Genomic DNA, 57,671 nt, shown 5'->3' with positions numbered 1-57,671 from the left:
GCCGGGGATGACCCGGACCGAGGTGACGTATCCCCTGGTCGAGCTGCTCCTGCCCGAGCTGGAGGAGTTCCTCGTCTACGTCTGGCGCCGCCAGCTCGCCGCCGCGACCGGCCGGGTCGTCCAGGCCGCCGACGACGAGGAGATGGTCGACCGGCGCCTGGCCGTGGGCTTCGCGGACCTGGTCGGCTTCACACGGCTGACCCGCCGTATGGAGGAGGAGGAACTCGGCGAACTCGTCGAGGCCTTCGAGACCACGGCGGCCGACCTGGTGGCCGCGCGCGGCGGACGGCTGATCAAGACCCTCGGCGACGAGGTCCTGTACGCGGCCGACGACGCGGCGGTCGCCGCGGAGATCGCCCTGCGGCTCATCGAGACCATGGCGAACGACGAGACGATGCCCGAGCTGCGGGTCGGCATCGCGTTCGGCACGGTGACCACCCGAATGGGCGATGTCTTCGGTACGACCGTGAACCTCGCCTCCCGGCTGACGTCCATAGCCCCGCGCGATGCCGTCCTCGTGGACAGTGCCTTCGCCGAGGAACTCATCCGAACGGGTGAAGCGCCCGCGTCGGAGGCTGAGGCCGCCGAGGCCGCGGCAGCCGCGGAGAAGGAGGGCGAGGAGCCGCCGACCTACCGCTTCGCGCTGCAGCCGATGTGGCAGCGGCCGGTGCGAGGGCTGGGTGTGGTCGAGCCATGGCTCTTGACGCGGAGGGCGTCGACGGGGGACTGAGCGCCGTGCCAGGTGACTTCGGTGGGCCGGCTGCGGCTTTCGTGCGGCCGCCGGAGCGTCAGCCGTCGGTGGCCAGGGGGTCCACGCACAGGCCGATGACCGGGACGCACATGTTCTCGTCCTCGGGCTGATCGGGCTGATCGGGCTGGGGGGCCGGGGGATTCGTGGTCGGCCGGCCGGGTGCCGGCGGCGCGGTCGTGGTCGGGGCCGGCCGGGGTGCCTGGCTGGTCGTCGCAGGTGGGTGGGGCGCGGTGGTGCGCGCCGGGGCTTCGCCCGTGGTGGTGCCGGGGCCGCCGGGCTGTGGTGTGGCGGTGGGGTGCGCGGTCGGTACGACGATCGTGCGGGTCGTCGGCGTCGCGTCCGGGCCGCCCATGACCGAGGTCGCCGAGGGGCCGGCCTTCGGGACGGGGACGGCGGCGTGGGCCGAGCGGGTCGTGTCGGTGTCGGAGTCGCTGTCGGTGTCCGTGCCGAGGTCCGGGACGGGTTCGGTCTCCGTGGTGCCGAGGCCGGCGATGTGGGAGTCAGGGGTCAGCCGTACCAGGCTCAGGGCGCCCGCGGCCAGGGCCAGGCCGCCGGCGGCGAGGAGGGCCTTGCGGGGGCGGGGGCGGCGGTGGCGGCCACGGGAGCCGAAGAGGCGGGGGGTGGGGCCGTACGGGGAGTACGGCTCGGGCTGTGGAGTGGCCGGGGTGCTCTCGCCGGCCGTCTCGATTCCGCCGGACGCCTTCGTCGCGTCGGCTCTCTGCGCAGGACGCGTCGTCGCTCGCGCCTGCGACCCTTCCGCCATCACACCCGTCACGACCCCTCCCCAATGCGCTCGCGCCCCCAACGCGCCGCGGTCCCGCGCACGTTATGCGCTGTCATGTGCGGTGGGCGGGGAGTTGGGTGGGATGTCACTCGAACGGGGTGTCGGGGCTCGACTCGGGAACCGCTCGTGGTCGGCCTTTCCCCGGCGGGGCCCGGCTGCGATGATCGGGGCCGGTGTTGTTAACCCGCGTTAACCGGAGGGTGTCATGAGTGAGGAGCGGTACGGGGACTTCGTGCTGGTGCGGCGGCACGGTGAGGGGGGTGACGGGGCCGCAGGGGGTGTCGGGCATGTGGCGGAGCTCGCCCTCGACCGGCCCAAGGCCATGAACGCCGTCTCGACGGAGATGGCCCGTTCGATCGCGGGGGCGTGTGCGGCGCTGGGCGCGGACAAGAGCGTACGGGTGGTGGTGGTGACCTCGACGCATGAGCGGGCGTTCTGCGTCGGGGCGGACCTGAAGGAGCGGAACTCCTTCAGCGACGCGGACCTGGTGCGGCAGCGGCCGGTGGCGCGGGGGGCGTACACCGGGGTGCTGGAGTTGCCGGTGCCGACGATCGCGGCCGTGCACGGCTTCGCGCTGGGGGGCGGCTTCGAGCTGGCGCTGTCCTGCGATGTGATCGTGGCCGACCGTACGGCCGTGGTGGGGCTGCCGGAGGTGTCGGTCGGGGTGATTCCCGGTGGCGGCGGTACGCAGTTGCTGCCGCGGCGGGTGGGGGCGGCCCGGGCGGCGGAGCTGATCTTCACGGCGCGGCGGGTCGAAGCCGTCGAGGCTCGGGAGCTCGGGCTGGTCGATGTCCTGGTGGAGGAGGGGCGGGACCGGGAGGAGGCCCTGGCCCTGGGAGCCCGGATCGCGGCGAACTCACCGGTGGGGTTGCGGGCCGCGAAGCGGGCGTTGCGGCTGGGGCACGCGCTGGATCTGCGGGCCGGGCTGGAGGTCGAGGACGCGGCGTGGCGGGCGGTGGCGTTCTCGGGGGACCGGGCGGAGGGGGTGGCGGCGTTCAACGAGAAGCGGAAGCCGGAGTGGCCGGGGGAGTAGGGGGGGTGTGGGTTCGCCGGTGATCCGGCGGGCGGAGAGAGAGGTGGGTGGGCCGGGGGGGCCGGTTTCGTCGGCCCGGTCCGTTTTGCCTGTCCTTTGTTCTTGCGTGCTCGTCACTCCAAGCGCCGCATCAATGTCCCAGTTCGCCCTAAACCTCCTAGCCTGGAGTGATGGGTGAGGACAGACGGCTCGCGGCCGTGGTGGCGCTGGCGCAGGGCATGGCGGCGGCGCACACCCCGCGTGAGTCCTGGCGGGCGGCGGCGCTCGGGGCGTGTCGGGCGCTGGCCGGGAGCTTTGCCGCGCTGTCGGTCTGGGAGCGGGAGCTCGGGCGGTTGCGGGTGCTCGTGAACGTGGGGGACCGGGCCGAGGGGGAGGAGGAGTTTCCGGGCGACGAGGCCTATCCGGTGCACCAGTTCCCGGAGATCACCGAGTTCCTGCACGAGCGGTGGGCCGCCGGCGGTGAGCCGAACGCCTGGGTGGAGACGGCCGAGGGCCCCTCCGCCGGCCATCCCGGGTACTGCCATCAGCGCGTCGCCGCCCTCCGGCGCCGTGGGCGCGGGTGCTGTGTCGTCGCGCCCATCGTGATGAACGGGCGGGCCTGGGGGGAGCTGTATGTCGCCCGGTCCACCGGTGCTCCCGTCTTCGACCGCGGTGACGCCGACTTCGCCACCGTCCTCGCCTCCGTCGTGGCCGCCGGCCTCGCGCAGAGCGAGCGGCTGGAGGAGGCCCGGCGGCTGGCGTTCACCGACGCGCTCACCGGGCTCGCCAATCGGCGCGCCGTCGATGTGCGGTTGGAGAGGGCCATCGAGCGGCATCGCGGCCACGGTGTCGTCGTCAGCCTGGTGGTGTGCGACCTCAATGGGCTCAAGCGGGTCAACGACACCCAGGGGCATGCCGTCGGCGACCGTCTGCTGGAGCGGTTCGGGTCGGTTCTGTCGCTGTGCGGTGCCATGCTGCCCGGTGCGCTCGCCGCCCGGCTCGGCGGTGACGAGTTCTGTCTGCTTGCCGTCGGTCCGCCCGCCGACGAGGTGGTGAAGGCGGCCGATGAACTGTGCCGGCGGGCGGCCGAGTTGGAGCTCGGTGAGGGGGTGGCGTGCGGGGTCGCGTCCACGGAGGATCCGATCGGGGAGGTGCGCTCCGCGCGGCGGCTGTTCCGGCTCGCCGACGCCGCGCAGTACCGGGCCAAGGCCGTGCGGGCCGACAGGCCTGTCGTCGCGGGGCGGGAGGGGCCGGACGATCCCGTGGTGCGCCTCGCCGACGAGCCCTTCGGGGAGGGTGCCGCGGAGCGGCGGCGCTTCCGCGGCCGCCTGCCGTAAGGCCGGGGTGCCCCCGCTGTCGGCCCTGAACGGGCCTCGTCCTCGAACTCCCCCAAGCTCTTCGAGCAGGGGGACCTCCAGGCGGGCCGAGATTGCGGTAAGGGGTGTACCACCCAGCCAGTAGTGACATCTTCGTCTTCACTGCGTACGCTCCTGAATATGGATATGCACACTGTGGTGGTGGGGACGTCCGGGGTCACCGCGTCCGACGTCCTCGCCGTGGCGCGCGGGGGTGCGCGCGTCGAGCTGTCGGCGGAGGCGGTCGCGGCGCTCGCCGCGGCCCGCGAGATCGTGGACGCGCTGGCGGCCAAGCCCGACCCGGTCTACGGCGTCTCCACCGGCTTCGGCGCCCTGGCGACCCGGCACATCAGCCAGGAGCTGCGGGCCCAGTTGCAGCGCAACATCGTCCGCTCGCACGCCGCCGGGATGGGGCCGCGGGTGGAGCGGGAGGTCGTACGGGCCCTGATGTTCCTGCGGCTCAAGACCGTCTGCTCGGGGCATACCGGGGTACGGCCAGAGGTCGCGCAGACCATGGCCGACGTGCTCAACGCCGGTATCACGCCCGTCGTGCACGAGTACGGCTCCCTCGGCTGTTCCGGTGACCTCGCGCCGCTGTCCCACTGCGCCCTCACGCTGATGGGGGAGGGGGACGCCGAGGGTCCGGACGGGACCGTGCGGCCCGCCGGAGAGCTGCTGGCCGCGCACGGCATCGCGCCCGTACAGCTGCGGGAGAAGGAGGGCCTCGCCCTCCTCAACGGCACCGACGGCATGCTCGGCATGCTGATCATGGCCCTCGCCGACCTGGACACCCTGTACAAGTCCGCCGACGTCACCGCCGCCCTGTCGCTGGAGGCGCTGCTCGGTACCGACAAGGTCCTCGCGCCCGAGCTGCACGCCATCCGGCCGCACCCGGGGCAGGGCGCCGCCGCCGCCAACATGCTGGCGGTGCTGAACGGTTCGGGGCTGACCGGGCATCACCAGGACGACGCGCCCCGCGTGCAGGACGCGTACTCGGTGCGGTGTGCCCCGCAGGTGGCCGGTGCGGGCCGGGACACGATGGCCCATGCCCGGCTGGTCGCCGAGCGCGAGCTGGCGTCCGCGGTGGACAACCCGGTTGTGCTGCCGGACGGGCGCGTCGAGTCCAACGGCAACTTCCACGGGGCGCCCGTGGCCTATGTCCTCGACTTCCTCGCCATCGCCGCCGCCGACCTGGCGTCGATCGCCGAGCGGCGTACCGACCGGCTGCTGGACAAGAACCGCAGCCACGGTCTGCCGCCGTTCCTGGCCGACGACGCGGGTGTCGACTCGGGACTCATGATCGCCCAGTACACCCAGGCCGCCCTGGTGAGCGAGATGAAGCGGCTGGCCGTGCCTGCGTCGGCCGACTCCATCCCGTCCTCCGCCATGCAGGAGGACCATGTCTCCATGGGCTGGTCGGCCGCCCGCAAGCTGCGTACGGCCGTCGACAACCTCACGCGCGTCCTCGCGATCGAGCTCTACGCCGCCACGCGCGCCATCGAGTTGCGGGAGGGGCTCGCCCCGGCACCGGCCTCGCAGGCGGTCATCGACGCCGTGCGGGCCGCCGGGGTCCAGGGCACGGGCCCGGACCGGTTCCTGGCGCCCGACCTCGCCGCGGCGGACGCGTTCGTGCGCGGTGGGGAGTTGCTCGCGGCCGCGGAGAAGGTCACCGGCCCGCTCCAGTAGGAGAGCAGGAGAGGGCCGCAGAAAGCGTGCGGGGCCCTGTCGTACGACCGACAGGGCCCCGAGGTGGCAGGGAGGTTACTTCAGCTTCGCGGCCTGCGCGTCGATGACGGCGGCCGGGACGTCGTACGCCTTGTCCGTCATCATCAGACCGATGTTGATCGTGTAGTACGTGGCGATGGTGCTGCCGTGGCGCACCACCTCGATGTGCGTGGTGCCGACGTCGCCGTCCTCCATGTCGCTCACCGCGGCGAACGCCACCGACTCGTCACCGGCTCCGGACGCCTTCTCCGTGCTGAGCTTGGTGATCTTCTGGTCCTCGCCCTGCATGGTGAGGGTGAAGCCACCGGAGCAGTTCTTCACCGCGTCCGACACGGACTTGAAGGTCTCCTGCGCGCCCTCACCGTCGTACGAGGAGAGCCCGACGACCACCATGTCGAGGCTCATCGCGGCGGTGAGCGACTTCTCGATGTCGCCCTCGCTCAGGTCCTCCAGGGACTTGGAGGCGGTGTCGCTGGGCTTCTTCTCCTGCCTGACCATCACGGCCGCGTTCGAGGCCGAGTCGCTCGGCGGCATGCCGCCCATGGCGTAGGCCAGCGGCGTGCACTGCTCGTCGCTGCTCTTGATCTGGTCCTTGGACTTCGGCAGCTGCTTGCCGGAGGCGTCGACCTCGTATCCGGCGACATCGCCCTTGGCGATGATCACCTTCTTCAACTCCGCGGCGCTGAGCGCCTTCGCGGCCTGCCCGTCCGACCCCTTCGAGTCGTCCGACCCCCCACCGCAACCCGTGACAAGGGCGAGCGACAGCGCGCTCACGGCAACCGTGGCGGCTACACGCACGCCCGATGATCTCTTCATGCGCGGACTATGAGGCTCAGGTCAAGGAGCCGTCAAGTCAATTCAAAAACCGAGACGTTCCCGGCGAACCGAGTAAACGACGAAACCCGCACCTATCGTGAGGAAGAGGGTCCCGCCGACCACGTACGGCGTGGTGTCGAGGCTTCCGGTGTCGGCGAGCCGGGTGCCGCCCGCGGTGGTGTCCGTGCTCTCGGACGCGGCCCGTGCCTGCTGCGTGACCTGCGTCGTCGGAGGCGCCGAAGGCTCCGTTCTCGCCGGCTGGTCCCCCGTCGCGTTGGCGGAGGGCACGAACCACAGGGCGCCCAGCAGGGCCCCCGCGGCGGTGGCGGTCAGCAGCGATCGGCGTGCGGTGGACGACGATCGATGAGCGGCGGACACGGAATATCGATCCCCTTGTGGTGCTGGCGAATTGGCCGTGTGGGGCGATGTTAGTGAAAGTCGCGGGTCACGGGAAAGTCACGGGCGAAATGAGCCGTACGCTCCGGGCATGAGTACTCCAGAAACATCACGTTTTGTACGGCTACGCGTGGAACTCGTCCTCGAAGTGGAGGACGGTGACGCCGTGACCAAGGCCGCGCTGCGGCGGCTCGTCGACGACACCACGCTGCCGGCCGACGAACGGGTCCACGCCGAGAGCGCTGTGACGGAAGACACCGCGGAGGCCCTCGCGTATCTCGTAGATCCGTTGGACCTGGTCAGCGAGGTGCCGGGGATCGAGCTCGCGCAGGCCTCCTGGTCCAGCGAGCGCATCGCCTACGACCCGGATTCGCCGGAGTGGGACCTCGACGACGATGATGTCCCCGAGGACTTCGACGACGAAGGGTCGAAGAAGGGCGGCTGACGCCGCTTGGGGAAATCGTGACCCCGGGCGGCAACCGCGGCCCGGGGTTTCGTCGTCTCAGGGGGCGCACTGACCGACACCGGCATCACCCGCCGCGGCGGACGTGGTGTTCCCCACACATGCCACGGATGTGGAACGGGACGAACCGGTCGTAGCGTTGAAGGTTCTTGACGGGGACTCTCGGGCTTTTTGGGAATCGGGAACAATGGAGAAGCGTGTGATGACGAACAGTAAGCGGCGCAAGGGCCTCACGGTCGCGTCCGCACTGCTCGGCGGTGTCCTGGTGCTCTCGGCCTGCTCCGGCGGCGACGACAACGCCGCCGGGAGCGACGGCGGCGACTCCTCGCAGTCCAAGGTCGACGAGGCGGCCGCCAAGAAGACCTCCGAGGCCCAGATCAAGATCACGCCCGAGGACGGCACCGACAACGCCTCCATCAACAACTCCGCCGCCGTCACCGTGAGCAAGGGCACGCTCACCGAGGTGTCGATGAAGACCGCCGACGGCGCCGTGGTCGCGGGTGAGATATCCGCGGACAGGACCAGCTGGAAGCCCACCGGCCAGCTGGAGCGCTCCACGACCTACAAGATCGCCGTGACCGCGAAGGACGCCAAGGGCCTGGAGGCCCATGAGAACGCCTCCTTCACCACCGTCTCCCCGGCCAACAGCTTCCTCGGGTACTTCACGCCGGAGGACGGCTCCACCGTCGGCGTCGGCATGCCCGTGTCGATCAACTTCGACAAGGCGATCAGCAACAAGGCGGCCGTCCAGAAGGGCATCACCGTCTCCACCACCAGTGGCCAGGAGGTCGTCTGCCACTGGTTCAACGACACCCGCATGGACTGCCGGCCCGAGGACTACTGGAAGGAGGGCGCCGCCGTCACCCTGAAGATGGCCCTCGACGGAGTCGAGGGTGCCGACGGTGTCTACGGCGTCCAGCAGAAGACGGTCACCTTCAAGATCGGCCGCAACCAGATCAGCTACGTCGACGCGAAGACCAAGCAGATGAAGGTCACGCAGGACGGCAAGACCATCAAGACCATCCCGATCTCCGCCGGCTCCCCGGAGAACAAGACCTACGAGGGCATCATGGTGATGTCCGAGAAGTTCAAGGAGACGCGCATGAACGGCGCGACCGTGGGCTTCACGGACGACGACGGCAAGGGCGAGTACGACATCAAGGACGTGCCGCACGCCATCCGCCTGTCCACCTCCGGCACCTTCATCCACGGCAACTACTGGGGTGCCAAGTCCATCTTCGGCAGCGTGAACACCAGCCACGGCTGCGTGGGCCTGTCCGACACCAAGGGTGCCAACGACAAGGGCACGGCGGGCTACTGGTTCTACAACAACTCCATCGTCGGTGACGTCGTGGTCGTCCAGAACACCGGCGACAAGACGATCGCGCCCGACAACGGCCTCAACGGCTGGAACATGGACTGGGCGGCGTGGAAGGCCGGTTCGGCCGTCTGACGGCCCCTCCGTACATAGCCGCCCCACAGCTCCCTCACAGCTGACCGATGCCGCCCTCAGGGGCGGCATCGGTGTTTCCCGGGGCGGCCTCAGCCTTCTCATCCCTCTCTTATTCCGGCCTTATCCCTTCATCACGCGCCGTCCCTAGCTTGCGGCGCATGTTCTTCACCTACCTGAGGCGCGAGCTGCGCCGCCGCAGAAAGGCGGCCCTCGTCGTCGCCTCCGGCCTCGCGCTGGGCATCGCGCTGGTCATCGTGGTCAACTCGGTGTCCTCCGGCATGAGCAGGGCCCAGGACAAGGTCCTGCAGTCCCTGTACGGCCTGGGCACGGACATGACCGTCACCAAGGCCGCCGAGCCGGCCGCGAACAGCTCCGAGCGGCCCCGCTTCCGGTTCGACGCGCAGGACAACGGCTCCGACGAGGAGCAGAGCAGCGACCGTGTCCTGGTCCAGGGCTTCCAGACGCTGCCCGGCTCGACCGTGACCGAGGTCGGCGACCAGAGCGGCGTCTCGGACGCCGTCGGCGGGCTCAGCCTCCAGGTCATCAAGGTCAGCGGGCAGTTCACGCGGGGGCAGTTCCAGCAGGACCAGAACAGCGGGGGCCAGCAGGGCGGCGGCCCCGGACAGGGCGGCGCCGGGAGCGGGACCGGGCAGCCGCGGGGCGAAGTGCGCGGCGGGGGCGCCGACTTCGACGTCAACAGCTACTCCGTCTACGGCACCGACGTCACCAAGCCGGGGCTCGGACCGCTGACCTCCTCGAAGATCACCAGCGGCCGCACCTTCAGGACGACGGAGACCGACGCCGAGGTGGTGGTCGCCGACACCTCCTACGCCAAGGAGAAGAAGCTCAAGGTCGGCTCCACCGTCACCATCAAGGGCACCGGCTTCGAGGTGATCGGCATCGCCACGCCCGACAGCGGGGACGCCGCCGCCAACCTCTACATCCCGCTGAAGCAGGCGCAGACGCTCGCCGAGGTGAAGGACAAGGTCACCACGATCTACGTCAAGGCGAGCGACTCCCAGCGGATCGACTCCGTCAAGTCGGCCATCCGGAAGAACATCTCCGGTACGACGGTGACGACCTCCGCGGACCTCGCGGACACGGTGTCCGGCTCCCTGTCCACGGCGTCCTCGCTGGCGACCAGCGTCGGCAAGTGGCTGTCCGTCGTGGTGCTGGTGGCGGCGTTCCTGGTGGCCGGGCTGCTGACCTCGTCGGCGGTGTCGCACCGGGTGCGGGAGTTCGGCACGCTGAAGGCGCTCGGGTGGAGGTCGGGGCGGGTGACCCGGCAGGTGGTCGGTGAGGCGATCGTCAACGGGCTGCTCGGTGGGGCGCTGGGGATCGCGGTCGGGTTGGCGGGGGCGTACGCCGTGACGGCTGTCAGCCCGACGCTCCAGGCGCAGTTGGGTGGTGGTGGGGGCGGTGGCGGTACGGCCGGCTTCGGCGGGCCCGCACGCCAGGCCGCGTCCAGAACGCTGGACGTCGCCCTGACCGCGCCCGTCAGCCTCACGACGGTCGCGCTCGCGGTCGGCCTTGCCGTGACGGGTGGGCTGATCGCGGGTGCCTTCGGTGGCTGGCGCGCGTCCCGGCTCCGCCCGGCGGACGCACTGCGCCGCGTCGAGTAGCTGACGTCGGCGATGGCTGGGGCGGGGGCGGATGCGCAGCCCGGCGCGACGGGGTGCCTCCCCCAAGCTCTTCGAGCAGGGGGTACCCCCAGCGCCCACCCGTGCCGCCCCAGCGGCACGACTGCCCGCAGCTACGCGGCTACGCGGCTATGGCTGACGGGACGACAACCCCCTAGGGGCGCGGGGAACTGCGCGACCAGCCCCCACGCGCCCGCAGCCAACGACGGCCGCGGCTCACTCGAACACGGCCGGCGATGCATCGGGCGTGAGTGAACCCACCTCAGGGGCGCGGGGAACTGCGCGATCAGCCCCCGCCCGCCCGCAGCCGTACACGATTCGCACCACCCCGAACCCCACCCCACCCAGGAGCTCCCACCATGTACGAACTCAGAAGCGTCACCAAGCGCTACGCCCGAGGCAAGGACAGCGTGCACGCCCTCGACGGAGTCGACCTCACCATCGCCGACGGTGACCGCCTCGTCATCCAGGGACCCACCGGCGGCGGCAAGTCCACCCTCCTGCAGATGCTCGGCGGACTCGACCGGCCCACCGCAGGTGAAGTCGTTTTCGACGGCACCGACTTGGCCAGGCTGTCCGAGGCCCGGCTGACAAGGGTCCGCAGCGAGAACATCGGGTTCGTGTTCCAGTCCTTCAACCTCATCCCCACCCTCACCGCCCAGGAGAACGTCGAGACCGCCCTCGTACCACTCGGCGTGAAGCCGAAGGAGCGGCGCGAGCGGGCCGCCGAGGCGCTGAGGTCGGTCGGGCTGGGCGAGCGGCTGGCGCATCTGCCGTCCGAGATGTCCGGCGGACAGCAGCAGCGGGTCGCCATAGCCAGGGCGCTCGTCAAGCAGCCGAAGGTGCTCCTGGCCGACGAACCCACCGGCAACCTCGACGAGTCGATGCGCGACGAGATCATGGACGTACTCGAACGCATGTGGAAGGAGTTCGGGTTGACCTTCATCATGGTCACCCACGACTCGGGGATCGCGAAGAAGGCCCCGCGGCTGGCGACCATCCGCAAGGGACGGATCAGTGTCAAGGAGAACGCGGGCGCGTAACCCGGCGACTGTGTAACGGAGTTCGCGCTGTCGCGTAACAGTCGGCAGGCCCGCTTCTCATCTCCCTCTTGTCTATTGAGGTGCCTGATCACCCCTCGGCATACTGCGTATTCCGGGGGGTGACGCGCAGGGGTACGGCAGCTTCCCCCGGCCGGGTGAATGGGGAATTCGCCCGGACCTTCTGCAAGGGGGAAACTTGCGCAGACAAGTCAAAAGAATAGGCGCGGCCTCTGTCGCCACAGCGGCCGCCGTCGCCCTCGCCGCGGGAATGACCAGCCCGGCGTCGGCCGAACCGGAGCAGCGCCCGTCCGGCGCCGCTGCCTCCCTCACGTCCCCCCACCGCATCACCCTGATCACGGGTGACCGGGTCACCGTCGACTCCAAGGGCCGCGTGGTCGGCCTGGAGCGGGCGAAGGGGCGCGAGCACATACCCGTACAGATACGCAAGGTCGACGGGCACACGCTCGTCATCCCGGCCGACGCGGCCCGACTGGTCGCCGACGGCAAGCTCGACCGGCGGCTGTTCGACATCACCGAGCTCAACAAGTCCGCCACCCGCGCCTCCCAGGCCAAGGGCCTGAAGGTCATCGTCGGTTACAAGGGCGCCGCCGCCGGCACCAAGGCCGACGTCCGCGACGCGGGCAAGCTGCGCCGCACCCTGAAGTCACTGAACGCGGACGCGGTGCAGGCCCCGCACCAGGACACGCCCGAACTGTGGGACGCGCTCACCAACGGCGACCGCACCGCCTCGGGCATCGCGCACGTCTGGCTGGACGGCGTCCGCAAGGCCAGCCTCGACAAGTCCGTGGCGCAGATCGGCGCCCCCAAGGCATGGACGGCCGGCTACGACGGCAAGGGCGTCAAGATCGCCGTACTGGACACCGGTGTCGACGCGACCCACCCGGACCTCAAGGACCAGGTGATCGCGGCCAAGAACTTCACGCCGGCCGCCACCGCGGACGACAAGGTCGGCCACGGCACACACGTCGCGTCCATCGCGGCGGGCACCGGCGCGAAGTCCGGCGGCAAGTACAAGGGCGTGGCGCCCGGCGCCGACATCCTCAACGGCAAGGTCCTCGACGACCAGGGCTTCGGCGACGACTCCGGCATCCTCGCCGGTATGGAGTGGGCGGCCGAGCAGGGCGCCCAGGTCGTCAACATGAGCCTGGGCGGCGGCGACACCCCGGAGGTCGACCCGCTGGAGGCGGCGGTCAACAAGCTGTCCGCCGAGAAGGGCATCCTCTTCGCGATCGCGGCGGGCAACTCCGGCCCCGAGTCGATCGGTTCGCCGGGCAGCGCGGACGCCGCGCTCACCGTCGGCGCCGTCGACAAGAAGGACAAGCTCGCCGAGTTCTCCAGCACCGGTCCGCGGCTCGGCGACGGTGCCATCAAGCCGGACGTGACCGGGCCGGGCGTGGACATCACGGCCGCGTCCGCCAAGGGCAGCCTCATCGAGCAGGAGGTCGGCGAGAAGCCGGCCGGCTACCTGACCATCTCGGGTACGTCGATGGCGACCCCGCATGTCGCGGGCGCGGCGGCGATCCTGAAGCAGCAGCACCCGGAGTGGACGTACGCCGAGCTCAAGGGCGCGCTGACCGGTTCGACCAAGGGCGGCAAGTACACGCCGTTCCAGCAGGGCTCGGGCCGTATCCAGGTGGACAAGGCCATCAAGCAGACCGTGATCGCCGACCCCGTGTCGGTGAGCTTCGGGGTGCAGCAGTGGCCGCACACCGACGACAAGCCGGTCACCAAGGAGCTGACGTACCGCAACCTCGGTACGAAGGACGTCACGCTCACGCTCTCCGCGACGGCCACCAACCCCAAGGGGCAGGCGGCTCCGGCAGGCTTCTTCAAGCTCGGCGCGACGAAGGTGACGGTCCCGGCGGGCGGCAAGGCCTCCGTCGACATGACCGTCAACACCAAGCTGGGCGGCACCCTCGACGGCGCGTACTCCGCGTATGTGACGGCGACGGGCGGCGGGCAGAGCGTCCGTACGGCCGCCGCGGTGCAGCGCGAGGTGGAGTCGTACGACGTCACCGTCAAGCACATCGGCAAGGACGGCAAGCCGGCCCCCGAGTACCTCACCGACCTGATCGGCTACTCGGGCCTGGCGGCGGACCGGGGCTACTCGGTGCCGGCCGCCGAGTCCGGCACCGTGAAGCTGCGGCTGCCCAAGGGCACGTATCTGCTGGACGCCTGGATCGCCAAGGACTGGGTGAACCTGGAGGGCGGCCTCGACTGGCTGGTCCAGCCGAAGCTGAGCGTCACCAAGAACACCACGGTGACGATCGACGCCCGTACGACCGGGTCGGCCGACATCACGGTGCCGGACGCGCAGGCCAAGCAGGTGCTCGCGGGTGTCGGCTACATGTACGACGCGGCGGGCATCGGCATCGGCGTGGGCCTCGACTCCTTCGCCAAGCTGCGCATGGCGCACCTGGGCCCGGAGATCGCCGGCGGCCTGAACCAGACCTGGAACGGCCAGTGGACCAAGGGTGACGACACCGAGTACGACGTCGCCACCACCGCCGAGGTCAAGAAGATCCAGGGCAACAAGGTCCGCCACTTCAAGGCGGGCGAGCTCGCCAAGGTGAAGAACAACCTCGGTGCCGCGGCCCCCGGCAAGACGGGCGCGCTGATGCCCCTGGGCATCTTCCCCGAGGACTTCACGTTCGGCACGCCGATCGAGCAGAAGCTGCCGGGCTCGCGGACGCTGTACCTGTCGACGTCCGACAAGATCCAGTGGACGTTCGACTTCGCGCAGTACGCGGGCAAGGACGCGGACGGCTTCCCGATCGCCGACGCCTACTACACGCTGGGCACGCCGCAGACCTTCAAGGGGGGCAAGAGCTACGAGAAGACCTTCAACACCGCGGTCTTCGGCCCCCACATCAACCGGGACTTCGGCCTGTTCCGTGAGGGCAACAACATCTACGGCTCCCTGCCGCTGTTCGCGGACGGCAACAAGCACGCGGGCTCCTCGGACTTCACCGCGGTGACCACGAGCCTGTACCGCAACGGCACCAAGGTCGGCACCAACGACGACCCGCTGTTCGGCGAGGGCGTGTTCAAGGTTCCGGCCGCCGAGGCCGAGTACAAGCTGACGACCTCGGTCAAGCGGAGCGTCAAGGTCGCGGCCGCCTCCACGCGGATCGACGCGAGCTGGACCTTCCGTTCCAAGAAGCCGTCCGCCGAGCAGGTCAAGCTCCCGGCCTCCACGGTCCGCTTCAACGCCAAGACCGGCCTGGACAGCCGGGTCGAAGCCGACAAGAAGATGACCTTCCCGGTCACCGTCGTGGGCTCGGCCGCGGGCAGCAACCTGAAGTCGCTGCACGTGTACGTGTCGTACGACTACGGCCAGACCTGGAAGAAGGTCGAGGTCAAGGACGGCAAGATCACCGTGAAGAACCCGGCGAAGGGGAAGGCCGTCTCCTTCCACGCCAAGGTCGCCGACAAGAAGGGCAACAAGGCGACGATCTCGATCTACAACGCGTACTACGGCAAGTGAGCCCCGGGCTGCCGAGCCGATAGCGAACCGCCTGCCGGAAGCGCAGCTTCCGGCAGGCGGTTCGTGTTTCCGCGAGGCCATGACGGTTCCTGGCGGCCCCGGGCGGCCCCGGGCGGTCATCGGGGCGACATGACCTCGTACAGGTTGCCCGCCTCGTCGGTGAAGTACAGCCCGCGGGCGCACAGGGGATGGTCGAGACGGCCGTTGTCCGGGGTGGAGGGGTCGTTGCCGTAGGGGACGCCGAGGGTGCGCAGCCGGCCGAGGATCGCGTCGAAGGTGTCGGGGTCGACGTCGAAGGCCAGGTGATGTCCCTCCGCCGACTCGACGGCCATGAAGTCGAGGGTGAGCTGCTCGTTGACGCGCACGGGCGCGAAGTGGCCGCCACCGCCGGCGGGGGGAAGCTGCTCCAGCCCCATCACGGTGGCGAAGAAACGGGCCGCGGCGGTGTGGTCGACGGCCGGGACGATGGTGTGGTTGAGGGTGACGGTCATCCGGTCTCACTCCCTGGTTGTCGGAGTACGCCGTGCAGGAGTACGTCGGCCAGTTCGGCCGGGGTCGGGGTCTCCTCCGCGCCGAGGGCGCCGCCGCGCAGCTGGGCGAAGAGGGTGGCGAGGAAGAGGGCGGCGACCTTCTCCACGGGCAGCCGCAGCGCGTCCCGGTCGGGTTCGATCAGCTCGGCGAGGGCCTCGCGCAGGGTCCGCGTGGAGGCGTCGCGGTCGGCCTGGGTGGGCTCCTCGCCGGTCGGCCGCCCACGCCGCCGCCCCGACGCGTACAGCGCGCCGAGGACGGCGCCCATCCGCTCCAGGTGGGCCCGCATCGCGTCGGCGGCCTCGGTGAGCCGTGCCGCCAGCGGCAGCTCCAGGTCGACGCAGGCCAGTTCCCGCAGCACGTGATCGGGGCTGACGGCCTCCGTCACACAGGCGTCCAGCAGCTCGTCCTTGTCGGCGAAGACCCGGAAGATCGTCGCCTCCCCGATCCCGGCGGCCCGCGCGATCCGCCCGGTGGTGACGGCGGCGCCGTGCTCGGCGACGAGGGGGAGAGCGGCGGCGACGATCATGGCGCGCCGCTGGTCGGGGGTCATGCCGGGGGCGCGGCGGCGGGGCTCGGTCATGCGCAGGACGGTACGGAGTGAGTACTCACTCCGTCAAGGGATGATCCTCGGTCATCGAGCGGTTGTCGGACCCCGCTGCTTTCATGGGTGGCATGACCAGTAGAGGCGTCGTCGTGGAACGGCGCGTCGCCGTGGGGCAAGGGCCGGTGTGGGAGGCCCTGACCGACCTTGCGGGCATGGAGCGGGTGCTCAGCGGGGTCTCGAAGGTCGAGATCATCACGGAGGGGGCCTTCGGCGTCGGCACGCGGTGGCGGGAGACCCGGCGCATGTTCGGCAAGGAGGCCACCGAGGAGATGTGGGTGACCGCCTGTGAACCGCCCGATCGCTATGTGGTGGAGGCCGAGTCGCACGGCACCCACTACGTCTCCGAGTGGCTGCTGCGGGCGGACGGCCCGTCGGCGACGACGGTCCGCATGACGTTCACGGCCGTACCGCCCGGCGGCGTCATGGGCCTGCTCGCCAGGATCCTGGGCGGGGTGGGCGCACGGGCGGTGAGCCAAGCCGTCGCCAGGGATCTCGACGACATCGCCGCGGCGGTCGAGGGCCGCCGCGGCTGAGCCACGCCCGGGAGGCCGGCGAGTCGGGCCTGCGTGGCCCGGAGCACCTACCGCTTCACCCCGGCGCACTCCTCACGCCGACGGCGCCGACGTCCCCGTACCCGCCTTCGTGGCGTCCGCGCCCCAGCTCGCCAGCAGCCGCAGCGCCTCCGCCGACGGCGACCCCGGCTCCGCGTGGTAGGTGATCAGCGCCTGCTCCGTGCCGTCGGACAGGCGGAACGACTCGAAGTTCAAGGCCAGCTCGCCCACCAGCGGATGCCGGATGTGCTTGACGCCGTAGGTCTTCTCCTTGACGTCATGCGTGGCCCACAGCCGCCGGAACTCCTCGCTCTTGACCGAGAGTTCACCGACCAGGGCGGACAGCCGTGGGTCGTCCGGGTGGCAGCCCGCGTCCATGCGCAGATAGCTGACCATGTCGGAGGCCTTCTGGTCCCACTCCACGAACAGATCGCGGTACTCCGGCTTCAGGAACACCAGCCGCGCCCAGTTCCGCTCCTGCGCCGGCAGCTCCGACCAGTCGCCGAAGACCGCCGCCGCCATCCGGTTCCAGGCGAGGATGTCCGAACGCCGGCCCGAGATGTACGCCGGCACGCCCTCGATCGAGTCCAGCAGCTGGCGCAGCGCCGGACGTACCTGTTGCGACCGCGCGGCCGGCTTCTTCTTGTGCTGCTTCGGCTTGGCGAGGTGCGTGAGATGCGCGTGCTCGGCATCGCTCAGCCGCAGCGCCCGCGCGATCGCGTCGAGGACCTCCGCCGAGACGTTCCGTCCGTTGCCCTGCTCCAGGCGTGTGTAGTACGCCACGGACACCCCGGCCAGCTGCGCCAGCTCCTCGCGCCGCAGCCCCGGCACCCGGCGGTGCCGCCCGAAGTCCGGCAGCCCGACGTCCTCCGGCTTCAGCCGGGCACGCCGGGTGCGCAGAAACTCGCTGAGCTCGGCGCGCCGGTCCAGGCCGGCACCGGGGTCGGCGGCGGGTCCCGTCACGGATTCGGGCTGTTCGTCCATGCCTCAAGTATTCCCGGTCGTACGCACACGAGCCTGACCCCGCCAGTGGTAGGACCGCCGGACGTACGTACAAGCGGGGTCTGGGTGGCGCCGGCACGTTCCGGCAGGGTGGACGACGTGCCCGGACGGAAAGCAGTGACCAGAAGGCAGCCGGGCGCGAGATCCACGCTAGGAGAACCCCGGCATGACCACCGTTGCCGCATACGCAGCACCCGCCGCCAAGGCTCCGCTGGAGCGCACCACCATCGAGCGCCGTGAGGTCGGCGAGTTCGACGTCCTGATCGACATCAAGTTCGCCGGTATCTGCCACTCCGACATCCACCAGGCCCGCGAGGGCTGGGGCGAGGCGATCTTCCCGATGGTCCCCGGCCACGAGATCGCCGGCATCGTCTCCGAGGTCGGCTCCGGGGTCACCAAGTACAAGGTCGGCGACCGCGTGGGCGTCGGCTGCCTGGTCGACTCCTGCCGTGAGTGCGAGAACTGCAAGGCCGGCCTGGAGCAGTACTGCACCGGCGGCAACGTCGGCACGTACAACGCGATCGACAAGAACGGCGAGCCGACCTACGGCGGCTACTCGGAGAAGATCGTTGTCGACGAGAACTTCGTCGTCCGCATCCCCGACGGCCTGTCCCTGGACGTGGCCGCGCCCCTGCTCTGCGCCGGCATCACCACGTACTCCCCGCTCAGGCACTGGAACGCCGGCCCCGGCAAGAAGGTCGCCATCCTCGGCATGGGCGGCCTCGGCCACATGGGCGTCAAGATCGCGCACGCGCTCGGCGCCGAGGTCACGGTCCTCTCGCAGTCCCTGCGCAAGAAGGAGGACGGCCTGAAGCTGGGCGCCGACCACTACTACGCCACCAGCGACGAGAACACCTTCAAGGAGCTGAGGGGCACCTTCGACCTCATCCTCTCCACGGTCTCGGCCCCGCTGAATCTGGACCAGTTCCTGTCCCTGCTCAAGACCGACGGCGCGTTCGTGAACGTCGGCGCCCCCGAGGAGCCCGTCAGGCTCAACCTCTTCTCGGTCATCGGCGGCCGCAAGACCCTCGCCGGCTCCGGCATCGGCGGCATCCAGGAGACCCAGGAGATGCTGGACTTCTGCGCCGAGCACGGCTTCGGCGCCGAGATCGAGCTGATCAAGGCGGACCAGATCAACGAGGCGTACGAGCGGGTGCTCAACAGCGATGTGCGGTACCGCTTCGTGATCGACACGGCGACGATCTGACGCGGAGGCCGGGGCGGCCGTCGAAGAGCCGCCGCTGACCGAGGGCCCCGGAGCCGCACTGCTCCGGGGCCCTCGGCGTGCCGCGGTACGACGTCCCAGCAGCCACAGCAGATACGGCCCGCCGACGAGGGCGGTGAGCGCGCCGACGGGGATCTCCAGCGGGGACAGCAGCGTACGGGCGGCGAGATCGCCGGCGACGAGGACGACCGCCCCCGTCAAAGCGCTGCTCACCAGCTGAGCTGGGGCGCGCGGGTGAGCCGCTGGGCGAGCTGCGGCGCGGTGAGGGCCACGAACCCGATCGGCCCCGCCGCCCCGGTCGCCGTGGCGGCGAGGACGACGCCGAGGACGGTGAGCCCCAGCCGCGCTCTGCCGACCCGCACCCCCAGCCCGGCGGCCGTCTCAGGATCGAGCCCGAGCGCCCGCACGGCCCCCTGCTGCACGGCGGGGGTTCGCCGGACGCGCTGGTCGTACGGTCACTGCGGCTGCCGCGCACCGAGGTGGGCCGCCTTCGCCCCCGGTGGCACCGATCACCTGGCTGCGCGAGCCTTCCTCCTTCGCGGCGCCGCCGGCACCGTCGTCCGACGCGGACGTACAGCCGACGAGCAGCCCTCCGGCGACGGCCGTGGCCAGGACGGCCTTCCTTCTGACTGCGCGCACGGACTGCTCCCACGACGATCCACTACTGCTAAGGCAAGCCTTACCGGAGGCTCCGGGGGATGGAGTACGGACGGCCCGTGGACGCAGGGCCACAGGAGTAGAGCCACCCCCTCCCTGCGGCCGATGTGTCGTACGGCGGCCCTGCCTAGCGTGAAACCCGGAGCCCGTCCGAGCCGTGCACACGAGGAGGCAGCACCGATGACCGTCCAGCTCAACCACACCATCGTCGCCGCGCACGACAAGAAGGCGTCGGCCCGGTTTCTCGCCGACATCCTCGGCCTGGAGGTGAGTCCGCAGTACGGCCCCTTCATCCCGGTCGAGATTCCCAACGGCGTGAGCCTGGACTACCTGGACTCGCGCGGCGCGATCACGCCGCAGCACTACGCGTTCCTGGTGTCGGAGGACGACTTCGACACGATCTTCGGCCGTATTCGGGAGGCCGGCCTGACCTACTGGGCCGACCCCTACCACCGCCGCCCCGGCGAGATCAACCACAACGACGGCGGCCGCGGCGCCTACTTCGAGGACCCGAACGGCCACAACCTGGAGATCCTGACGAGGCCGTACGGCAGCGGCGGCTGACGAGCGTACGACAGGCGCACCGGATGCGGGAAAAGCACACGGGCCAGGCAGAGCCATAGATCAATTACCGTGTCGGCTCCTAGACTTGATGTCATGTCAGGACTGGCGGACTATGCGATGCGGCTTGCGTGCGACCGCGTTGCCGGCTACATCCCTCCCACGTTCCAATTAAGGGAGGCGGAGGGTGACGAGCCGGCCGAGTCGACTCGCAAGCCGTACGGCTGGCTGATCGAACAGCTGAGCAAGTTCTCGCCCCGCACCGATTTCGTCAACGGTGTGGCCGGGAGCGGGAAAACCAGCCTCATCGCCCATGTCGCCACCGACCTGCTGAACAACGATGTGGTGTGCATCCGCGTCGACCGGCAGACGTTGTCACTCGGCCGCAACGCCCTCGGTGATCCGAAGTCGTTCGGCCGAGCTCTGTGCCCGGTGGATGTCGACGAGAGCCTGTGGAAGTCCCGGGTCAAGCACAAGAAGGCCGTCTTCCTGGTGGACGCCGTCAACGAGCTGCAGCGGGAATTCTCCGCCCGGTCGCCGGAAATGGACTTCATCAGGCGTTTGCTGGACGGCTCCCACCGGTACACGGTGCTCGCCACGTCCAGATCGACCCCGGAGGGCCTGGGCGGCTCCCACCTCAGACCGATCGAGCAACTGACGATCGCTCCGCTGACGGACACCGAATCCGAAGGCTATCTGCTCGACTGCGGGCTTGACCCGCGTCCCGCACTGAAGGAGATCCGGGCGACCGGTCTCGACGGCGCCATCTGGAATCCGCTCCTGCTCTCACTCCTGGCGAAGCTCCTGAAGTCGGAGACTCCCGACCGGCCCACGCGCATGCCGCGGTCACGGGCGGAACTCCTGCTGGCCACCGTGCACAGGAACCGCACGAACAACTACGCCGTCGCCCTCGAAGAGAACATCGCCCAGCAAGGGCTCGGCCTCGAAGCCGTCCTCTGCGCCGCCGCGCTGGTCATTTTCCTGAGCAGAAGCGGCGAATACCGCCTGCAGCGGAAAGACCTCAGGGCCATGCTGCTGCGCGTCTGGGACGACCCGGCCAGCGTGGAAGCCGCCATCGACGCGTTCCTGAACACCCAGCTGGTCACTGTCTCCGGAACCGGTGGCGGCCCCGGCAACTTCTACCAGATCCTCCACCCGTCGATTGTCGATTTCGGTCTCGCGTTGGGATGGCGGACCTCGAACCCACCGGGCCTGGCACTCGAACTCGATCAGTTCATGGGGAACTGGATAGGGCTTCAGGCCGACCCGGAAGCCTCCATTCAGGCACTCCTGAACCGAGCACCGATGATGCGTCCGAGTCTCATGCTCGACATCATCATCGCCAATCGCGGTCTGCTCTCCCCACAGGGCAGAGAGCAGCTGTGGCAGGCGCTGGGTGCCCATTTCATCGGGGATCGAGCGCGGCGGGACGATCTCGCGCTCTCACTGGAAAGGGTCCCCTTCCATGTGGTCCAGGAGGGCATAGGCAACGGACTGCTCCACCCTCTTCAGCGAGAGCAGCCCGAATTCGCCCTGGACGTGCTCGAATCCCTGCAGAGCGAGACGCTCACGCCCCTGTCCCTCCAGCAGCTCAAGAGACGGAACATACGTCAGCGGAAGAACCAGAGCGCAGGCAACCTCCCCTCTCCGGCGCCGTCCGCTCCGCCCAGCCGGGAACTCGTCGAACGGCGCCTGCAGGTTCTTCGCTTCGATCCCCGCTCGGCCAACCGCGGAAAGGCGGCTCAGTGGCTGGCCCGCCAGGCTCCCGCGCAGTCCCTGCCCCTCCTGGTGGACACACTCGGAACGGAGACCAACCCCGCCGTACGGGGTGCCGTGGCCACGGCGTTGGGGCGGCTGGCTGACGCTGCCGCGCTGCCCGCGCTCCAGGCCGCTCTCGCCGACGATGCCGCTGAGGTGCGGGGATCGGCCGCGACGGCGCTGGGGCGGTTGGCCGACGCTTCTGCGGTTCCCGCGCTGGAGGCCGCGTTGGACGACGAGGATCCTCCGGTGCGGGGATCGGCCGCCACGGCCCTGGGCCGGCTGGCCGACACCTCGGCGGTTCCGGCGTTGCTGGCCGTCCTGTCCGATGACGATGCCGCCGCCGTGCGGGGAGCCGCCGCGACCGCTCTGGGCCGGCTGGCCGACACCTCGGCGGTTCCGGCGTTGCGGACCGCTCTGTCCGCCGATGAGGCCGCCTCCGTGCGGGGAGCCGCCGCGACCGCCTTGGGGCAGTTGGCCGACGCCGCGGCAGCCCCGGCGTTGCGGGCCGCGCTGACCGGTGACGACGCCGCCGCGGTGCGGGGGTCGGCCGCGACGGCTCTGGGGCGGCTGGCCGACGCCGCGGCGGTGCCGGCGCTGCGGGCCGCGCTGGGCGACGCTGCCGCCGAGGTCAGGGGAGCGGCGGCGACGGCCTTGGGCCGGCTGGCCGACGGGGCCGTGGTGCCCGCGTTGCAGGCCGTCCTGGCCGATGACGCCCCCGAGGTCCGTGGATCGGCGGCGACGGCCCTGGGCCGCTTGGCTGACACGTCGGCGGTTCCGGCGCTGCAGGCCGCTCTGTCCGATGGCGCCGCAGAGGTGCGAGGGGCGGCGGCGACGGCCCTGGGGCGGTTGGCCGACACCGCGGCGGCCCCGGCGCTGCAGGCCGCTCTGGCCGATGAGGACGCGGCGGTGCGCGGATCGGCCGCGACGGCCTTGGGGCGGCTGGCCGATGCTTCCGCGGTTCCGGCGCTGCAGGCCGTCCTGGCCGAGGACGATGCCCCCGCGGTGCGGGCGTCCGCGGCATCGGCTCTCGGCCGGGTCGGGAATCTCGGCGCAGCGGAAGCGCTGCGCAAGTGCGTGGAGGACCGGGAGGAGCAGTTCCAGGTCCGCGCATGTGCGTCCTGGGCGTTCGGGTCTCTCGTCTCGGAGTCGCAACCCTGGCTCATACCGGTGGCGGACGAACTGCAGGGGTGCACTGGCCCGAACATGCGTGAGGCCAGAAGGTTCCGAGGCGTGCTCGTCAACCTGCTGAGCCGTCAGGTGAGCGACGAGAACATTCGCTCCTGGCTGGAGCGCGTCGGTCGCTTCGATCCCGATCCGCTCAACCGGACCGCCGCCGTGCAGGGCCTGGCCCAGGCCCGCTGTATCGACGTCGGACTGATTCGCTACCTCATCGATCCGGAACATCCGCGCAAGGACCGTCGTAAACGAGACACCGACCGAGGCGTTCTCGGCGTGGCCGGTGCCGCGGTCCTGCGCATGTTCGAATACGCCGAGGCGGAGGCGTTGCTTCTCCTGCCTTCCGTGGTCCGGCTCCTCGTCGCCCCCGACACCTGGAGCACCACGATCAACGCGGTGCTCTCGCCGCTGTCCTCGCTCCCGCTGGAGGACGCACAGCGCGTCATCGAACTGATCCGGAGTTGCGGCGCGGAGTACGGGGAGGGCAACCGCTACTTCCAGTACCGGCTGAGCCGGCATGTGGAGAACCTGCAGAACCGGAAGAAGGCCGAGGACGAGTTCCGGAACATGGTCGAGAGTCCCGAAGCCGGACTAGAGGTTTTCCGGAAGTCCGCACAGTCTCAATTCGACGGGGGCGAATCCGTGGGTGCTGGTGCCGAAGAGCGCTTCGACGTGGCCATTCTGACCGCCATTCCGGTCGAAACGACCGCGCTGTTCAACGAGTTGAAGAGCAGAAGCATCCCGGTACGCACGATCCAACGGCGTGGCAGGTACTACAACGCCTTCGACCTCTCAGTGGCGGGCACCCCTCAAGGCGTGCTCTTCGCGCAGGCCACGGACAAGGGCGGCCAAGCTGCGGCGGCTCTCACGCAGGAGCTGATCGCTGAGTTCGGATGCACCCTCGTGCTCCTGGTCGGAGTTGCCGGAGGGTTTTCGGAGCGCGGGGTCGATCTCTACGACGTCATCGTCGCCCGGAACGTCTTCAATTACGACCCTCGTCGGCTCCAGGCCGACGGGGACGGATACCGCCCGCAACCGTATCGGACCGATGAGCAGCTGATCCGGCTGGTGAACCATCTGCTCACCAGTGGTGTGCTGGACGAAGCGCTCGACGGGCGGACGCTGCACATGAAGGACTACGTCAGCGGAGAGACCGTTCTCGCCTGGGGCGAGGCTCCGCTGCGGCAGAAACTGCTCGGTCTGTCGATCGACGTCTATGGCATGGAGACCGAGGGGCACGGCGTCATGCACGCCGTATGGGAGACCTTCAAGGTCGACTCCTTCATCGGCGCCGGGGTGATCAAATGCGTGAGCGACCTCGGCGACGAGGACATGCGGATCGACAAGCGCGACAAACAGCAGCAGGCCGCCCGAGTCGCCGCGCAGGTCGCCCTGCGCGTCATCGAGGACTTCCGCAGGTGAGGCCTCCGATCAGGCGGGACCGACGGCCGTCGGTCCCGCCCCAGCGCTGCGCGCGGCGCGAGGGGTGAGCCCAGGGCTCAGCCGTCGGTCCTGGCCACGCCGATCGGGCACGACACCCCGGTGCCGCCGATCCCGCAGTACCCCGCCGGGTTCTTGTCCAGGTACTGCTGGTGATACCCCTCCGCCGGATAGAAGGGCCGGCCCTCGGCCGGCAGGATCTCCGTAGTGATCGTGCCGTAGCCGGAGCCCGTCAGGACCTTCTGGTACGACTCGCGGGAGGCCTCGGCTGTCTTCGCCTGTTCCGGGGTGTGCGTGTAGATCGCCGAGCGGTACTGGGTGCCGACGTCGTTGCCCTGGCGGAAGCCCTGCGTGGGGTCGTGGGCCTCCCAGAAGGTCTTCAGGAGACGCTCGTAGGAGATCACGCTCGGGTCGTGGACCACGCGGACGGCCTCCGTGTGACCGGTCAGGCCGGAGCAGACCTCCTCGTAGGTGGGGTTCTCGGTGTAGCCGCCCTGGTAGCCGACCAGGGTCGTCCACACACCCGCCGGGAGCTGCCAGAACTTGCGCTCGGCGCCCCAGAAACAGCCCAGGCCGAAGTCGGCGATCTCCAGGCCCTCGGGGTAGGGACCGAGCAGCGGGTTGCCGAGGACCGTGTGGCGGTCGGGGACCGTGAAGGCCGGTTCCGGACGGCCCTTCAGCGCCTGCTCGGGGGTGGGCAGGACGGGCGTACGGCCGAAGAGCATGGCGGTTCCTTCCTCACGGGCCTCGCGGACCGGGTGACAGCTGACGCCGACGGAGGTACTCCGGGGCACTACCTCCTCCAACGTCCGGCCGGCTCCTCAGATTCCGCCCCGCGCCCTCACCATCCGCGCCGCGCTGTAGTCCCGCTGCCGCACGTACGCCTTGATCATCCTGTTCCGGCTGGCTTCGTAATGCCACGGCTGGGCGTCGATGTATCCGTCGACCAGCCGGAACTGCTCGACCGCCGCCTCGTACCGGTCCTGCCAGAACAGCAGACTGGCCAGCAGGTGGCGGACCCGCGCAAGCCGCCAGTCGTCGGGGTTCGCGGCGGCCGCGACCGCCACGTCGGCCAGGGCGGCATCGACCGCGGCGACGATCACCGGGCGCCGGTAGAACTCGTCCGGCTCCACGTCGTCGTGCGCGCGCTCATACTCGAGGTACGCCTCCAGCGGCAGCACGCTCAGCAACTGACCGGCTGCCGCCTTCTCCGCGGCGGAGCGGGCGAAACTCTCCGCCAGCTCGTGCGAGCCGTGCCATTTCTCGCACCAGTACTGAAGCGCGGCGGAGTGCGCAGCCAGGTGATGCGGGTCTCGCTCGACGACCTCGGACCAGATCTCCTCGAAACGCTCGTGCGCATAGCCGAGGCCCTTCGCGAGTGGGATCTCCACGATGTACGGGCACGGGTCGTCGGCGTCCGCCAGCGCTTGGGCGTGCGCGCACGCCTCCCGGGCCTGGGACAGGACCCGGTGGAAGCCCTCGAACTGCTCCCGGGTGGTGTGCTTGGCGTACGCAGCGCCCCGTAGCTCCCAGGCGAGATGGATCAGGGACTGGGCGTGGACGAGAGCCGCGTCGGGGTCCTGTGGTCGCTCGGCCTTCCAGGCCGGCAGCCATGTGTCGTCCTCCACAGCCTCTCGCGCCAGCGCGTCGCAACGCCGGTGCCGCTCCTGCCAGTCCCGCCCGGCCTCGGCGAGGAACTCCGCGCCGGCCTTCCAGTCCCCGGCCCGGACCGCTTCCCGTGCGGTACTGCTCCGCGGGTCGGGAGCGTGGCCATGCTCGGTGTCGAGCTGCTCGGCGGGCAAGAAGCCCAGCTTGGCGGCGGCCTTCGTCATGCCGCTGTTGTGCACGGTGCCCTTCGGGGCCGACTTCTGGTGGTTGCGGTACCAGGAATAGATCATGAAAAGGAGGATGACGAGCGGGATGAGGCGAGCCATGTGGGTCTTCGTCCTTCGAGCAGTAGGGGGTGTGGGGGCCGCCTGGGTCGGCGCGCCGGGATCAGCGCGCCTGCGCCAGCAGCCTCCGCAGGTCACCCGTGTCCGGTACGTCCGCCACCACAGCGTCCAGCGCCTGCTTCAGCTCCTCCTCGTAACCGTCCGGCAGGCGCAGCCGAGCCGCGTCCGCCCAGGACAGCTCCCAGTGGGCCCGGCCGCGCCGGACGAGGTCGCCGACGACCATGCGGGACAGCCGGCCGCGCACCTGGGGGCGCACGAACTCACGGGCGACGCGGCCCGTGGCGGCCGGCGCCTCCTCCGACTTGGGCAGCCGGTCGGCCACCTGCCAGAGCCTGCCCGCGTCGACGGCGTCCAGGAAGGAGGCCAGGGAGCCGTCGCCGCCATGGACCTCGGTGACGGCCGTGCGCAGCGGCTCGGCGTCCTGGTCGGCGTGCCAGAGCATCGCCTCGTTCACCAGCTGCGGCCAGTCGGCGGTGCGGCTGAGCCGCCGCGCCTCCGCGGTGAGCGCGGAGGTCTCCAACTCGGCGAAGGAACGGGCCGGGTCGGTGAGCAGGCAGAGCGCGGGGCGGGCGCCGGTCAGGGTGCGGCCGTCGTCGGGGAGCTGCTCGATGCGGGTGATGCGCTCGGCGATGGGCGGGTGGGAGTCGTACGGGGACTGCTCCTCCTCGGGCAGGGCCCGCCGCATCTCGTCCAGCTCCTCGGCGCGCGCGGCCAGCAGATGACGCAGTCCGCCGAAGACCTCGCCGGGCGGCGGGAGCAGTCCGGCGCCGGTGCCGAGGGTCGCGTACGACTGCATGTAGAAGCCGTGCGCGGCGTCCAGGACCGGGATCTCGCGCAGCGCGGACGCGGTGGCGTCCCGGCCCGCGATCCGTGCGGCGGCCAGGTCGGCGGCGAGCTCCTGCCGCCGGCCCACGCCCTGGGAGGCGCGCAGGTAGAAGGTGCCGTACCAGAGGAACGGCTTGGCGGCGAGGCGGTAACTCAGGCCCGCGGACCCGGCGTCGACCTCGCCCGCCTTCTTGCCCTTGGCGAGCCGCTTGGCGTTCTTCTTCTCCTGCTTGGCCTCCTCCTTGGCGACCTTCTTGCGGGAGCGCTCGTGCAGGTTGGCGACGGTGCGCAGCACCTGGAGGCGGCCGCGCAGGGTGATCGCGGAGAGACGGGTGTCGTGGTTCGTGTAGTGCCCGAACTCATGGGCCAGGACGGCCTGCAGCTGCGGTTCGCTCAGCCCCACCATCAGCGGCAGCCCGATGTACATACGGCGCCGGCCGGACCTGAGGCCGAGGAACGTCGCGTCCTCGGCGACGGCCGCGTTGACGTCCGGCGTGAGGAGGATCTCGTCGGGCGCGCGCGTTCCCGTCTGCTCGGCCAGGGCCCGTACGGCGGCCCAGAGCGCGGGCTCCTGCTGCTCGGTCACCGGCAGGCCGGGCAGCGGTTCGTCCTTGGGGGTGCGCAGCGCGAACATGCCCTGCACGATGGGGATCGCCAGCAGCGCGCTGACGAACCACACCTTGGCGGTGACGCTGCCGACATGGCCCTTCGCGACGGCCCAGTCGACGGCCACGAGCGCGCCGAGCATCACGAAGCCGAGCAGATAGAACCCGGCGAGCAGGACGAGGGCGCGCACCGCGCGCAGAGTTGCCCCCATTTTCGGGCAATCCCCCCACTAGAAATGGACATGACGAAGTGGTGTGGGGGGAAGCGGAGTATGCACTAGCGCCGGTCAGTGCGGCAATGCGGATTTCGGGTGGGGGTTTGGGTGGGGGTTGGGGTGGGGTGCGGGTGCCGGTGCGAGTGCGGACAGGACAGGGGGACGCGGCGTGTGGCTCAGTGCGGCAGTGTCGCCGGGCTGCCGCCGTTCGCCTCGTAGCCCGCCACCGCCAGCGCGCGGTAGACCGCGAACTCCGCCGCCGGGTCGGAGGAGAGGGTCCAGGGGAGGGCGCCGACGTGGCCGTCGACGTGGACCAGCTGGTTCATGGCCTCCGCCCAGCGCTCGCCGCGGACCAGGAAGAAGACCAGCAGATGGCGGACGTGCGCCAGCATCGGGTCGTCGTGGCGGGCCGCGTGCACCGCGTACAGGGCGCCGTGGATCGCCTTCGTCACGACCTCGCTCTGGTAGAAGCCGCTGACCAGGTTCACCTCGGGCAGGTGCTCGAAGACCGCGAAGAGCGGCATGGCGGCGAGCAGGGAGCCCTGGGGGGCGCGGGCCGCCGCCGCTTCCGCGAAGTCGTACGCCTGCTCGCGCGAGCCGTGCCACTTCTCACACCAGTAGTGCAGGGCCGCCAGGTGGGCGCCCATGTGGGCCGGGGCGCGGTCCAGGATCTTCAGCCAGAGCTGCTCGAACTCCGGCCGAGGGTAGGCCAGTCCACGGGACACCGACAGCTCGATGATGTACGGGATCGGGTCACCGGGAGCGAGCAGCGCCGCGTCGGCGCACGCCGACTTCGCCTCCTCCATGATGATCCGGAACTCCTCCGTGCCCGGCGTCGCCGTGCGCCACGCCTGCTGCACCAGGAACTCCGCGTGTACGGCCGCCCCGCCCGCGTCCTTGGGCTGCTCGGCCCGCCACACCCGCAGCCACTGCCCGCCCGGTGCCTCGCTGACCCCGCCCGGCCGCTGCTGCAGCTCCAGCGAGGCGGCCCCGGCGAAGGCCTGCACGCGCTGCCAGCGCAGCTCGCCCTCCGCCTCGGTACCGGCCAGCAGCTGCGAGGCCGCGCGGTAGTCCTGGGTGCGCTGCACCAGGTCCAGTACGTCCAGCAGGTCCTGGTCGGGGCCGGGCATGCGGACGTCCAGCTCCTCCTGCCGTACGAAGCCGTAGTTCGCCGGGTCCGCGGCGTCCGGGTGGCCCGGCGCGACCTGCTCGATCATGCCCCGCCTGCGCCTCATGAACGGCACCACCACAAAGCCGATCATGAGTATCGCGATCAGGACCCACAGAATCTCCATGCCTCCAGCGTTCCAGACGCCGCCGACAATTGGCCAACGAGGTCGGGGGCCTGTGGAGAAAGGGTTCTGTGCGGGTGCGTGGGGGTGCCGGTGCGAATGCCTGCGGCGGCCTGTGCGGGTGTGTGGGGGTGCGCGTAGCGCCTGCGGTGGGTTTGTGGGTCGGGGCCGCGCCGGGGGGTGTCCGTCCTCGGACCGGCGGCCCCCTTGGGCCAGGAGGTCCCGCGTGTTGACGCCGGTCACTGCGGGCGGACACCCCCCGGCACGTCCCCTTCCCGCCGTGGGCGGCTGCGGGCCCGTCCAGCCGCGCGTGGCTTACCCGGCGGGCGGACACGTCCGCTCAGCCGCGGGCAGTCGTGCCGCCTGGGGCGGCATGGGTGGGCGCGGGCGGCGCCCCGTCAGCGCCGGGCCGCGCGCCCCGCCGACGCCCAGCCGCCGCGTCGGGCACGCGTCCGTTGGCCTCGGCATGCGGGCCTGGACATCCGCCCTCGAAAACCGCCGTACGGCATCCGCTCCGTTCGCGCATTACGCTCGGTGCCCATGAGTGACAGGCAGATCAGTCAGCACTTCGAGACCCTGGCGATCCACGCGGGCAACACCGCCGATCCCCTCACCGGCGCGGTCGTCCCGCCGATCTACCAGGTCTCGACCTACAAGCAGGACGGCGTGGGCGGCCTGCGTGGCGGCTACGAGTACAGCCGTAGCGCCAACCCGACCAGGACCGCCCTGGAGGAGAACCTCGCGGCCCTGGAGGGCGGCCGTCGCGGCCTTGCGTTCGCGTCCGGACTGGCGGCCGAGGACTGCCTGCTGCGCACGCTGCTCAGCCCCGGCGACCACGTGGTCATCCCCAACGACGCGTACGGCGGCACGTTCCGCCTCTTCGCGAAGGTCGTCTCCCGGTGGGGCGTGGAGTGGTCGGTCGCCGACACCAGCGACCCGTCCGCCGTGCGGGCCGCCATCACGCCGAAGACCAAGGTCGTGTGGGTGGAGACCCCCTCGAACCCGCTGCTCGGCATCACTGACATCGCCGCCGTCGCCCAGATCGCCCGGGACGCGGGCGCGAGGCTCGTCGTCGACAACACGTTCGCCACGCCGTACCTGCAGCAGCCGCTGTCCCTCGGCGCGGACGTCGTCGTGCACTCCCTGACCAAGTACATGGGCGGCCACTCGGACGTCGTCGGCGGCGCGCTGATCGTCAGCGACTCCGGCCTGGGTGACGAGCTGGCCTTCCACCAGAACGCCATGGGCGCGGTCGCCGGGCCGTTCGACTCCTGGCTGGTACTGCGCGGCACCAAGACGCTCTCGGTGCGCATGGACCGGCACAGCGAGAACGCCACGAAGATCGCCGACATGCTCACCCGGCACGCGCGCGTGACGCGCGTCCTGTACCCGGGCCTGCCCGAGCACCCCGGTCACGAGGTCGCCGCCAAGCAGATGAGGGCGTTCGGCGGCATGATCTCCTTCCAGGTCGCCGGCGGCGAGGAGGCGGCCGTCGAGGTCTGCAACCGCGCGAAGGTGTTCACGCTCGGCGAGTCCCTGGGCGGCGTCGAGTCCCTCATCGAGCACCCGGGGCGCATGACGCACGCGTCCGCGGCCGGCTCGGCCCTGGAGGTCCCCGCCGACCTGGTCCGTCTCTCCGTGGGCATCGAGAACGTCGACGACCTGCTGGAGGACCTCCAGCAGGCGCTCGGCTAGTCCCGGCAGATCCTCACCAGCCCGTCAGCGGTGGAGTCGTCTCCGACGGCGGCTCCACCCACGGGCGGGCCATCAGCGCCCACACCACGAACGACACCGTCGCGGCGAACAGCAGCAGCCACATCAGCCGTACGGCGGCCGTTCTGCGGCGCAGCATACGGCCGCCGCGCCGCACGACCTCCGCGTACAGCTCCGGCGGTACCGGCGGCGGGGTGCGCTCCATGATCCGGCGTGCGGCCGCTTCCCGCTGATTGCGGTTCACGGCGACGCCACCTTCGCTCCCAGCGCGGCCGGCGCGGGCCCTCGCGGCGGATGCAGCAGCGTCGCCGTCGCCCGGTCGCAGATCGCGTGGACGCGCTCCCTGGGCAGGCCGAGCAGGGCCGCCGCCTGTTCCTCGGCGACCCCCTCGTACAGCCGCAGCACCAGGATCAGGCGTTCCTGCGGGGAGAGCCGGGCGAGCGGGCTGTCGGAGTGCGGGCGGGACCGGGCGAGGGCGCCCAGCGCGCCGTACTGGTGCCAGGCCACCCGGGAGAAGCGGGTGGCCAGCTGCTGGCGGGCGTGGTCGTACGGGTCCTCGCCGCGCAGCCGGTCCCAGCAGGCGTAGGTGTGCGCGAGGGACAGCGTCAGCAGGCGCCGCGCGCGCGGGTTGTGGTCCGGCGGTTCCGCCGTGAGCAGCGTGGCGGCATGCAGCAGCCGCCCTGCCGCGCCCGCGACGAACGCCTCGAACTCCCGGGCCCGGCGGGCGTCCCGGTCCGCGCGCCGTCGTCCCACCGCCCCTCCCGCCTGAGCGCCCCTGAGGAACCGGGCCCGGCCACGCGCGTGACACGTCGGTCGCACATGGGAAAAGGACCCGGTTTCATATGAGGCCAGTGGCGGCCCGGGGTCAAGAGCCGGGGACCGATCACACGTGCACGCGCGCGTACGTCCCCTGCGCGTGCGGCCCCTTCAGGGCCGAAGCGGGGGTCCGGGGGCCGCACAGTCCAGCGGGGGACCGCCCGTCAGGACGCCGTGGGCGTCTCCGCGCCCGAGATCCCCTGAGCCGCCATCCGCGCGGAGAGTGCCGTGTTGAAACGCGTGAGGAGCGTGCAGAACGCCTCCCGCTCCTCCGGGGCCCAGTCCTGGGTCAGCTCGGCCATCAACTGGCGCCGGGACGAGCGCACTTCCTCCAGGCGGGCTGGCCGCGCGGGGACAGCTGGAGCACCACGGCCCGGCCGTCCTCGGGGTGCGAGGTGCGCTTGACGAGCCCCGTGTCGACGAGGGGTGCCACCTGCCGGGTGACCGTCGAGGAGTCGATCCCCATGCTCGCGGCGAGCGCCTTCACACCCATGGGGCCTTCCTTGTCGAGGCGGTTGAGCAGCAGGTATGCAGCGCGGTCCATGGAGTTGCGCACCTGCCCGACCCCACCGAGCCGGGTCTGTTCGGCACGACGGGCGAACACCGCCACCTCGTGCTGCAGCGTGTCGAGGAGACCGCTGTCGGCGACGGTCGTCATGTCCATCGACATTTCAGGTGTTGTGGGCATGGCCGGGGGCTCACTTCATGAAGGGGGTGCTGGGTTGGGGGACAGGGTACGCGGCCCGGACCCGGGGTGTACCGGCGCTGCGCAAACCCATCTCGGTGCTTGGTCACACCAGGGCCTCGCGGCTGTGAACTGCGAGACTTGAGTCATGAGCTACAGCACGGCTGACTCCTTGCCTCCCGTCACCCTGGACGACGTGCGCGGTGCCCAGAAGATGCTGACGGGCGTGGCACGGGTGACGGCGATGGAGGGCAGCAGGCACCTGTCCCAGCTGGTGGGGGCGCCGGTGCACTTCAAGTGCGAGAACCTCCAGCGGACGGGGTCGTTCAAGCTGCGCGGCGCCTATGTGCGCATCGCCGGGCTGCTGCCGGAGGAGCGGGCGGCGGGGGTGGTGGCCGCCAGCGCCGGCAACCACGCGCAGGGTGTCGCCCTGGCGTCGTCGCTGCTCGGCGTGCGCTCGACGGTGTTCATGCCGAAGGGCGCCCCGCTGCCGAAGATCAGCGCCACCCGGGACTACGGCGCCGAGGTGCGCCTGCACGGCCAGGTGGTCGACGAGACGCTCGCCGCCGCGCAGGAGTACGCGGCCGGGACGGGCGCGGTGTTCATCCACCCCTTCGACCACCCCGACATCATCGCGGGCCAGGGCACGGTCGGCCTGGAGATCCTCGAACAGTGCCCGGAGGTGCGCACGGTCGTCGTCGGCATCGGCGGGGGAGGGCTCGCGGCGGGTATCGCCATGGCGGTGAAGACCCTGCGGCCCGATGTGCGGATCGTGGGCGTGCAGGCGGCGGGCGCGGCGGCCTATCCGCCCTCGCTGGCGGCCGGGCGCCCGGTCGCGGTCGACAACCCGGCGACGATGGCCGACGGCATCAAGGTGGGCCGTCCCGGCGACGTGCCGTTCCGGCTCGTGCGCGACCTGGTCGACGAGGTCCGCACGGTCACCGAGGACGAGATCGCCACCGCCCTGCTGCTGTGCCTGGAGCGGGCCAAGCTGGTCGTCGAGCCGGCCGGGGCGAGCCCCGTCGCGGCGCTGCTGAGCGACCCCGGCGCCTTCGAGGGCCCGGTCGTCGCGGTGCTGTCCGGCGGCAACGTCGACCCGGTGCTGCTGCAGCGGGTGCTGCGGCACGGCATGGCGGCGCAGGGCCGCTACCTGGCCGTACGGCTGCGGCTGACGGACCGGCCCGGCGCGCTCGCGACGCTCCTGGGCGTGTTGTCAGTGGTTGACGCTAACGTCCTCGATGTGAGCCATGTACGGACCGACCCACGGCTCGGGCTCACGGAGGCGGAGGTCGAGCTGCACCTGGAGACGAAGGGTCCCGCGCACTGCGTCGAGGTCGGCCAGGCCCTGCGCGAGGCGGGCTACACCGTCATCGGCTGAGGCGCGGAGGGGCGAAAGCCCAGGTCATGATCCTTTGTCACTCGTTCGGGCAACTCCATTGAGAGACGCGATACATCGCGTTATGGTGTGTCGCGTGGCATCGCCACAACGTGGCACGAAAGAGTACAAACCGAGGCTTTACGAAACTTCCCCGACGACGTGGAGATTCATATGCCAGGCGCCATCTATGCCGAAGGCCTGGTGAAGACCTTCGGCGACGTAAGGGCTCTGGACGGCGTCGACCTCGATGTCCCCGAGGGCACGGTCCTCGGCCTGCTCGGGCCGAACGGCGCGGGCAAGACGACGACCGTCCGCTGTCTGACGACCCTGCTGCGCCCCGACAGCGGCTCGGCGGTCGTCGCGGGCATCGACGTCCTCAAGCAACCCGACGCGGTCCGCCGCTCCATCGGCCTGTCCGGCCAGTTCGCGGCGGTCGACGAGTACCTCACCGGCCGCGAGAACCTGCAGATGGTCGGCCGGCTCTACCAGATGAAGGCGAAGGCGGCCGTGACCCGCGCGGACGAACTGCTGGAGCAGTTCGACCTGGCCGACGCCGCCGACCGTCCCACGAAGACCTACTCCGGCGGCATGCGCCGCCGCCTCGACCTCGCCGCCGCCCTGGTGGTCTCACCGCCCGTGATGTTCATGGACGAGCCGACGACCGGCCTCGACCCGCGCAACCGACAGCTGCTGTGGGAGGTCATCAAGCAACTGGTCTCGGGGGGTACGACGCTGCTGCTGACCACCCAGTACCTCGAAGAGGCCGACCACCTCGCGCACGACATCGCGGTCGTCGACCACGGCCATGTCATCGCCACAGGCACCTCCGACCAGCTCAAGGCCCGCACCGGCGGCGAGCGCGTCGAGGTCGTGGTGCACCAGCGCGAGGACATCCAGCCCGCTTCGGAGGTGCTGCGCGGCTTCGGCAAGGGCGACACGACGGTCGAGGAGCACATGCGCAAGCTCACCGTGCCCGTGACCGGAGGCGCGAAGCTCCTCGCCGAGGTCATCCGAGAGCTCGACACCCGGGGCATCGAGATCGACGACATCGGGCTGCGCCGTCCGACCCTCGACGACGTCTTCCTGTCGCTGACCGGACATGTGGCCGCGGCGAAGGACGAGGAGAACGACAAGGAGACCGCCAAGTGAGCGCCGTGAGCGATTCCCTGGTCATCACCCGCCGGAATCTGATCCGCATGGGCCGGATTCCCGAGATGATCATTTTCGGGTTGGTCCAGCCCATCATGTTCGTGGTGCTGTTCACCTACGTCTTCGGCGGCTCGATCCAGGTCGGCTCGTCCAGCTCCACCCAGGCCTACCGCGAGTTCCTGATGGCCGGCATCTTCGCCCAGACCGTCACGTTCGCCACGGCGGGCGCGGGTGCGGGCATCGCCGACGACATGCACAAGGGCCTCATCGACCGCTTCCGCTCCCTGCCGATGGCACGCGGTGCGGTGCTGACCGGCCGCACCATCGCAGACTCGGTGCAGACGGCGCTCACCCTCGTCGTCCTGGCGGTCGTCGCCCTGATCGTCGGCTGGCGCACGCACGAGAACCTCGGCAAGGTGCTCGCCGGATTCGGCCTGCTCCTGCTGCTCGGATACGCGTTCTCGTGGATCGGCGCGCTCATCGGCCTGTCCGTGCGCACCCCCGAAGCGGCGACCTCGGGCGGTCTGATCTGGCTGTTTCCGCTGACGTTCATCTCGAACGCGTTCGTGGACGCCAACCAGATGCCGTCCTTCCTGCGGCACATCGCGGAGTGGAACCCGTTCAGCGCCACCGTGCAGGCGTGCCGCGAGCTGTTCGGCAACCTTCCCCCGGGTTTCCGGACGCCCGACGCCTGGCCCATGCAGCACCCGGTGTGGGCCTCGCTGATCTGGTCGGTCGTGATCATCCTGGTCTTCCGTACGCTCGCGGTCCGCAAGTACCGCCGGGCGGGCGGTTGACGGCTCCGGGTACGTCAAAAGCCCCCGGCGCCAGATGGGCGCCGGGGGCTCGGAAGGGGTATGCCGGCCGGGGTCAGCCGCCGCACGGTCCCGGTCAGCCGCTGTAGGGCTCGGCCTTGAGGATTCTCACCGAGGCCGTCTTGCCGTTCGGCAGCTCGTACTCGGCGTCCTCGCCGACCTTGTGGCCGATGACACCGGCGCCCAGCGGGGACTGCGGCGAGTAGGTCTCGATGTCGGCGCTCGCGTACTCGCGGGAGGCGAGCAGGAAGGTCAGGGTGTCGTCCTCGTCACCGTCGAAGGCGATCGTCACGACCATGCCGGGCGCCACCGCACCGTCCGCCGACGCCGGCGCCTCGCCGACCTTGGCGTTCTCCAGGAGCTGGGTCAGCTGGCGCACACGGAGCTCCTGCTTGCCCTGCTCCTCCTTGGCCGCGTGGTACCCGCCGTTCTCACGCAGGTCGCCCTCCTCACGCGCGGCCGCGATCTTGGCGGCGATCTCCGTGCGCGCGGGACCAGTAAGGTACTCAAGCTCATCCTTGAGCTTGTTGTACGCCTCCTGGGTCAGCCAGGTGACGTTCTCGCTGGTCTGGGTCACAGGTGCTCCTCGTAGGTACTGGGAATACAAAGCATCGCCCTACCCAGAAGGATGTTCCCTCACGGATGGGCGAAACCACGAGCCTAACAATTCCATGGCCGAAGGGGGAGGACATAAGCCATCAGAATCGCGTCAACGCAGGTCAGCGCCTGTGTATTCCGGACGATTCCGGTCGGCGTCGGCACCGGCGCCGACGGGTGGCGACGGCCCGCGGCCGGGGCGATCAGTCGGCGTGGCAGCCGAGCAGTTCGGCGGTGGTCCCGCGGGAGGTCGTACGGAGCGTGACGACCTTGTCGATCCGTGTGGCGTCGCCGCCGAAGCGGAAGTCGGCCCGGCCCACCTCGGCGCCGTTCTCCGCCTGGGAGCGCAGGGTGCAGTAGCCGGAGGCGCCGGCGTCCTTGCGGACCTCCAGATGCACCGTCACCGCGTCCTTGCCGGCCTCGAACTCGATCACCTCGGCGCTGATCTTGTTCTGGCCGACGTAGTGGTAGCCGAAGTAGCCGACCAGTGCCAGCAGCAACACCCCGAGGACGGCACCGACGACCTTGAGCGTGCGGTCGGCGCGCGCGTCCGAGGAGCGGCCGTAGCGGCCCTCGGGCAGCTGCGTGCTCGCCGTACTCATGATCGTCCTCTCGTCCCGGGGCGGGGCGGATGTCCCAAAACGGGGCCCGCGGGCCGTACCCCGGAATTATCCGCACCCCGATTCGGTCACTATAGAAGCCGCCGATCGCACCGGTTCACGCCGGGCGCCGACTTATGAGGATTGAGTCTTGACTGACCAGCTGCGACTGATGGCCGTCCACGCCCACCCCGACGACGAGTCGAGCAAGGGCGCGGCCACCATGGCGAAGTACGTGTCCGAGGGGGTGGACGTGCTGGTCGTGACCTGCACGGGCGGGGAGCGCGGCTCCATCCTCAATCCGAAGCTGCAGGGTGACAAGTACATCGAGGAGCACATCCACGAGGTACGCAAGAAGGAGATGGACGAGGCCCGCGAGATCCTCGGCGTCAAGCAGGAGTGGCTCGGCTTCATCGACTCCGGCCTGCCCGAAGGCGACCCGCTGCCGCCGCTCCCGGAGGGCTGTTTCGCCCTGGAGGACGTCGACAAGGCGGCCGGTGAGCTGGTGAGGAAGATCCGGGCGTTCCGTCCGCAGGTGATCACCACCTATGACGAGAACGGCGGCTACCCGCACCCCGACCACATCATGACCCACAAGATCTCGATGGTGGCGTTCGAGGGCGCGGCGGACACCGAGAAGTACCCGGAGGGGGAGTTCGGCCCCGCGTACCAGCCGCTCAAGCTCTACTACAACCAGGGCTTCAACCGCCCCCGCACCGAGGCGCTGCACCAGGCCATGCTCGACCGGGGCCTGGAGTCCCCCTACGGCGACTGGCTCAAGCGCTGGGACGAGTTCGGGATGAAGCAGCGCACGCTCACCACGCACGTCCCGTGTGGTGACTTCTATGAGATCCGCGACAAGGCCCTGATCGCGCACGCCACCCAGATCGACCCCGACGGCGGCTGGTTCCGGGTCCCGCTGGAGCTCCAGAAGGAGGTCTGGCCGACGGAGGAGTACGAGCTCGCGAAGTCCCTCGTCGATACCTCCCTCCCCGAGGACGACCTCTTTGCGGGCATCCGCGACAATGCCTGACATGAGCGCAAGCGCAAGCCTGGCAATGACACAGCTCGCCACCCTCGCCAAGGAGGTGGACAAGGACAAGGTCACCCCCGGCGTCCTCGGCTTCATCGTCTTCGCGGTGATGGCCCTGGCGGTGTGGGGCCTGATGAAGTCCATGAACCGCCACATGAGCAGGGTCGACTTCCTGGAGCCCCCGGACCCCGAGGCGGACCCCGCCGGCGAGGGCGCCGAGACGACCGGCGCGGCGAAGCCGCAGCAGGGCTGAGGGCGACGGCGGGCGGGCGGTTCGGCAGCGTCGTCACTGCCGGGCCACCACCGCCACCCCCATGACCTCCCGCGCATGGCGATTCGGCACCATGCCGAGCCGCCACGCCTGCCAGCCGGCTTCCAGGTTCACGCCGCGCTCCAGCAGGAGCTGGTACGCCTCCACGTACTCGTCCAGCTTCGCGTCCCGCAACGGATGGCCGGTGCGGGACAGCTGGGCCAGTTCCTCCTGCGCCACGGCCGTACCGATCTCCACTCCGCCCGGTGCCGCGTACGGCAGCAGGGTGCAGCGCAGGAACCGCGCCCAGTCCTCGCCCCTGCGGTCGCCGTAGGACGCGAAGAGCCGCACCGCCTCGTCGCACAGGGCCAGCGCCTGCTGCGTACGGGCGTTGCCGCCGTCCACCACCGCCAGCTCCAGACACGTCCACGCCTCCCCGTGCGCGACGCCGATGCGCTGGAAGTCGGACCGGGCGTCGACCAGCAGCTGCCGTGCGAAACCGGAGTTGCGCAGGGAGCCCGTCTGGGCCGCCCGCTGGTCCCGCGTCACCCGGGCCGAGTGGTGCCGGGCACACGCCAGGCCGTAGACGTCCCGCATCCGCGAGAACATCGTGCGCGACCGCTCCAGCTCCCGTACGGCCAGATCCAGGTTGCCCGTCTCCTCCAGGGCCTGACCCAGGTAGTACACGGACCATGCCTCGCCGCGCGCGTCCTCGTTGTCCCGGTGCCGCGCGGCCGCCTGGCGCAGGCCGTCGACCGCCGGTGACGGGTCGCCGGCGACCAGGCGGGTGCGGGAGAGCTGGGTGAGGGCCCAGGCCTCGCCGCGGGCGTCGCGGGTGCGGCCGTACAGTTCGAGCGCCGTGCGCAGTTCCGACTCCCCGCGTGGTACGTCGCCCATGCGCAGCGCCAGCTGGCCGAGCTGGAAGTGGGCCCAGGCCTCGCCGTGGATCGACTCGCCGGCGCGGTGCAGGGCGAGGGAGCCGGTCAGCAGGTCCAGCGCCTCGGAGACCCGGCCGCGGTCCCGTTCGACCGCCGCCAGCGCGTGCATGGTCCAGGCGCGGTCCGTCGCCAGTTCGGGCGCCGACTGCAGATCCAGGGCCTCGCGGAGCTTTGCCGCCGCCTCGGTGAGGTTGCCCTGGTGGTGCAGGGTGATGCCGAGGGAACACAGGGCCCGGGCGGCGCCCGCGTCGTGGTGGGCCTCCAGGTAGAGGTCGACCACCGAGGTGAGGGTCGTGCGGGCCTTGTCCAGTTCGCCGAGCTGGCGGGCGGCGATGCCGGTACGCCACTGCACCGAGCGCACCAGCAGACTCTGGTCCACCGCCTGGGCGAGCTCGCTGATCTCGCCGAGGCGGTAGAGGTCGCCGCGCAGGAGGCAGTAGTCGCACAGGGCGCCCAGCAGATTGAGCACCGCCGCCTGGTTCACGTCCTCCGCGTGTCTGAGCGCCGCCGTGATGAAGCTCGACTCGTCGTCCAGCCAGCGCAGCGCGTCGTCCAGCGAGGTGAAGCCGTGCGGGCTGAAGCGGTCCGAGCGGGTCGACATGTTGCCGTCGACCAGGCGCAGGACCGAGTCCGCCAGATCGGCGTAGTTCACGATCAGCCGTTCCTGCGCCGCCGTACGCTCCGCCGGCTCCTCCTCGTCGAGGAGTCGGGCGTGGGCGAAGGCGCGGACCAGGTCGTGGAGGCGGTAGCGGTTGCCGCGGACGTGGTCGATCAGACCCGACTGTGACAGGGCCGCCAGCCGGCGGGTCGCCTCCGCCTCGTCGGTGGCCAGCAGTGCCGCGGCCGCCGCGGCACCGAGGGAGGCCCGGCCGGCCAGAGCGAGCCGGCGCAGCAGGCGTCTCGCCGACTCCGACTGGTCGGTGTAGCGCAGCCACAGGGCCCGCTCGATCGGCTCCACCGGGCCGTACGCCCCCAGGTCCGTCGCCAGCGCGCGCGGTGAGCGCGGGCCCAGCGACGAGCCCGCGATGCGCAGCGCGAGCGGCAGTCCGCCGCACAACTGCCGGACGAGATCGGCGGATTCGGCGTCGTAGGGGCCGGAGGCATCCTGCGCCGCCGCCGTCAGCAGCTCCTCGGCGCCGGCCGCGTCCAGCGCCTCCACCGGGAGCTGGTGCACCCGGGCGGCGAGGTCCGGGGGCAGGTCGAGAGGTTCGCGGGCGGTGACCAGCACCAGGCTGTCGGAGCGCTCGGGGACGAGGGTGCGGACCTGCTCCGGGTCCGAGGCGTCGTCCAGTACGACGGTGACCGGGAGGCCCGTGAGGTGCTGGTGGTAGAGCTCGCTCAGCCGCTTCACCTGCTGGTCGGCCGAGGAGCGCTCACGGAACAGGAGCTGTTCGCGCGGGGCGCCCAGACGGTTCAGCAGATGCAGCAGCGCGTCCCGCGTCGACAGTGGCGGCTCCTCCGCGGTGTCGCCGCGCAGGTCCACCAGGCACGCGCCGCGGAAGTGGTCCTTCAGATCGTGGGCCGCGCGGACCGCCAGTGCCGTACGACCGCTGCCGGGCGCCCCGTGCAGCACGACCACCGTCGGCTTCGTCTCCGTGCTCGCCCGCGCCGCCTGCACCCACTGCCGGATGCGGGCCATCTCCTGCCGACGGCTCGCGAACGGACCCACCGGTTCCGGGAGTTGGCCGAACGACTGCTCCAGCACACTGCGCCCACGGGCCGCCGCGCTCTTGTCCGCGCCCTTCAGCCGCGGCCCCGTCTTCTTCGGGCCGGTGGACGCGCTCAGCACCCGCTGCTGGTCGAGGAAGGGCCGTATGCCCCGTACCTCCAGCGCCGTCAGCCACTGCAGCCGCAGCTGCTCCGGGCCGCCGGGCTGGCCGACGGCGCCCGCGCGCTGGTGCGCGGCCGGCAGATGCGTGCCCGCCACCTTCACGACCGTCGCCGCCGCACCCACCACGGCGACGGTCACGCCCGCGCCCACCGCGGTGCCCGTGCCGGTGCCGAGCGCCAGGTCGGACACGGCGGCGGCGACCGCGGCGACGCCCGCCACCATCAGGGGTGTGGTGCCGCCCTCCCGGGCGAACCGCTGCCCGAACGTCAGCCGGCCCGACTCCGCCTCGTCCAGCGCGCGCGTATAGGCCGCGTACTCCTCGGCCGCCGTCTGCGCCATGGAGTCCAGCGCCCCGCGCGCCCGCGACATCAGCACCGGCCCGTCGACGCGCCCGCCCGAGCGCCGCACTTCCTCCTCGACGGCCCGAGCCACCAGCCGCTCGGCCTCCGTCCGATGGCTGTCCCGCATCTCACGTCCCCCTCCGGCGGCAACGGCTTCTCCCGGTCCCTTCCCGGATTTCCGTCGGTCAAGTGTCCTGCGGATCAGTCGCCGAGGGGAGGGGCCGCGTGCGGGGGAGGGGCGGGTGAGGCGCGGCCGAGGTGCGGTACGGCGGCCTTCGGCGCGGCAGGCGATCCTGGCGCCGGCAGCCTGCGAGGCCGCGGGTCTCGTCACCCGGCGCGGATCACCGCCCCTGTGATGCCCTGTCCCGCGCGGGTACTGCGGCAGGATGGACCCCATGCCGAACCGACTGGCGCACGAGACGTCCCCGTACCTCCTTCAGCACGCCGACAACCCCGTCGACTGGTGGCCCTGGTCCGGGGAGGCCTTCGAGGAGGCGCGGAAACGCAATGTGCCGGTGCTGCTCAGTGTCGGTTACAGCAGCTGTCACTGGTGCCATGTGATGGCGCACGAGTCCTTCGAGGACCAGGAGACCGCCGACTACCTCAACGCCCACTTCGTCAACATCAAGGTCGACCGCGAGGAACGCCCCGACGTGGACGCCGTCTACATGGAGGCCGTCCAGGCGGCCACCGGCCAGGGCGGCTGGCCCATGACCGTCTTTCTCACCCCGGACGCCGAGCCCTTCTACTTCGGCACCTACTTCCCGCCCGCTTCCCGGCACGGCATGCCCTCCTTCCGGCAGGTCCTGGAGGGCGTGCACAGCGCCTGGGCGGACCGGCGGGACGAGGTCGCCGAGGTCGCGGGGAAGATCGTGCGCGACCTCGCCGGGCGGGAGATCTCCTTCGGCGGCACCGAGGCACCCGGCGAGCAGGAGCTCGCGCAGGCGCTGCTCGGGCTCACCCGGGAGTACGACCCGCAGCGCGGCGGATTCGGCGGCGCGCCGAAGTTCCCGCCGTCCATGGTGATCGAGTTCCTGCTGCGGCACCACGCCCGCACCGGCTCCGAGGGCGCTCTCCAGATGGCCCAGGACACCTGCGAGCGCATGGCCCGGGGCGGCATCTACGACCAGCTCGGCGGCGGTTTCGCGCGGTACTCCGTCGACCGCGACTGGATCGTGCCGCACTTCGAGAAGATGCTGTACGACAACGCCCTGCTGTGCCGCGGCTACGCCCACCTCTGGCGCGCCACCGGCTCCGAGCTCGCCCGCCGCGTCGCCCTCGAAACCGCCGACTTCATGGTGCGTGAGCTGCGCACCAACGAGGGCGGGTTCGCCTCCGCGCTCGACGCCGACAGCGACGACGGGACCGGCAGGCACGTCGAGGGCGCGTACTACGTGTGGACCCCGCGGCAGCTGCGCGAGACGCTCGGCGACGACGACGCCGAGCTCGCCGCCCGGTACTTCGGGGTCACCGAGGAGGGCACCTTCGAGCACGGCTCCTCCGTGCTCCAGCTCCCGCAGCAGGACGAGCTGTTCGACGCCGACAGGATCGCGTCCATCCGGCAGCGGCTGCTGGACAGGAGAAGCGAACGCCCCGCGCCCGGCCGGGACGACAAGATCGTCGCCGCCTGGAACGGCCTCGCGATCGCCGCCCTCGCCGAGACCGGCGCCTACTTCGACCGCCCCGACCTCGTGGACGCCGCGCTCGCCGCCGCCGACCTCCTCGTCCGGCTGCACCTCGACGACGCCGCCCGCCTCGCCCGCACCAGCAAGGACGGCCAGGTCGGCGCCAACGCCGGTGTCCTGGAGGACTACGGCGATGTCGCCGAGGGCTTCCTGGCGCTCGCCTCCGTCACCGGCGAGGGCGTCTGGCTGGACTTCGCCGGGTTCCTGCTCGACCACGTGCTCGCCCGCTTCACCGACGAGGAGTCCGGTGCCCTCTACGACACCGCCGCCGACGCCGAGCAGCTGATCCGCCGCCCCCAGGACCCCACCGACAACGCCGCCCCCTCCGGCTGGAGCGCGGCGGCCGGCGCCCTGCTGTCCTACGCCGCGCAGACCGGCTCCGCGCCCCACCGCGCCGCCGCCGAGAAGGCGCTGGGCGTCGTCAAGGCCCTCGGACCGCGCGTCCCGCGCTTCGTCGGCTGGGGTCTGGCCGTCGCCGAGGCCAACCTCGACGGGCCCCGAGAGGTCGCGATCGTCGGGCCGAGCCTCGACGAGCAGGCCACAAGGACCCTGCACCGTACGGCACTTCTGGCCACCGCGCCCGGAGCCGTCGTGGCCGTCGGGACTCCGGACAGTGACGAACTCCCGCTCCTCGCCGACCGGCCGCTCGTCGGCGGTGAACCGGCCGCGTATGTCTGCCGTAATTTCACCTGTGACGCCCCGACGACCGATCCGGAGCGACTGCGCACGGCGCTGAGGAGCTGAGCAGCCGAAACGGAAGCGGAGGGCGCTGTTTCAGCTGCCCGAATTGGGCAAGTGTTCGGTTAGGTCGCGCTTTCCACCGCACCGTTCCGAAACAAGCTATTTATCGGAACGGCCCACACGCTTCACAGTTCCCCCCTAATCTCTGCACAGTGACGCGACGGCTGTAACTCACCGTTGCGACAGGGGGCATTGGGGATCTGGGGGGATCTGTTTGTTGACGTCTGTCTTCATAGCCGTCGTCTCGCTGGCCTTGTTCTGGATGGCGGCCTTCACCCTGTGGTGGCAGATGCACGCGTGGCGCACGCCCGAGGTGCTCGCCTCCACCCGGTTCAGCAGACCGGACGGCGGCGAGCACGTGTCGTTCTCGCTGCTGTTGCCGGCCCGGCACGAACAGGCCGTGCTGGACCACACGATCCAGCGGCTGCTGGAGTCGACCCACACCGACTTCGAGATCATCGTCATCGTCGGGCACGACGACCCGGAGACCAGCGAGGTCGCCGAGCGGGCCGCCGCCCGTGACCCGCGGGTGCGGGTCGTCGTCGACACCCACGAGAAGAAGAACAAGCCGAAGGCCATGAACACGGCGCTGCCGCACTGCCGCGGCGACGTCGTCGGGGTGTTCGACGCCGAGGACCAGGTCCACCCCGAGCTCCTCGCGCATGTCGACCACGCGTTCCGCACGACCGGGGCGGACGTCGTCCAGGGCGGGGTCCAGCTCATCAACTTCCACTCCAGCTGGTACAGCCTGCGCAACTGCCTGGAGTACTTCTTCTGGTTCCGTTCCCGGCTGCATCTGCACGCCCAGAAGGGGTTCATCCCGCTCGGCGGCAACACCGTCTTCGTCCGCACCGACGTGCTGCGAGGTGCCGACGGCTGGGATCCCGACTGCCTCGCCGAGGACTGCGATCTGGGCGTGCGGCTCTCCAGCGTCGGCAAGAAGGTCGTCGTCGCCTACGACTCCGACATGGTGACCAAGGAGGAGACGCCCGGCAGCCTGATGTCGCTGCTGAAGCAGCGCACCCGCTGGAACCAGGGCTTCCTGCAGGTCTACCGGAAGAAGGACTGGAGGCAACTGCCCACCTTCGGGCAGCGGTTGCTCGCCCGCTACACCCTCACCACACCGTTCCTGCAGGCCTTCACCGGCCTGATCATCCCGCTCAACGTGGCGATCGCCCTCTTCCTGGACGTGCCGGTGGGCATCGCGTTCATCACCTTCCTGCCGGCCGTCACCGCGCTCGTCACCTTCGTCTTCGAGGTCGTCGGACTGCACGACTTCGGCAAGCAGTACGGGCTTCGCGTCCGCTTCGTCCACTACGTGAAGCTCATCGTGGGCGGCCCCTTCTACCAGGTCCTCCTCGCCGGGGCCGCCGTCCGCGCCGTATGGCGCGAACAGCGCGGCCGCAACGACTGGGAGTTGACCACCCACGTCGGCGCACACCTCACCAGCGCCGAAGCGACCCGAGACCTCCGAGAGGACGTCCCTGCGTGACCTCCACCCTTCCCGCGGTGACCACTCCGAAGGTCCCCGCGCAGCGGCAGCCTGCGCCTGAGGCGCGTTCGACCAGTCGAACAACCCCGCCGAAGCGGCTGCGTTCGTCCCGACCCGACCTGATCCTGTGCGGCGTGCTCCTGGTCGCGATCCTCACCGTGCAGGGCTGGAACATCGCCGACTACCCCACCCTCAGCGACGACGAGGGCACCTACCTCGCCCAGGCCTGGGCGGTCCAGGAGGGCCGGGGCCTCGCCCACTACACGTACTGGTACGACCACCCGCCCCTCGGCTGGATCCAGATAGCCCTGCTGACCTGGATACCGGCCGCGCTCAGCCCCGAGTCGATGACCGTCGGCACCATGCGCGCCGCGATGCTCGTCATCAGCGCGGTCAGCGCGGTCCTGGTGTACGTGCTCGGGCGGCGGCTGTCCCTGCCGCGCTGGGCGGCCGGGCTCGGCATGGTCCTGTTCGGACTGTCGCCCCTGTCGGTGGTCCTGCAACGGGAGATCTTCCTCGACAACCTCGCGGTGATGTGGACGCTCCTCGCGTTCGCCCTCGCCGCCTCCCCGAGCCGCCACCTGTGGCACCACTTCGGGGCCGGGATCGCCGCCGCCACGGCCGTGCTGACCAAGGAGACGATGCTCTTCGTCCTCCCGGCCGTCCTCATCACCATGTGGCGGCACAGCCACCGCGACACCCGCAAATTCGCCGTGACCGGCGCCGTCACCGCCTGCGCGCTGATCGGCCTGTCCTACCCCCTGTTCGCCCTGCTCAAGGGCGAGCTGTTCCCGGGCAGCGGACACGTCTCGCTCTGGGACGGCATCAGGTACCAGATGACCAGACCCGGTTCGGGCTTCATCCTCGACCAGGGCTCCGGCTCCCACGGCGTGCTCCAGTCGTGGCTCTACTACGACCGTGTCCTCATCGTCGGCGGGCTCGCGGGCGCGCTGCTGCTCCTGGTCACCTGGCGCTGGTCGGTGACCGCCCGCGCGCTGGCCGGACCGTCGTGCACGGTGGTGGTCCTCGCCCTGGTGGCCATGCGCCCCAGCGGCTACCTGCCCGCCATGTACGTCATCCAGGCGCTGCCCTTCCTCGCCCTCGTCCTCGCCGGCGGAACGGCCTCCGTCGCCCACGCCGTACTGCGGCGCCGGCGGTCCGAGGCCGAGAACCGGTACGTCACCGGCGGCCGGTACGCCCTCGCGGCCGTACTCGCGATCGCCGCAGGCGCCTATGTCGTCCCGCGCTGGTACGACGGCGCCCGCACCGCCGTCACCACCGACGCCAACGCGCCCTACCAGGCCGCCTCGAAGTGGCTGGCCACCGAGGTCGAGGACCCGAGAGGCACCCGGGTCCTGGTCGACGACGCGCTGTGGCTGGACCTGGTGCACGCCGGGTACAGGCCCGGGCTCGGCGTCATCTGGTTCTACAAGGCCGACCTCGACCCGGCCGTGACGAAGACGATGCCGGGCGGCTGGCGGGACCTCGACTATGTCGTCGCCTCGCCGACGGTGCGGCGGGACGCGGTCGACCTGCCCAACGTCAGGGCGGCCATGGAGCACTCGACGCCGGTCGCGGTGTTCGGCAGCGGTGCGGACCGGATCGAGATCCGGCAGATCCAGGCGGCCTCGGGAGGGGTTCGATGAGTCACGAGTCCGTCGTCCCCGAGGAGTTGGGCGACCCGGCGGTACAGGCGGTCGAGGTCCCCGAGCCGGGTGCCGTCACCATCGTCGTGCCGACCTTCAACGAGTCGGCGAACGTCCGGCAGCTGCTGCACCAGATCACCGAATCGGTGCCGTCCCGGCTGCCCTGCGAGGTCGTCTTCGTGGACGACTCCACCGACGACACCCCGCGGGTCGTCAAGGAGGCCGCGCAGGACTGCCCGTTCCCCGTCACCGTCATCCACCGGGACGAACCCGTCGGCGGGCTCGGCGGCGCGGTCGTCGAGGGCATGAAGGCGGCCGGGTCGGACTGGATCGTCGTCATGGACGGCGACTGCCAGCACCCGCCGTCCCTCGTGCCGGAACTGGTCGCCACCGGGGAACGCGCGAACGCCGGGCTCGTCGTCGCCTCCCGGTACGTCAAGGGCGGCAGCCGGGCCGGGCTCGCGGGCAGCTACCGCGTGGCCGTGTCACGGGCGGCGACCTGGCTGACCAAGTCCCTCTTCCCGCGCCGGCTGCACGGCATCAGCGACCCGATGAGCGGCTTCTTCGCCATCCGCCGCAGCGACATCGCCGCGGAGGCGCTCAAGCCGCTCGGCTACAAGATCCTGCTGGAGCTGGCGGTCCGCAGCCGCCCGCGCAGGGTCACCGAGGTGCCGTTCGTGTTCCAGGAGCGGTTCGCGGGGGAGTCCAAGTCCACGGCGGCCGAGGGGCGGCGCTTCCTGCGGCACCTCGCCGGGCTGCGTACGGCCGATCCGCTGGCCCGGATGGTGGTGTTCGGGCTGATCGGGCTGACCGGCTTCGTGCCGAACCTGACTGCCCTGTGGGCGATGACCCAGGCGGGACTGCACTACCTGCCCGCGGAGATCGTCGCCAACCAGTTCGGCGTGGCCTGGAACTTCCTGCTCATCGAGAAGCTGCTGTTCCGCGACCGCCGTCGACACCGCCACTGGGCCGACCGCACGGTCCGGTTCGCGCTGCTCGCCAACGCCGACCTGGTGCTGCGCATCCCGCTGATCGCCCTGCTGGTCGGGCAGTTCGGGCTGGCGGTGCTGCCCGCCACCGCGCTGGCCCTCGTCATCACCTTCGTCCTGCGCTTCGTCGGTACGGAAGCGCTGGTCTATCTGCCGCGCCCCGCGGGCCGCAAACGAACACAGCGCCGCTCAGCAAGGAGTACCGCATGAGATCCGGACGGACGACGGCCCTGCTGGCCGTCATGGGCCTCACCGGAGGCCTCCTGCTCACCTCACCCCAGTCCGCCTCCGCCGCCAACCTCATCAAGAACCCCGGGTTCGAGACGGCGGGCACCGGCGACATGCCGTACTGCTGGCAGAAGTCCGGCTGGGGCGACAACGACTTCACCTTCACCACGACCACCGACGCCCACTCCGGCGGCAAGGCGATGAGGGTCGAGCTGACCCGCCGCGTCGACGGCGACCGCAAGGCACTGATCACCGAGTCCGCCGACTGCGCGCCGGTGGTGACCGTCGGCAAGCAGTACGACCTGTCCCTCTGGTACAAGACGACGACACCGGATGCCAACGTCACGCTCTTCCGGCACGACACCACGAAGGGCTGGCAGTACTGGACCGACCTCAAGACGCTGGAGATGACGGGGACGTGGACCCAGGCGTCCGTCCGCACCCCCGAGATCCCGGTCGGCACCGACCGCATCAGCTGGGGCGTCTCCGTCTACGGCACCGGCTCGGCCACCACCGACGACTACACCATGGAACAGGTCGCCGACCCGGTCCCGCCCCCGGTGTGCACCGGCACGGCGGACGAGTGCGCCAACGGCAAGTGGGACGTCCTGCCCACGAAGAACCCCGTCCGCTCCATGCACTCCGTCGTCCTGCACAACGGCAAGGTGCTGCTGATCGCCGGCTCCGGCAACGACCCGGAGAAGTTCGCGGCGGGCACGTTCACCAGCGCGGTCTACGACCCGCAGAACGGCACGTACAAGCAGATCCCCACGCCCAAGGACATGTTCTGCGCCGGGCACGTCCAGCTCGACGACGGGCGGGTGCTCGTAATGAGCGGCAACAAGGGCTATCCGTCGGCCGACGGCACGATCGGCTACCAGGGCTACAAGGACTCGTACGTCTTCGACCCGGTCACGGAGACGTACAGCAAGACGAACGACATGAACGACGGCCACTGGTACCCGTCGGCCACGATCCTCGGCAACGGTGACGTGATCTCCTTCGGCGGGCTGAAGGAGGACTCGACCGGTTCGGTGGCCGCCGAACTGTGGTCGGACGCCGAGCAGAAGTGGCTCGAACTGTGGAAGGTCAAGCAGACCTGGTCGTACTGGGGCCTGTACCCGTCGATGATCCTGATGCAGGACGGCCGCCTCTTCTACTCGGGCAGCCATGTCTTCGGCAACAACATCCCCGGCACCGGGTCGGCGATCTACGACTACGACGCCAACACCATCACCCAGGTCCCCGGGCTCCAGAAGAAGGACGAGCGCGACCAGTCCGCGAGCGTGCTGCTGCCCCCGGCCCAGGACCAGAAGGTCCTCACCATCGGCGGCGGCAACATCGACTCCAACCCGGACGCGAACCGCCTCACCGACGTCATCGACCTCAAGCAGCCCAACCCGTCCTACGTGGCCGGCCCGCCGCTCCCGCAGGGCCAGGTCGACCTCGGCGCCGGCAAGGTCCCGCAGACCGGCGGCCAGGGCAAGATGTACCCCTCCGTCGTGCTGCTGCCCGACGGCAAGGTCCTGGAGACGGGCGGCGCGCTGCACAACCGGGCCAACCCGGTCTACGAGACGTCGCTCTACGACCCGGCGACCAACACCTTCGACCCGGTGGCGCCCGACCCGGAGGAGCGCGGCTACCACTCCTCCGCCTTCCTCCTGCCCGACGGCCGCGTCATGACCACCGGCGACAACCCGGGCAACGGCTCCTGGAACCACGACGTGTCGGTCTACACCCCGCCCTATCTCCTCAAGGGCGAGCGCCCGAAGATCACATCGCTCATCGACACCGAGTGGAGCTACGGCGACACCCAGCGGATCACCGTCGACCGGCCCATCGCCAAGGCGGAGTTGATCCGCCCGGCCGCCGTCACCCACTCCTCCGACCCCAACCAGCGCTTCGTCGACCTGCCGCTGTCGGTGGACGGCAACAACGTCGACCTGAACGTGACGAGCAACCCCAATCTGGCCCCGCCCGGCTGGTACATGCTCTTCGCGGTCGACGCCAACGGGGTCCCGTCGGTGGCGAAGTGGGTGCACCTCCAGGGCCCGCAGGCCCTCAGCGCCACGGACGCCTCACCGCACGTCCACAACTTCGCCGACGACCTCAAGGGCAAGGTCACCGGCCCCGGCAAGAAGCGCACGTCCCAGAAGGTCAGCCCGACCGTCTCCGGCTGCGACCGGCACTACGGCTCCGCCAACGTCTGCGTGCCGACGGACTTCCCGCCGGGCGTGAAGGCGACGACGAAGTCCCGCTGCGACTGGCTGAAGACGAACGACTACGGCCGTCTGAAGGTCAACGGCAAGGACGATCCGCTGCGGCTGGACCGCAACAAGGACGGGGTCGCCTGCGGCAAGGGTGATGTGAGCAGGCGTTAGCCTCAGCTCGCGTAGTCGGCGAGGGCGCGCTCCACGATGGCCACCAGCTGCTCGTGGTGCGCGCCCTTCCAGTACGCCCGCCCGCACTCGGTGCACTGCGCGAAGACGTCGTACGTCCGCTGCGTCCCGCCCTCCAGCTGGTCGGCCACCTCCTCCTTGCTGGCCTCCTTGAGCAGCCCGTTGCAGGCCGTGCAGCGCGTCCAGGGACGCAGCTCGGGACGGAACCGGTCCAGGACGTCACGGAGCTGCTCGTCGGGCCGGGTGCTGTAGACGAACGCGCCGGCCCACAGCTCACGCCGGCGCAGCAGCCCCCGGTCCCGGCTCAGCATCACCCGCTGCTCGGCGGCCGAGCGGGCGGCGAGCGCCGGGTCGCCGATGTCCGTCGACTCGTACGCCGTGTCCACGCCGAGCAGGCGCAGGCGGCGGGCGAGGGTGCCGAGGTGGACGTCGAGGAGGAAGCGCAGGGGAGCGCCGGGCACCCGCTGGGGGCGCTCGACGGGCCGTACGGCCACGGACTCGCCCGCCGCCGGGACGTGCGACACGGGCACCTCACGGCCGTCCACCACCAGCGCGCCGACCTCGGTCAGCGGGACGCCGAGGGACTCCACGACATGGCCGAGGGTCGAGACGCCGTCGGTGGTGACGGCACTCGCGCCCTCGCGTCGTCCGTTCGGCAGGAACAGGCTCAGTTCGGGGCCGAATTCGACGTGGATCTCGGGTCCGTTCACCTGGTCAGGATGTCACGGCCGAGGGCTCCCGCCTCAGGTGTTTTTCGCGGGGAGGCCGTGCTCGATCACGTCGAGCGCGCGGTCGAGGAGGTCGCGGAGGTCGTCCTTGAAGTCGTTCTCGGCCCAATACAGGGAGATCTCCGCGAGGCCGCCGATGAGGGACATCGTGTAGACCCGGGCTTCCAGGCTGTCCCGTTCCCGGCCGGTGCGCTCGGCGACGGCCTCGGAGAGCATCCGGCCGGTGACCGACATGCTCTCCAGCATGCGGGAGCGCAGCGCGGGGACCTGGACCATGAGGTGCGACCGCAGCCGGGTGGCCTCGGGCTCCTGCTCCAGTCCGATGCTGACGGCCAGCCTCATGACGTGGCGCAGCGACTCCATCCACGGCTCGTCCGCCGGCCGCTTGCGCAGTTCCTCCAGCAGGATCGGGTCGTACTCGTCCGTGAGGACGATGTCCTCCTTGGTGGGGAAGTAGCGGAAGACCGTGGACGGCGACACCTCGGCGCGCTCGGCGATCTGCTCGACCGTGGTGGCGTCGTAGCCCTGTTCCTCGATCAGGGCGTAGGTCGCGGTGCGGATCGCCATCCGGGTCTTGATCTTCTTCCGCTCACGAAGTCCCAGCTGGGGGCCGTCGCCGAGGGGGAGGGGGCGTGCGGGTGTCATGGGGGTCATTGTCGGGCATCGGCCTGCGCGTCAGCCATGTCCGGGGGCGTGTGCACCAGCAGGGCGACACCCATGCCGTGGACGTACGCGCTGTCCGCGGAGGCCGCCAGCTCCGCCGAGCCCGTCCGCTCGGCGACGAGGTGCGCCGCGACCACGGACTCCCGGGCGGTGTCGGCGGCCCGCGCGGGCAGCCCGGTGACGTCGAGCCGGTCCCGGAAGGTGCCGGGGAGCAGGTCGCCAAGCAGGGCGATGCCGATCGCGCCGCCGACCTGGCGGAGCGTCATCAGGAGCCCTCCGCCTCCCCCACTGCCTCAGGGGCGTGAGGGCACCCCCGGCCGGCGCGGTCGCGGGGCAGGGTGCCCAGGGCGTTGTTCATCGCCGGGATGAGCGCGAAGCCGAAGCCGAGACCGGTGAGGGAGAGTCACAGCGCGGTGAAGCCGTAGCCCGAGTCGACCGTCGTACGGCTGCCGAGGAGCCCGGCGAAGGCCAGCACCACCAGGCCCGCGCTCACCGTGGCCCGCGCACCGAAGCGGACGACGACCGGCGGGGCCGTCCGCGAGGCGACCAGGAGACCGCCCATCATCGGCAGCAGCCCGACGCCGGTGCCGAGGGCGTCGTGGCCGAGGACGGCCTGGAGGTAGGGCGGCAGCACGAACAGCAGGCCGGACAGCACGAACATCACCAGGGTCGCGGCGACGGTGTTGAACAGGAAGCCGCGGTGGGCGAGCAGCGTCATGTCGAGCATGGGCCGCTCGACGCGCCGTTCGCGCAGCACCAGGGCGGCGATCAGGACGACGGAGGCGCCGAGCATGCCGAGCACCAGCGCATCGCCCCAGCGGCGCGTGGGCGCCTCGATGATCGCGTAGACCAGCGCGCCGAGGCCGGTCGCGGTGAGCGCGGTGGAGACGGTGTCGACCTTGGGGGAGGCGGGGTCCTTGGTCTCCGGGAGCAGGAAGACGCAGGCGGCGATGCCGAGCGCGGCCATCGGGACGTTGACCAGGAAGAGCGCCGAGGCGGCGGCGATGATGCCGACGGCCTTCGTGCGCTCGTCGGGGGCGAACAGCGAGGGCAGGACGGAGAGGGCGAGCGGGGTCACCAGCGCCGCTCCGACGCCCATCACCGCCCGCGCGGCGATCACCGCGTCGACGTTCCCGGCCAGCGCGCCGACCAGCGAGCCGGCGAGGAAGATCCCGAGCCCGGTGATCAGCATCCGCTGCCGCCCGAAGCGGCTGCCGAGCAGTCCGGCGGGCAGCATCAGCGCGGCGAAGACGACGATGTACGCGTCCGCCATCCTCCCCCAGTGCTAAACGGCCCGAAATGAGAGTAGCTCTCAAAATATAGAGACTGTCAATCGATTCCGGCATGCAAAAAGGCCACGGCTGGGAGCCGTGGCCCTTCGGAGTGGTGTGCGGGCTACGCGTGCTGGTATGCCACCAGCGAGATCCCCACGTAGTGCACGACGAACGCGGCCAGCGTGAAGGAGTGGAACACCTCGTGGAAGCCGAACCAGCGCGGTGACGGGTTCGGCCGCTTGATGCCGTAGATCACGCCACCCGCGCTGTAGAGGACACCGCCCACGATCACCAGGACCAGCACCGCGATGCCGCCGGTGCGCATGAAGTCCGGCAGGAAGAAGACGGCCGCCCAGCCCATCGCGATGTAGCAGGGGGTGTAGAGCCAGCGCGGGGCGCCCACCCAGAAGACCCGGAAGATTATTCCGGCCAGCGCGGCCGCCCAGATGCCCCACAGCAGCCACTGGCCCTTGCTGTCCGGCAGGAGCAGCATCGTCAGCGGGGTGTAGGTGCCCGCGATGATCAGGAAGATGTTGGCGTGATCCAGCCGGCGCAGGATGCCGTCCATGCGGGGGCTCCAGTTGCCCCGGTGGTACAGGGCGCTGACGCCGAACAGCAGGCAGGCCGTGAGGGCATAGATCCCGCAGGCGATACGGCCCCGGGTCGAGTCCGCGAGGGCGGTGAGCACCAGCCCCGCGACCAGGACGGCCGGGAACATGCCCAGGTGCAGCCAGCCGCGGAGCTTGGGCTTGATCGGCTCGGTGATGTGCTGGGTGACCTGCTGCTTGATCTGGTGTGGCAGGGAGGGCGCGGCGGGACCGCGGCCGGCGGCCGGCGAGTCCGTGGGCGCGTCGGGGGCAGGCGCAGTCATGCGGGAAATCGTACCTACGGAGTCGTAAGTCGTGTATCAGCGCGGTCATATGGGCGCCTGGAAGTGGCCATCGTCTCACGGGGTACTCGGTGGGGGCGCACCCGGGGTGAATCCGTGGTGACGCATCGAAAACATCGGCATGAGTGGCGATGCTCACGCCGCTCACCTGTGACGCCCTCTGGACATATGCGCAGACGCGTCGGATGATCAAATGAGTGCGGTCGGCACCGGATGAGCGCGGAAGATCAGTCCGCGAAGCATCCGGGTCGCGGCCCCCACGGGGCATACAAGGGCATATTAAGGACAAAAATCCCTCACTTAGGAGCAACCGTGGCGCGCGACATCGCGGCTCCCCCCGTCGTCCCCACCAACCACCGCGAACTGGTCTCGTGGGTGAACGAGATCGCCGAACTGACGCAGCCGGACAGCGTGGTCTGGTGTGACGGATCCGAGGCCGAGTACGAGCGTCTGTGCGAGGAGCTCGTCGCGAAGGGCACCTTCAAGAAGCTCGACCCGATCAAGCGCCCCAACTCGTACTACGCCGCCTCCGACCCGACCGACGTCGCGCGCGTCGAGGACCGGACCTTCATCTGCTCCGAGAAGGAGGAGGACGCGGGCCCGACGAACCACTGGATGGACCCCGCCGAGATGCGCGAGGTCTTCTCCGGCGAGAAGGGCGTCTTCCGCGGCTCGATGCGCGGCCGGACCATGTACGTCGTGCCGTTCTGCATGGGCCCGCTCGGCTCGAAACTCTCCGCCATCGGCGTGGAGATCACCGACTCGGCGTACGTCGCCGTCTCCATGCGCACGATGACCCGGATGGGCCAGGCCGTCCTCGACGAGCTCGGTGAGGACGGCTTCTTCGTGAAGGCCGTGCACTCCGTCGGCGCCCCGCTGGAGGAGGGCCAGGAGGACGTCCCCTGGCCCTGCAACCCGACCAAGTACATCTCCCACTTCCCGGAGAGCCGCGAGATCTGGTCCTACGGCTCCGGCTACGGCGGCAACGCCCTGCTCGGCAAGAAGTGCTACGCCCTGCGCATCGCCTCCGTCATGGCCCGCGACGAGGGCTGGCTCGCCGAGCACATGCTGATCCTCAAACTCACCCCGCCGCAGGGCGAGTCCAAGTACGTCGCCGCCGCCTTCCCGTCGGCCTGCGGCAAGACCAACCTCGCCATGCTGGAGCCCACGATCTCCGGCTGGACGGTCGAGACGATCGGCGACGACATCGCCTGGATGCGCTTCGGCGAGGACGGCCGCCTGTACGCCATCAACCCCGAGGCCGGCTTCTTCGGCGTCGCGCCCGGCACCGGTGAGCACACCAACGCCAACGCGATGAAGACCCTGTGGGGCAACTCCGTCTTCACCAACGTGGCGCTGACGGACGACAACGACATCTGGTGGGAGGGCATGACGGAGGAGACCCCGGCCCACCTCACCGACTGGAAGGGCAACGACTGGACGCCGGACTCCGAGACCCCGGCCGCCCACCCCAACGCCCGCTTCACCGTGCCCGCCTCCCAGTGCCCGATCATCGCGCCGGAGTGGGAGGACCCCAAGGGCGTGCCGATCTCGGCGATCCTCTTCGGTGGCCGCCGCGCCACCGCCGTACCGCTGGTGACGGAGTCCTTCGACTGGAACCACGGCGTCTTCCTCGGCGCCAACGTGGCCAGCGAGAAGACCGCCGCCGCCGAGGGCAAGGTCGGCGAACTGCGCCGCGACCCCTTCGCCATGCTCCCCTTCTGCGGCTACAACATGGGCGACTACATGGCCCACTGGGTCGACGTGGCCAAGGGCAAGGACCAGTCCAAGCTGCCGAAGATCTACTACGTCAACTGGTTCCGCAAGAACGACGAGGGCAAGTTCGTCTGGCCCGGCTTCGGCGAGAACAGCCGCGTCCTGAAGTGGATCGTCGAGCGCCTGGAGGGCAAGGCGGAGGGCGTCGAGACCCCCATCGGCATCCTGCCGACCAAGGAGGCCCTGGACGCCGACGGCCTCGAACTGTCGGACTCCGACCTGGACTTCCTCCTCACCGTCGACAAGGAGGTCTGGCGCGAGGAGGCCGCGCTGATCCCCGAGCACCTGAACACCTTCGGCGACCACACGCCGAAGGAGCTGTGGGACGAGTACCACGCCCTGGTGCAGCGGCTGGGCTGAGTCCCGCCCGACACAGGCTCCGCGGCCGGTCCGGATGTGCCCTGACCAGTGATCGTCACGGCCGGCCGCGGTGTGGAGCGGCGAAGCCGCGTACAACGGCGTGCGTGGCTCTGGGCCTGTCGCCGTGATCCCCGTCCGCCCCGACGGGACGACCACGGCGACAGGCCTTCGCCTGTGCGCGCCCAGCAACCCGGTGAGTTCGCGCAGCCGCGCGGCGGCCGTCACCGACAGCTCGACGTCCGCCAGGCAGCCGCGTGGGCGCGACCAGTCACATGGAAGCCGCAGCCGCCGTACGCGAAACTCCTACGGCGATGAACGGCCCAAGCCAACGCAGTGCTGTGGCACCCGGTCCGCGCGTCGCTGCGGGTGCACGCGGACCGGGGCCGTTCTGGGGGTGTCAGCCGACGCCGGTCAGTTCCTGCGGCTCGGCCAGCGCAGCGCTGTGCGCATCCATGCGCTCGGCGGCGAGGATCGCGGCGGCGGTGTCCGCCCGGGACGCCGCGACGACCAGGGCCCGCCCGGCCAGGGTGTGCGCCCGGCGATGCAGCGCCGGGGGCTTCGGCTCGCCGCCGGAGGCCACGGCGCGGGCCGGCGTACGCGCTCCCCGCAGCCTGGCCACCTGCCCGGCGAGCCGTTCGGCGGCCGAGTCGAGGTCGGCGGACGGCTCCAGCGCGCGCAGCTCGTCCGTGACGGCGAGCAGCGCCGCGAGGTGACCCGCGAGCTGGATGTCCAGCTCCTCCTCGCGCGAGCGATGGGGGAAGTCGGAGTGGGTGCCGGCCATCGTGCTGTGGACCGACTTGGTGCGGATCGGTTCGTACATGGGGATGGCCTCCTGTGCTCTGACAGGAAGCCATCCTAGCTTAGATTTCGTCTAAAGTTGAGCCGTTCGCAATAGAGGACCGCTTGTACACACAGCGTGAGGGTCAGGGCTGGCTGTAACCGTCGAGGAACCGCCCGATCCGCCCCACCGCGTCCCGCAGATCCGTGGCCGTCGGGAGCGTCACCACGCGGAAGTGGTCCGACTCGGGCCAGTTGAAGCCGGAGCCCTGGACGACCATGATCTTCTCGCGTCGCAGCAGGTCCAGGACCATCTGCCGGTCGTCCTTGATCTTGAAGACCTTGGGGTCGAGGCGCGGGAAGAGATACAGCGCCCCCTTCGGCCGTACGCACGTCACGCCGGGAATCTGCGTCAGCAGCTCGTACGCGACATCCATCTGCTCCTTCAGCCGCCCCCCGGGCAGCACCAGGTCGTTGATGGACTGCCGCCCGCTGAGGGCGGCCACGACTCCGTGCTGACCGGGCATGTTCGCGCA

At 70.5% G+C, this 57,671-nt stretch carries 45 protein-coding genes and 3 pseudogenes (2 of these 48 only partly in view); 25 read left to right on the top strand and 23 right to left on the bottom strand.

The window, feature by feature from the left end; genetic code table 11:
• Positions 1–730 carry the 3' portion of an adenylate/guanylate cyclase domain-containing protein gene (locus AQI70_RS17715; RefSeq protein WP_003998380.1) on the top strand. The gene continues 398 nt to the left of window position 1, outside the view, so the window shows 730 of its 1,128 coding nt (coding positions 399–1,128); the start codon falls outside the window, past its left edge; the stop codon is at positions 728–730.
• A 58-nt stretch (positions 731–788) separates the two neighbouring features.
• On the opposite strand, the gene AQI70_RS17710 is transcribed toward AQI70_RS17715, so the two are convergent.
• A complete protein-coding gene (locus tag AQI70_RS17710) occupies positions 789–1,526 on the bottom strand; it encodes a hypothetical protein (protein WP_244181703.1) in 738 nt (245 codons plus the stop codon).
• 214 nt (positions 1,527–1,740) lie between these two features.
• Here AQI70_RS17710 and AQI70_RS17705 point away from each other — a divergent pair, with 214 nt between their 5' ends.
• The 3 genes from AQI70_RS17705 (at position 1,741) to hutH (ending at position 5,588) form a co-directional block, all read left to right on the top strand.
• On the top strand, positions 1,741–2,568 hold the full coding sequence (locus tag AQI70_RS17705; RefSeq protein WP_062150681.1) for an enoyl-CoA hydratase/isomerase family protein: 828 nt from the start codon (positions 1,741–1,743) through the stop codon (positions 2,566–2,568).
• Between the two features lie 170 nt (positions 2,569–2,738).
• Positions 2,739–3,884 (top strand): GGDEF domain-containing protein, encoded by a 1,146-nt coding sequence (locus AQI70_RS17700; protein WP_062150678.1) that lies wholly within the window; start codon positions 2,739–2,741, stop codon positions 3,882–3,884.
• Between the two features lie 165 nt (positions 3,885–4,049).
• Positions 4,050–5,588, top strand: coding sequence for a histidine ammonia-lyase (hutH, locus tag AQI70_RS17695; protein WP_062150676.1), 1,539 nt, complete (start codon positions 4,050–4,052; stop codon positions 5,586–5,588).
• Between the two features lie 75 nt (positions 5,589–5,663).
• Here the strand turns inward: hutH and AQI70_RS17690 are convergent, their stop codons facing one another.
• Positions 5,664–6,443 carry a hypothetical protein gene (locus tag AQI70_RS17690; protein ID WP_208607388.1) on the bottom strand — a complete coding sequence of 260 codons (780 nt, stop codon included), beginning with the start codon at positions 6,441–6,443 and terminating at the stop codon, positions 5,664–5,666.
• Positions 6,444–6,485: 42 nt separating this feature from the next.
• Complete coding sequence (locus AQI70_RS17685) at positions 6,486–6,779, bottom strand: hypothetical protein (protein WP_062151911.1); 294 nt, start codon at positions 6,777–6,779, stop codon at positions 6,486–6,488.
• Positions 6,780–6,930: 151 nt separating this feature from the next.
• Here AQI70_RS17685 and AQI70_RS17680 point away from each other — a divergent pair, with 151 nt between their 5' ends.
• The 5 genes from AQI70_RS17680 to AQI70_RS17660 all read left to right on the top strand — a co-directional run bounded on the left by AQI70_RS17680 (position 6,931) and on the right by AQI70_RS17660 (position 14,946).
• Complete coding sequence (locus AQI70_RS17680; RefSeq protein WP_062150670.1) at positions 6,931–7,284, top strand: hypothetical protein; 354 nt, start codon at positions 6,931–6,933, stop codon at positions 7,282–7,284.
• 220 nt (positions 7,285–7,504) lie between these two features.
• A complete protein-coding gene (locus AQI70_RS17675) occupies positions 7,505–8,755 on the top strand; it encodes a L,D-transpeptidase (protein ID WP_062151908.1) in 1,251 nt (416 codons plus the stop codon).
• 158 nt (positions 8,756–8,913) lie between these two features.
• Positions 8,914–10,377 carry an ABC transporter permease gene (locus AQI70_RS17670; RefSeq protein WP_062150667.1) on the top strand — a complete coding sequence of 488 codons (1,464 nt, stop codon included), beginning with the start codon at positions 8,914–8,916 and terminating at the stop codon, positions 10,375–10,377.
• A 377-nt stretch (positions 10,378–10,754) separates the two neighbouring features.
• Positions 10,755–11,438, top strand: a complete 684-nt coding sequence (locus tag AQI70_RS17665) for an ABC transporter ATP-binding protein (protein ID WP_062150664.1) — start codon at positions 10,755–10,757, stop codon at positions 11,436–11,438.
• A gap of 268 nt (positions 11,439–11,706) precedes the next feature.
• Positions 11,707–14,946 (top strand): S8 family peptidase, encoded by a 3,240-nt coding sequence (locus AQI70_RS17660; protein ID WP_062150662.1) that lies wholly within the window; start codon positions 11,707–11,709, stop codon positions 14,944–14,946.
• A 116-nt stretch (positions 14,947–15,062) separates the two neighbouring features.
• Here the strand turns inward: AQI70_RS17660 and AQI70_RS39210 are convergent, their stop codons facing one another.
• Together AQI70_RS39210 and AQI70_RS17650 are read right to left on the bottom strand one after the other, a co-directional pair.
• Positions 15,063–15,437, bottom strand: coding sequence for a VOC family protein (locus AQI70_RS39210; RefSeq protein WP_062150659.1), 375 nt, complete (start codon positions 15,435–15,437; stop codon positions 15,063–15,065).
• A complete protein-coding gene (locus AQI70_RS17650; protein WP_062150656.1) occupies positions 15,434–16,057 on the bottom strand; it encodes a TetR/AcrR family transcriptional regulator in 624 nt (207 codons plus the stop codon). The genes AQI70_RS39210 and AQI70_RS17650 overlap by 4 nt, the downstream gene beginning before the upstream one ends.
• Positions 16,058–16,149: 92 nt before the next feature.
• On the opposite strand from AQI70_RS17650, the gene AQI70_RS17645 reads away from it, so the two are divergent.
• On the top strand, positions 16,150–16,614 hold the full coding sequence (locus tag AQI70_RS17645) for an SRPBCC family protein (RefSeq protein ID WP_062151905.1): 465 nt from the start codon (positions 16,150–16,152) through the stop codon (positions 16,612–16,614).
• A gap of 72 nt (positions 16,615–16,686) precedes the next feature.
• Here AQI70_RS17645 and AQI70_RS17640 read toward each other — a convergent pair whose 3' ends face one another.
• Positions 16,687–17,616, bottom strand: a complete 930-nt coding sequence (locus AQI70_RS17640) for a helix-turn-helix domain-containing protein (protein ID WP_062150638.1) — start codon at positions 17,614–17,616, stop codon at positions 16,687–16,689.
• A 184-nt stretch (positions 17,617–17,800) separates the two neighbouring features.
• On the opposite strand from AQI70_RS17640, the gene AQI70_RS17635 reads away from it, so the two are divergent.
• Positions 17,801–18,841 carry an NAD(P)-dependent alcohol dehydrogenase gene (locus AQI70_RS17635; RefSeq protein WP_062150636.1) on the top strand — a complete coding sequence of 347 codons (1,041 nt, stop codon included), beginning with the start codon at positions 17,801–17,803 and terminating at the stop codon, positions 18,839–18,841.
• A 153-nt stretch (positions 18,842–18,994) separates the two neighbouring features.
• On the opposite strand, the pseudogene AQI70_RS37530 reads toward AQI70_RS17635, so the two are convergent.
• Positions 18,995–19,221 (bottom strand): annotated as a pseudogene (locus AQI70_RS37530) (iron chelate uptake ABC transporter family permease subunit); the annotation flags it as partial.
• A gap of 475 nt (positions 19,222–19,696) precedes the next feature.
• Between AQI70_RS37530 and AQI70_RS17625 the strand changes: the two are divergent.
• Complete coding sequence (locus AQI70_RS17625; protein ID WP_062150630.1) at positions 19,697–20,080, top strand: VOC family protein; 384 nt, start codon at positions 19,697–19,699, stop codon at positions 20,078–20,080.
• 93 nt (positions 20,081–20,173) lie between these two features.
• Complete coding sequence (locus AQI70_RS17620) at positions 20,174–24,436, top strand: HEAT repeat domain-containing protein (RefSeq protein ID WP_079051345.1); 4,263 nt, start codon at positions 20,174–20,176, stop codon at positions 24,434–24,436.
• A gap of 77 nt (positions 24,437–24,513) precedes the next feature.
• On the opposite strand, the gene msrA is transcribed toward AQI70_RS17620, so the two are convergent.
• The 4 genes from msrA to AQI70_RS17600 form a co-directional block, all read right to left on the bottom strand.
• On the bottom strand, positions 24,514–25,179 hold the full coding sequence (gene msrA / locus AQI70_RS17615) for a peptide-methionine (S)-S-oxide reductase MsrA (protein WP_062150624.1): 666 nt from the start codon (positions 25,177–25,179) through the stop codon (positions 24,514–24,516).
• Between the two features lie 96 nt (positions 25,180–25,275).
• Positions 25,276–26,388, bottom strand: coding sequence for a hypothetical protein (locus AQI70_RS17610; RefSeq protein WP_062150621.1), 1,113 nt, complete (start codon positions 26,386–26,388; stop codon positions 25,276–25,278).
• 61 nt (positions 26,389–26,449) lie between these two features.
• Positions 26,450–28,048 carry a M48 family metalloprotease gene (locus AQI70_RS17605; RefSeq protein WP_062150618.1) on the bottom strand — a complete coding sequence of 533 codons (1,599 nt, stop codon included), beginning with the start codon at positions 28,046–28,048 and terminating at the stop codon, positions 26,450–26,452.
• 179 nt (positions 28,049–28,227) lie between these two features.
• Complete coding sequence (locus AQI70_RS17600) at positions 28,228–29,346, bottom strand: hypothetical protein (protein WP_062150615.1); 1,119 nt, start codon at positions 29,344–29,346, stop codon at positions 28,228–28,230.
• Between the two features lie 537 nt (positions 29,347–29,883).
• Here AQI70_RS17600 and AQI70_RS17595 point away from each other — a divergent pair.
• Positions 29,884–31,038, top strand: a complete 1,155-nt coding sequence (locus AQI70_RS17595; RefSeq protein WP_062150613.1) for a cystathionine gamma-synthase — start codon at positions 29,884–29,886, stop codon at positions 31,036–31,038.
• A 13-nt stretch (positions 31,039–31,051) separates the two neighbouring features.
• Here the strand turns inward: AQI70_RS17595 and AQI70_RS38585 are convergent, their stop codons facing one another.
• The 3 genes and pseudogenes from AQI70_RS38585 to AQI70_RS17580 form a co-directional block, all read right to left on the bottom strand.
• The gene (locus tag AQI70_RS38585) at positions 31,052–31,300 is read right to left on the bottom strand and encodes a hypothetical protein (protein ID WP_062150609.1); all 249 of its coding nucleotides are present in this window, start codon (positions 31,298–31,300) and stop codon (positions 31,052–31,054) included.
• Positions 31,297–31,809 (bottom strand): sigma factor-like helix-turn-helix DNA-binding protein, encoded by a 513-nt coding sequence (locus tag AQI70_RS17585; protein ID WP_062150606.1) that lies wholly within the window; start codon positions 31,807–31,809, stop codon positions 31,297–31,299. Before AQI70_RS17585 ends, AQI70_RS38585 begins: the two co-directional genes overlap by 4 nt.
• Positions 31,810–32,036: 227 nt before the next feature.
• Positions 32,037–32,542, bottom strand: a pseudogene (locus AQI70_RS17580) (MarR family winged helix-turn-helix transcriptional regulator).
• A 163-nt stretch (positions 32,543–32,705) separates the two neighbouring features.
• On the opposite strand from AQI70_RS17580, the gene ilvA reads away from it, so the two are divergent.
• From ilvA to AQI70_RS17565, 3 genes are all read left to right on the top strand, one after another.
• Positions 32,706–33,935, top strand: coding sequence for a threonine ammonia-lyase (ilvA, locus tag AQI70_RS17575; RefSeq protein ID WP_062150603.1), 1,230 nt, complete (start codon positions 32,706–32,708; stop codon positions 33,933–33,935).
• 171 nt (positions 33,936–34,106) lie between these two features.
• The gene (locus tag AQI70_RS17570; protein ID WP_062150600.1) at positions 34,107–35,084 is read left to right on the top strand and encodes an ATP-binding cassette domain-containing protein; all 978 of its coding nucleotides are present in this window, start codon (positions 34,107–34,109) and stop codon (positions 35,082–35,084) included.
• Complete coding sequence (locus AQI70_RS17565; protein ID WP_062150597.1) at positions 35,081–35,881, top strand: ABC transporter permease; 801 nt, start codon at positions 35,081–35,083, stop codon at positions 35,879–35,881. Before AQI70_RS17570 ends, AQI70_RS17565 begins: the two co-directional genes overlap by 4 nt.
• Positions 35,882–35,975: 94 nt before the next feature.
• Here the strand turns inward: AQI70_RS17565 and greA are convergent, their stop codons facing one another.
• Positions 35,976–36,476, bottom strand: a complete 501-nt coding sequence (greA, locus tag AQI70_RS17560; RefSeq protein ID WP_003998339.1) for a transcription elongation factor GreA — start codon at positions 36,474–36,476, stop codon at positions 35,976–35,978.
• A gap of 223 nt (positions 36,477–36,699) precedes the next feature.
• Positions 36,700–37,098, bottom strand: a complete 399-nt coding sequence (locus AQI70_RS17555) for a DUF4307 domain-containing protein (protein WP_062150593.1) — start codon at positions 37,096–37,098, stop codon at positions 36,700–36,702.
• A 148-nt stretch (positions 37,099–37,246) separates the two neighbouring features.
• On the opposite strand from AQI70_RS17555, the gene mca reads away from it, so the two are divergent.
• On the top strand, positions 37,247–38,128 hold the full coding sequence (gene mca, locus AQI70_RS17550; protein WP_079051344.1) for a mycothiol conjugate amidase Mca: 882 nt from the start codon (positions 37,247–37,249) through the stop codon (positions 38,126–38,128).
• The gene (locus AQI70_RS17545) at positions 38,121–38,381 is read left to right on the top strand and encodes a hypothetical protein (RefSeq protein ID WP_079051343.1); all 261 of its coding nucleotides are present in this window, start codon (positions 38,121–38,123) and stop codon (positions 38,379–38,381) included. Before mca ends, AQI70_RS17545 begins: the two co-directional genes overlap by 8 nt.
• Before the next feature lie 33 nt (positions 38,382–38,414).
• On the opposite strand, the gene AQI70_RS17540 is transcribed toward AQI70_RS17545, so the two are convergent.
• Complete coding sequence (locus AQI70_RS17540) at positions 38,415–41,615, bottom strand: tetratricopeptide repeat protein (protein WP_062150584.1); 3,201 nt, start codon at positions 41,613–41,615, stop codon at positions 38,415–38,417.
• Between the two features lie 268 nt (positions 41,616–41,883).
• Between AQI70_RS17540 and AQI70_RS17535 the strand changes: the two genes are divergently transcribed.
• The 5 genes from AQI70_RS17535 to AQI70_RS17515 all read left to right on the top strand — a co-directional run bounded on the left by AQI70_RS17535 (position 41,884) and on the right by AQI70_RS17515 (position 50,650).
• Positions 41,884–43,917 (top strand): thioredoxin domain-containing protein, encoded by a 2,034-nt coding sequence (locus AQI70_RS17535; RefSeq protein ID WP_062150580.1) that lies wholly within the window; start codon positions 41,884–41,886, stop codon positions 43,915–43,917.
• Positions 43,918–44,128: 211 nt separating this feature from the next.
• Positions 44,129–45,406 carry a glycosyltransferase gene (locus AQI70_RS17530; protein ID WP_062150579.1) on the top strand — a complete coding sequence of 426 codons (1,278 nt, stop codon included), beginning with the start codon at positions 44,129–44,131 and terminating at the stop codon, positions 45,404–45,406.
• Complete coding sequence (locus AQI70_RS17525) at positions 45,403–47,052, top strand: ArnT family glycosyltransferase (protein WP_062150576.1); 1,650 nt, start codon at positions 45,403–45,405, stop codon at positions 47,050–47,052. Before AQI70_RS17530 ends, AQI70_RS17525 begins: the two co-directional genes overlap by 4 nt.
• Positions 47,049–48,251: a glycosyltransferase gene (locus tag AQI70_RS17520; RefSeq protein ID WP_062150573.1), complete on the top strand. Its 1,203-nt coding sequence runs from the start codon at positions 47,049–47,051 to the stop codon at positions 48,249–48,251. The genes AQI70_RS17525 and AQI70_RS17520 overlap by 4 nt, the downstream gene beginning before the upstream one ends.
• Positions 48,248–50,650, top strand: coding sequence for a galactose oxidase family protein (locus AQI70_RS17515; protein ID WP_062150570.1), 2,403 nt, complete (start codon positions 48,248–48,250; stop codon positions 50,648–50,650). Before AQI70_RS17520 ends, AQI70_RS17515 begins: the two co-directional genes overlap by 4 nt.
• 2 nt (positions 50,651–50,652) lie before the next feature.
• Here AQI70_RS17515 and AQI70_RS17510 read toward each other — a convergent pair whose 3' ends face one another.
• The 4 genes and pseudogenes from AQI70_RS17510 to trhA form a co-directional block, all read right to left on the bottom strand.
• On the bottom strand, positions 50,653–51,378 hold the full coding sequence (locus AQI70_RS17510; protein ID WP_062150567.1) for a Mut7-C RNAse domain-containing protein: 726 nt from the start codon (positions 51,376–51,378) through the stop codon (positions 50,653–50,655).
• Positions 51,379–51,411: 33 nt separating this feature from the next.
• Complete coding sequence (locus AQI70_RS17505; protein WP_208607387.1) at positions 51,412–52,041, bottom strand: TetR/AcrR family transcriptional regulator; 630 nt, start codon at positions 52,039–52,041, stop codon at positions 51,412–51,414.
• A 5-nt stretch (positions 52,042–52,046) separates the two neighbouring features.
• Positions 52,047–53,332, bottom strand: a pseudogene (locus tag AQI70_RS17500) (MFS transporter).
• A gap of 122 nt (positions 53,333–53,454) precedes the next feature.
• Positions 53,455–54,204: a PAQR family membrane homeostasis protein TrhA gene (gene trhA, locus AQI70_RS17495; RefSeq protein ID WP_062150561.1), complete on the bottom strand. Its 750-nt coding sequence runs from the start codon at positions 54,202–54,204 to the stop codon at positions 53,455–53,457.
• 330 nt (positions 54,205–54,534) lie between these two features.
• Here trhA and AQI70_RS17490 point away from each other — a divergent pair, with 330 nt between their 5' ends.
• Positions 54,535–56,358, top strand: a complete 1,824-nt coding sequence (locus AQI70_RS17490; RefSeq protein WP_062150558.1) for a phosphoenolpyruvate carboxykinase (GTP) — start codon at positions 54,535–54,537, stop codon at positions 56,356–56,358.
• 397 nt (positions 56,359–56,755) lie between these two features.
• Here AQI70_RS17490 and AQI70_RS17485 read toward each other — a convergent pair whose 3' ends face one another.
• Positions 56,756–57,178, bottom strand: a complete 423-nt coding sequence (locus AQI70_RS17485) for an SCO4983 family protein (RefSeq protein WP_062150555.1) — start codon at positions 57,176–57,178, stop codon at positions 56,756–56,758.
• 103 nt (positions 57,179–57,281) lie between these two features.
• Positions 57,282–57,671, bottom strand: partial view of a pyridoxal phosphate-dependent aminotransferase gene (locus AQI70_RS17480; RefSeq protein WP_062150552.1) — the 3' end only. 822 nt of this gene lie beyond the right edge of the window; only the last 390 of its 1,212 coding nucleotides appear in the window; its start codon lies beyond the right edge, outside the window; the stop codon is at positions 57,282–57,284.

It is taken from the genome of Streptomyces curacoi (genome assembly GCF_001513975.1).
Taxonomy (GTDB): Bacteria; Actinomycetota; Actinomycetes; order Streptomycetales; family Streptomycetaceae; genus Streptomyces; species Streptomyces curacoi.
This window is presented reverse-complemented; position numbering and strand designations above follow the sequence as displayed.

Excerpts from the sequence above, each read along its gene's own strand:
- AQI70_RS17705 (WP_062150681.1), top strand. The coding sequence starts at position 1,741 with ATGAGTGAGGAGCGGTACGGGGACTTCGTGCTGGTGCGGCGGCACGGT.
- AQI70_RS17700 (WP_062150678.1), top strand. The coding sequence starts at position 2,739 with ATGGGTGAGGACAGACGGCTCGCGGCCGTGGTGGCGCTGGCGCAGGGC.
- hutH (WP_062150676.1), top strand. The coding sequence starts at position 4,050 with ATGCACACTGTGGTGGTGGGGACGTCCGGGGTCACCGCGTCCGACGTC.
- AQI70_RS17690 (WP_208607388.1), bottom strand. The coding sequence starts at position 6,443 with ATGAAGAGATCATCGGGCGTGCGTGTAGCCGCCACGGTTGCCGTGAGC.
- AQI70_RS17680 (WP_062150670.1), top strand. The coding sequence starts at position 6,931 with ATGAGTACTCCAGAAACATCACGTTTTGTACGGCTACGCGTGGAACTC.
- AQI70_RS17675 (WP_062151908.1), top strand. The coding sequence starts at position 7,505 with ATGACGAACAGTAAGCGGCGCAAGGGCCTCACGGTCGCGTCCGCACTG.
- AQI70_RS17670 (WP_062150667.1), top strand. The coding sequence starts at position 8,914 with ATGTTCTTCACCTACCTGAGGCGCGAGCTGCGCCGCCGCAGAAAGGCG.
- AQI70_RS17665 (WP_062150664.1), top strand. The coding sequence starts at position 10,755 with ATGTACGAACTCAGAAGCGTCACCAAGCGCTACGCCCGAGGCAAGGAC.
- AQI70_RS17660 (WP_062150662.1), top strand. The coding sequence starts at position 11,707 with ATGACCAGCCCGGCGTCGGCCGAACCGGAGCAGCGCCCGTCCGGCGCC.
- AQI70_RS39210 (WP_062150659.1), bottom strand. The coding sequence starts at position 15,437 with ATGACCGTCACCCTCAACCACACCATCGTCCCGGCCGTCGACCACACC.
- AQI70_RS17650 (WP_062150656.1), bottom strand. The coding sequence starts at position 16,057 with ATGACCGAGCCCCGCCGCCGCGCCCCCGGCATGACCCCCGACCAGCGG.
- AQI70_RS17645 (WP_062151905.1), top strand. The coding sequence starts at position 16,150 with ATGACCAGTAGAGGCGTCGTCGTGGAACGGCGCGTCGCCGTGGGGCAA.
- AQI70_RS17640 (WP_062150638.1), bottom strand. The coding sequence starts at position 17,616 with ATGGACGAACAGCCCGAATCCGTGACGGGACCCGCCGCCGACCCCGGT.
- AQI70_RS17635 (WP_062150636.1), top strand. The coding sequence starts at position 17,801 with ATGACCACCGTTGCCGCATACGCAGCACCCGCCGCCAAGGCTCCGCTG.
- AQI70_RS17625 (WP_062150630.1), top strand. The coding sequence starts at position 19,697 with ATGACCGTCCAGCTCAACCACACCATCGTCGCCGCGCACGACAAGAAG.
- AQI70_RS17620 (WP_079051345.1), top strand. The coding sequence starts at position 20,174 with ATGTCAGGACTGGCGGACTATGCGATGCGGCTTGCGTGCGACCGCGTT.
- msrA (WP_062150624.1), bottom strand. The coding sequence starts at position 25,179 with ATGCTCTTCGGCCGTACGCCCGTCCTGCCCACCCCCGAGCAGGCGCTG.
- AQI70_RS17610 (WP_062150621.1), bottom strand. The coding sequence starts at position 26,388 with ATGGCTCGCCTCATCCCGCTCGTCATCCTCCTTTTCATGATCTATTCC.
- AQI70_RS17605 (WP_062150618.1), bottom strand. The coding sequence starts at position 28,048 with ATGGGGGCAACTCTGCGCGCGGTGCGCGCCCTCGTCCTGCTCGCCGGG.
- AQI70_RS17600 (WP_062150615.1), bottom strand. The coding sequence starts at position 29,346 with ATGGAGATTCTGTGGGTCCTGATCGCGATACTCATGATCGGCTTTGTG.
- AQI70_RS17595 (WP_062150613.1), top strand. The coding sequence starts at position 29,884 with ATGAGTGACAGGCAGATCAGTCAGCACTTCGAGACCCTGGCGATCCAC.
- ilvA (WP_062150603.1), top strand. The coding sequence starts at position 32,706 with ATGAGCTACAGCACGGCTGACTCCTTGCCTCCCGTCACCCTGGACGAC.
- AQI70_RS17570 (WP_062150600.1), top strand. The coding sequence starts at position 34,107 with ATGCCAGGCGCCATCTATGCCGAAGGCCTGGTGAAGACCTTCGGCGAC.
- AQI70_RS17555 (WP_062150593.1), bottom strand. The coding sequence starts at position 37,098 with ATGAGTACGGCGAGCACGCAGCTGCCCGAGGGCCGCTACGGCCGCTCC.
- AQI70_RS17545 (WP_079051343.1), top strand. The coding sequence starts at position 38,121 with ATGCCTGACATGAGCGCAAGCGCAAGCCTGGCAATGACACAGCTCGCC.
- AQI70_RS17540 (WP_062150584.1), bottom strand. The coding sequence starts at position 41,615 with ATGCGGGACAGCCATCGGACGGAGGCCGAGCGGCTGGTGGCTCGGGCC.
- AQI70_RS17535 (WP_062150580.1), top strand. The coding sequence starts at position 41,884 with ATGCCGAACCGACTGGCGCACGAGACGTCCCCGTACCTCCTTCAGCAC.
- AQI70_RS17520 (WP_062150573.1), top strand. The coding sequence starts at position 47,049 with ATGAGTCACGAGTCCGTCGTCCCCGAGGAGTTGGGCGACCCGGCGGTA.
- AQI70_RS17515 (WP_062150570.1), top strand. The coding sequence starts at position 48,248 with ATGAGATCCGGACGGACGACGGCCCTGCTGGCCGTCATGGGCCTCACC.
- AQI70_RS17505 (WP_208607387.1), bottom strand. The coding sequence starts at position 52,041 with ATGACACCCGCACGCCCCCTCCCCCTCGGCGACGGCCCCCAGCTGGGA.
- trhA (WP_062150561.1), bottom strand. The coding sequence starts at position 54,204 with ATGACTGCGCCTGCCCCCGACGCGCCCACGGACTCGCCGGCCGCCGGC.
- AQI70_RS17485 (WP_062150555.1), bottom strand. The coding sequence starts at position 57,178 with ATGTACGAACCGATCCGCACCAAGTCGGTCCACAGCACGATGGCCGGC.